At 63.5% G+C, this 57,258-nt stretch carries 50 protein-coding genes (1 of these 50 cut by a window edge); 13 read left to right on the top strand and 37 right to left on the bottom strand.

Annotated elements, in window-relative coordinates:
- Both BV071_RS18580 and BV071_RS18575 read left to right on the top strand, forming a co-directional pair.
- A protein-coding gene (locus tag BV071_RS18580) for an AAA family ATPase (RefSeq protein WP_052573547.1) crosses the window boundary here: on the top strand, window positions 1–1,085 show its 3' portion. The gene continues 19 nt to the left of window position 1, outside the view; only the last 1,085 of its 1,104 coding nucleotides appear in the window; its start codon lies off the left edge, out of view; it ends in the stop codon at window positions 1,083–1,085.
- Between the two features lie 162 nt (window positions 1,086–1,247).
- The gene (locus BV071_RS18575; RefSeq protein WP_035610442.1) at window positions 1,248–2,843 is read left to right on the top strand and encodes a hypothetical protein; all 1,596 of its coding nucleotides are present in this window, start codon (window positions 1,248–1,250) and stop codon (window positions 2,841–2,843) included.
- On the opposite strand, the gene BV071_RS18570 is transcribed toward BV071_RS18575, so the two are convergent.
- The 17 genes from BV071_RS18570 to BV071_RS18490 form a co-directional block, all read right to left on the bottom strand.
- Window positions 2,844–4,691, bottom strand: coding sequence for an ankyrin repeat domain-containing protein (locus BV071_RS18570; RefSeq protein WP_035610441.1), 1,848 nt, complete (start codon window positions 4,689–4,691; stop codon window positions 2,844–2,846). It abuts the gene before it with no gap.
- A gap of 85 nt (window positions 4,692–4,776) precedes the next feature.
- Window positions 4,777–5,088: a YHS domain-containing protein gene (locus BV071_RS18565; protein WP_035610439.1), complete on the bottom strand. Its 312-nt coding sequence runs from the start codon at window positions 5,086–5,088 to the stop codon at window positions 4,777–4,779.
- 24 nt (window positions 5,089–5,112) lie between these two features.
- Window positions 5,113–5,364 carry a hypothetical protein gene (locus BV071_RS18560; protein ID WP_265594595.1) on the bottom strand — a complete coding sequence of 84 codons (252 nt, stop codon included), beginning with the start codon at window positions 5,362–5,364 and terminating at the stop codon, window positions 5,113–5,115.
- A 28-nt stretch (window positions 5,365–5,392) separates the two neighbouring features.
- Window positions 5,393–7,504, bottom strand: a complete 2,112-nt coding sequence (locus tag BV071_RS18555) for a multicopper oxidase domain-containing protein (RefSeq protein WP_052573545.1) — start codon at window positions 7,502–7,504, stop codon at window positions 5,393–5,395.
- A 36-nt stretch (window positions 7,505–7,540) separates the two neighbouring features.
- Window positions 7,541–8,110: a sigma-70 family RNA polymerase sigma factor gene (locus tag BV071_RS18550; protein WP_052573544.1), complete on the bottom strand. Its 570-nt coding sequence runs from the start codon at window positions 8,108–8,110 to the stop codon at window positions 7,541–7,543.
- Window positions 8,111–8,122: 12 nt separating this feature from the next.
- Window positions 8,123–8,587, bottom strand: coding sequence for a periplasmic heavy metal sensor (locus BV071_RS18545; RefSeq protein ID WP_035610438.1), 465 nt, complete (start codon window positions 8,585–8,587; stop codon window positions 8,123–8,125).
- Window position 8,588: 1 nt separating this feature from the next.
- Window positions 8,589–8,894, bottom strand: a complete 306-nt coding sequence (locus BV071_RS18540; RefSeq protein ID WP_035610435.1) for a hypothetical protein — start codon at window positions 8,892–8,894, stop codon at window positions 8,589–8,591.
- A gap of 39 nt (window positions 8,895–8,933) precedes the next feature.
- On the bottom strand, window positions 8,934–9,236 hold the full coding sequence (locus BV071_RS18535; RefSeq protein ID WP_265594594.1) for a hypothetical protein: 303 nt from the start codon (window positions 9,234–9,236) through the stop codon (window positions 8,934–8,936).
- Window positions 9,237–9,332: 96 nt separating this feature from the next.
- Window positions 9,333–10,307 (bottom strand): permease, encoded by a 975-nt coding sequence (locus BV071_RS18530; protein WP_265594593.1) that lies wholly within the window; start codon window positions 10,305–10,307, stop codon window positions 9,333–9,335.
- A 224-nt stretch (window positions 10,308–10,531) separates the two neighbouring features.
- Complete coding sequence (locus BV071_RS18525) at window positions 10,532–10,807, bottom strand: metal-sensitive transcriptional regulator (protein ID WP_035610569.1); 276 nt, start codon at window positions 10,805–10,807, stop codon at window positions 10,532–10,534.
- 344 nt (window positions 10,808–11,151) lie between these two features.
- Entirely contained in the window at window positions 11,152–12,822 is a 1,671-nt protein-coding gene (locus BV071_RS18520) for a hypothetical protein (protein ID WP_035610431.1), read from the bottom strand.
- Window positions 12,823–12,881: 59 nt separating this feature from the next.
- Complete coding sequence (locus tag BV071_RS18515; protein ID WP_035610429.1) at window positions 12,882–13,106, bottom strand: hypothetical protein; 225 nt, start codon at window positions 13,104–13,106, stop codon at window positions 12,882–12,884.
- The gene (locus BV071_RS35515; RefSeq protein WP_265594592.1) at window positions 13,103–13,267 is read right to left on the bottom strand and encodes a hypothetical protein; all 165 of its coding nucleotides are present in this window, start codon (window positions 13,265–13,267) and stop codon (window positions 13,103–13,105) included. Before BV071_RS35515 ends, BV071_RS18515 begins: the two co-directional genes overlap by 4 nt.
- A gap of 13 nt (window positions 13,268–13,280) precedes the next feature.
- The gene (locus BV071_RS35510; protein ID WP_265594591.1) at window positions 13,281–14,240 is read right to left on the bottom strand and encodes a hypothetical protein; all 960 of its coding nucleotides are present in this window, start codon (window positions 14,238–14,240) and stop codon (window positions 13,281–13,283) included.
- 56 nt (window positions 14,241–14,296) lie between these two features.
- Entirely contained in the window at window positions 14,297–14,635 is a 339-nt protein-coding gene (locus tag BV071_RS18500; RefSeq protein WP_035610413.1) for a hypothetical protein, read from the bottom strand.
- Between the two features lie 19 nt (window positions 14,636–14,654).
- Window positions 14,655–15,275: a hypothetical protein gene (locus tag BV071_RS18495; protein WP_265594590.1), complete on the bottom strand. Its 621-nt coding sequence runs from the start codon at window positions 15,273–15,275 to the stop codon at window positions 14,655–14,657.
- 124 nt (window positions 15,276–15,399) lie between these two features.
- Entirely contained in the window at window positions 15,400–15,768 is a 369-nt protein-coding gene (locus BV071_RS18490) for a hypothetical protein (RefSeq protein WP_035610407.1), read from the bottom strand.
- 177 nt (window positions 15,769–15,945) lie between these two features.
- Here BV071_RS18490 and prfB point away from each other — a divergent pair.
- The 5 genes from prfB (at window position 15,946) to BV071_RS18465 (ending at window position 20,626) form a co-directional block, all read left to right on the top strand.
- A protein-coding gene (gene prfB, locus BV071_RS18485; RefSeq protein ID WP_343123405.1) for a peptide chain release factor 2 occupies window positions 15,946–17,086 on the top strand; the annotation gives its coding sequence in 2 pieces (ribosomal slippage) (window positions 15,946–16,029 and window positions 16,031–17,086; 1,140 coding nt in all).
- 258 nt (window positions 17,087–17,344) lie between these two features.
- Window positions 17,345–17,782 (top strand): large conductance mechanosensitive channel protein MscL, encoded by a 438-nt coding sequence (gene mscL, locus BV071_RS18480; protein WP_035610400.1) that lies wholly within the window; start codon window positions 17,345–17,347, stop codon window positions 17,780–17,782.
- Window positions 17,783–17,812: 30 nt separating this feature from the next.
- Window positions 17,813–18,622 (top strand): 1-acyl-sn-glycerol-3-phosphate acyltransferase, encoded by an 810-nt coding sequence (locus BV071_RS18475; protein ID WP_052573542.1) that lies wholly within the window; start codon window positions 17,813–17,815, stop codon window positions 18,620–18,622.
- Between the two features lie 130 nt (window positions 18,623–18,752).
- Complete coding sequence (locus tag BV071_RS18470; RefSeq protein WP_265594588.1) at window positions 18,753–19,685, top strand: GNAT family N-acetyltransferase; 933 nt, start codon at window positions 18,753–18,755, stop codon at window positions 19,683–19,685.
- Between the two features lie 53 nt (window positions 19,686–19,738).
- Window positions 19,739–20,626, top strand: a complete 888-nt coding sequence (locus BV071_RS18465; protein WP_035610399.1) for a protein-disulfide reductase DsbD domain-containing protein — start codon at window positions 19,739–19,741, stop codon at window positions 20,624–20,626.
- A 66-nt stretch (window positions 20,627–20,692) separates the two neighbouring features.
- Here BV071_RS18465 and azu read toward each other — a convergent pair whose 3' ends face one another.
- Both azu and BV071_RS18455 read right to left on the bottom strand, forming a co-directional pair.
- Window positions 20,693–21,145 carry an azurin gene (gene azu / locus BV071_RS18460; RefSeq protein ID WP_052573540.1) on the bottom strand — a complete coding sequence of 151 codons (453 nt, stop codon included), beginning with the start codon at window positions 21,143–21,145 and terminating at the stop codon, window positions 20,693–20,695.
- A 110-nt stretch (window positions 21,146–21,255) separates the two neighbouring features.
- On the bottom strand, window positions 21,256–21,624 hold the full coding sequence (locus BV071_RS18455) for a hypothetical protein (RefSeq protein ID WP_035610397.1): 369 nt from the start codon (window positions 21,622–21,624) through the stop codon (window positions 21,256–21,258).
- Between the two features lie 259 nt (window positions 21,625–21,883).
- On the opposite strand from BV071_RS18455, the gene BV071_RS18450 reads away from it, so the two are divergent.
- Entirely contained in the window at window positions 21,884–22,231 is a 348-nt protein-coding gene (locus BV071_RS18450; protein ID WP_035610395.1) for a P-II family nitrogen regulator, read from the top strand.
- Window positions 22,232–22,406: 175 nt separating this feature from the next.
- Here BV071_RS18450 and BV071_RS18445 read toward each other — a convergent pair whose 3' ends face one another.
- Window positions 22,407–24,638: a transglutaminase domain-containing protein gene (locus BV071_RS18445; protein ID WP_265594587.1), complete on the bottom strand. Its 2,232-nt coding sequence runs from the start codon at window positions 24,636–24,638 to the stop codon at window positions 22,407–22,409.
- A gap of 149 nt (window positions 24,639–24,787) precedes the next feature.
- On the opposite strand from BV071_RS18445, the gene BV071_RS18440 reads away from it, so the two are divergent.
- Window positions 24,788–25,546 (top strand): gamma-glutamylcyclotransferase family protein, encoded by a 759-nt coding sequence (locus BV071_RS18440; RefSeq protein ID WP_035610392.1) that lies wholly within the window; start codon window positions 24,788–24,790, stop codon window positions 25,544–25,546.
- 98 nt (window positions 25,547–25,644) lie between these two features.
- Here the strand turns inward: BV071_RS18440 and BV071_RS18435 are convergent, their stop codons facing one another.
- The 4 genes from BV071_RS18435 to BV071_RS18420 form a co-directional block, all read right to left on the bottom strand.
- Window positions 25,645–26,382, bottom strand: coding sequence for a succinylglutamate desuccinylase/aspartoacylase family protein (locus BV071_RS18435; RefSeq protein WP_035610561.1), 738 nt, complete (start codon window positions 26,380–26,382; stop codon window positions 25,645–25,647).
- Window positions 26,383–26,393: 11 nt separating this feature from the next.
- The gene (locus BV071_RS18430; RefSeq protein ID WP_035610391.1) at window positions 26,394–27,179 is read right to left on the bottom strand and encodes a DUF475 domain-containing protein; all 786 of its coding nucleotides are present in this window, start codon (window positions 27,177–27,179) and stop codon (window positions 26,394–26,396) included.
- A gap of 68 nt (window positions 27,180–27,247) precedes the next feature.
- Window positions 27,248–28,147, bottom strand: a complete 900-nt coding sequence (locus BV071_RS33245; RefSeq protein WP_052573538.1) for an alpha/beta hydrolase — start codon at window positions 28,145–28,147, stop codon at window positions 27,248–27,250.
- Window positions 28,148–28,231: 84 nt separating this feature from the next.
- Window positions 28,232–28,606: a VOC family protein gene (locus BV071_RS18420; RefSeq protein ID WP_035610557.1), complete on the bottom strand. Its 375-nt coding sequence runs from the start codon at window positions 28,604–28,606 to the stop codon at window positions 28,232–28,234.
- 100 nt (window positions 28,607–28,706) lie between these two features.
- Here BV071_RS18420 and BV071_RS18415 point away from each other — a divergent pair, with 100 nt between their 5' ends.
- Complete coding sequence (locus BV071_RS18415; RefSeq protein WP_035610389.1) at window positions 28,707–29,159, top strand: universal stress protein; 453 nt, start codon at window positions 28,707–28,709, stop codon at window positions 29,157–29,159.
- Window positions 29,160–29,250: 91 nt separating this feature from the next.
- Here the strand turns inward: BV071_RS18415 and BV071_RS18410 are convergent, their stop codons facing one another.
- On the bottom strand, window positions 29,251–31,974 hold the full coding sequence (locus tag BV071_RS18410; protein ID WP_052573537.1) for a DEAD/DEAH box helicase: 2,724 nt from the start codon (window positions 31,972–31,974) through the stop codon (window positions 29,251–29,253).
- Between the two features lie 112 nt (window positions 31,975–32,086).
- On the opposite strand from BV071_RS18410, the gene BV071_RS18405 reads away from it, so the two are divergent.
- Window positions 32,087–32,608 carry a hypothetical protein gene (locus tag BV071_RS18405; RefSeq protein ID WP_035610387.1) on the top strand — a complete coding sequence of 174 codons (522 nt, stop codon included), beginning with the start codon at window positions 32,087–32,089 and terminating at the stop codon, window positions 32,606–32,608.
- A 57-nt stretch (window positions 32,609–32,665) separates the two neighbouring features.
- Here the strand turns inward: BV071_RS18405 and BV071_RS18400 are convergent, their stop codons facing one another.
- The 6 genes from BV071_RS18400 to BV071_RS18375 form a co-directional block, all read right to left on the bottom strand.
- Window positions 32,666–35,662, bottom strand: a complete 2,997-nt coding sequence (locus BV071_RS18400; RefSeq protein WP_265594586.1) for an RICIN domain-containing protein — start codon at window positions 35,660–35,662, stop codon at window positions 32,666–32,668.
- 484 nt (window positions 35,663–36,146) lie between these two features.
- The gene (sufD, locus tag BV071_RS18395; protein ID WP_052573536.1) at window positions 36,147–37,457 is read right to left on the bottom strand and encodes a Fe-S cluster assembly protein SufD; all 1,311 of its coding nucleotides are present in this window, start codon (window positions 37,455–37,457) and stop codon (window positions 36,147–36,149) included.
- Window positions 37,458–37,502: 45 nt separating this feature from the next.
- Window positions 37,503–38,939: a Fe-S cluster assembly protein SufB gene (gene sufB, locus BV071_RS18390; protein WP_035610381.1), complete on the bottom strand. Its 1,437-nt coding sequence runs from the start codon at window positions 38,937–38,939 to the stop codon at window positions 37,503–37,505.
- A gap of 15 nt (window positions 38,940–38,954) precedes the next feature.
- Window positions 38,955–39,515: a DNA starvation/stationary phase protection protein Dps gene (gene dps, locus BV071_RS18385; protein WP_075090947.1), complete on the bottom strand. Its 561-nt coding sequence runs from the start codon at window positions 39,513–39,515 to the stop codon at window positions 38,955–38,957.
- A gap of 23 nt (window positions 39,516–39,538) precedes the next feature.
- Window positions 39,539–40,297 (bottom strand): Fe-S cluster assembly ATPase SufC, encoded by a 759-nt coding sequence (gene sufC, locus BV071_RS18380; protein ID WP_035610379.1) that lies wholly within the window; start codon window positions 40,295–40,297, stop codon window positions 39,539–39,541.
- Between the two features lie 43 nt (window positions 40,298–40,340).
- On the bottom strand, window positions 40,341–40,784 hold the full coding sequence (locus BV071_RS18375) for a transcriptional repressor (protein WP_035610377.1): 444 nt from the start codon (window positions 40,782–40,784) through the stop codon (window positions 40,341–40,343).
- A gap of 278 nt (window positions 40,785–41,062) precedes the next feature.
- On the opposite strand from BV071_RS18375, the gene recQ reads away from it, so the two are divergent.
- Window positions 41,063–43,243 (top strand): DNA helicase RecQ, encoded by a 2,181-nt coding sequence (gene recQ / locus BV071_RS18370; RefSeq protein WP_035610375.1) that lies wholly within the window; start codon window positions 41,063–41,065, stop codon window positions 43,241–43,243.
- A 15-nt stretch (window positions 43,244–43,258) separates the two neighbouring features.
- Here the strand turns inward: recQ and BV071_RS18365 are convergent, their stop codons facing one another.
- From BV071_RS18365 to BV071_RS18340, 6 genes are all read right to left on the bottom strand, one after another.
- Window positions 43,259–44,674: a PQQ-dependent sugar dehydrogenase gene (locus BV071_RS18365; RefSeq protein WP_052573535.1), complete on the bottom strand. Its 1,416-nt coding sequence runs from the start codon at window positions 44,672–44,674 to the stop codon at window positions 43,259–43,261.
- Entirely contained in the window at window positions 44,671–46,101 is a 1,431-nt protein-coding gene (locus BV071_RS18360; RefSeq protein ID WP_035610373.1) for a PQQ-dependent sugar dehydrogenase, read from the bottom strand. The genes BV071_RS18365 and BV071_RS18360 overlap by 4 nt, the downstream gene beginning before the upstream one ends.
- Before the next feature lie 63 nt (window positions 46,102–46,164).
- Window positions 46,165–48,249 carry a TonB-dependent receptor gene (locus tag BV071_RS18355; protein ID WP_035610370.1) on the bottom strand — a complete coding sequence of 695 codons (2,085 nt, stop codon included), beginning with the start codon at window positions 48,247–48,249 and terminating at the stop codon, window positions 46,165–46,167.
- A gap of 57 nt (window positions 48,250–48,306) precedes the next feature.
- Window positions 48,307–51,162 (bottom strand): Ig-like domain-containing protein, encoded by a 2,856-nt coding sequence (locus BV071_RS18350; RefSeq protein WP_035610368.1) that lies wholly within the window; start codon window positions 51,160–51,162, stop codon window positions 48,307–48,309.
- Window positions 51,163–52,103: 941 nt separating this feature from the next.
- On the bottom strand, window positions 52,104–52,562 hold the full coding sequence (locus BV071_RS18345) for a tRNA (cytidine(34)-2'-O)-methyltransferase (protein WP_035610366.1): 459 nt from the start codon (window positions 52,560–52,562) through the stop codon (window positions 52,104–52,106).
- 15 nt (window positions 52,563–52,577) lie between these two features.
- A complete protein-coding gene (locus tag BV071_RS18340) occupies window positions 52,578–54,635 on the bottom strand; it encodes a S46 family peptidase (protein WP_035610363.1) in 2,058 nt (685 codons plus the stop codon).
- A gap of 417 nt (window positions 54,636–55,052) precedes the next feature.
- On the opposite strand from BV071_RS18340, the gene BV071_RS18335 reads away from it, so the two are divergent.
- Window positions 55,053–56,981 carry a heavy metal translocating P-type ATPase gene (locus BV071_RS18335; RefSeq protein WP_052573534.1) on the top strand — a complete coding sequence of 643 codons (1,929 nt, stop codon included), beginning with the start codon at window positions 55,053–55,055 and terminating at the stop codon, window positions 56,979–56,981.
- The last annotated feature ends 277 nt before the right edge of the window (window positions 56,982–57,258 follow it).

Genomic DNA, 57,258 nt, shown 5'->3' with positions numbered 1-57,258 from the left:
TCCGCGGCTACCGCTCGCTGCGCAACTTCCGCCTGAAGCTCGGCCGCCTGACCGTCATCACTGGCGAGAACGGCGTGGGCAAATCCAACTTCTACCGCGCGCTGGCAATGCTTCAACGGATGGCCGACGGCCGCTTCGCCGAGTCGGTCGCCCAAGAAGGCGGCATGCCCAGCCTGATGTGGGCTGGTGACCGCCGGAAGGACGAGCCCAACCGCGTCTGCTGGGAAATCGAGCACGACGACTTCGCCTTCGCCATTGAGTGTGGCTTGCCCCCGCCCTCCATCACCGTCTTCAAAACCGATCCCGACATGAAGGTTGAGACCCTTCGCTACGGCGGGCCGAAGGGCCGGATCGTCGCCAAGCGCCGTGGGCCCGCGGTCGAGCTGCGGACCATGGATGGCGGGATGGAGATGGTGCCCCTGCCCTTCCACGCGCCGGAATCAATGCTGGCCGAGGTGCGGGATGGCACTTCCTACCCGGCGCTGGCGGCCACCCGCGAGACCCTGCTGCGCTGGCGCTTCTACCACCAGTTCCGTAGCGATCCGGACTCACCCATGCGCCGTCCGCAGGTCGGCTTCCACTCACCGGTGCTGGCCCACGATGGCTCGAACCTCGCCGCAACCCTCCAAAGCATCGACGAGGCGGACCAGCGTGGCAGCATCAGCAAGGCGGTCGAGGCCGCCTTTCCCGGCACCGAGTGGCGGGCGGTGGACGATCACGGCCGCTTCCAGCTTCAGATCCTACGCCCCGGCCTGAACCGCTGGCTGAACGCCGCCGAACTCTCCGACGGCACCCTGCGCTTCTTCTGCCTCTGCGCTGCCCTGCTCACGCCCAAGCCCCCGCCGCTGCTGGTGCTGAACGAGCCGGAGACCAGCCTCCACCCCGGCGTGCTGGAACCGCTGGCCGCCCTGATCGCCAAGGTGCCACACGAAACCCAGATCATCGTGGTCACCCACGCCCAGCCGCTGGCCAAGGCGATCGAGATCGAGTGCGACACGAAGACCGTCGAGCTGGTCCGCTTTGAGGACGAGACCCGCCGCTTCGGGGAAGATAGCGGCAGACGGGTCTGGACCTTCGATGAGTGATCTTGGTTTCCACCGGGAAAGCGGGAGCCAAATGACCCGCTCCGCAGAAACCCGGATCCGGGGCTGGGCGGATCAGGTTCAATCTGTTAGTATTCCCGCCGTGAATCACCCGCGCGATCGCCGCTGGCATCCGCAAAATCAATGGGTTAGATTATTGATGCTGTGAACCGCCCTTCCCTGCACCTCTGGCTGCTACCGGCCCTCACCCTGCCGGCAGTGGCGCTCGAGCTTCGCGCCTACAATCCGGCCGCCCATGACCGCTTCACCGGCTATCCCGGCGCGCCGGTCATGAATCCCGGCTTTCTCTACGACCCGCTGAAGTTTACCGGCGTCGGCTGGAATGCCTCCCAAGCCAACAGGGAATTCGTGCTGGTCTCGCCCCGCCATGTCCTCGCCGCGCAGCACTACCTGCCGTCCGTGGGCCACCTGATCAGCTTCATCGCTCCGAATGGCAGCATGGTGCAGAGCGCGGTCCAGTCCTTCAACAACATCGGGCCCGACAATCCGCCCGGCATCACCGATCTCACTCTCGTCACCCTGGCCACCCCGCTGCCCGCCACGGTCAAGCCAATGCCCTACCTGAATCTCGCCGACGAGGCGGACTATCTGGGCAAGGAGCTCCAGGTTTTCGGCTTCGGCCTGACTCCCGGCGTCGTCGTTCGTGCCGGCCGGAGCACGATCAACGACATCGATGATGCTGACGTCGACGGACCCGGCGGAACCTACGGGGTGGAGCGCCTGATGGAATACGTCTATGAGGCTGCCGGCACCGATCCAAACGATGCCTACCTGACGACCGGCGATTCCGGCAGCCCGACCTTCGCGCTGGCAGGCACCCAACCGGCGGTGGTGGGCGTCCATTTCACCGCAGCCGAAGACTCCGGCGATCACTACAACTACGATAGTTTCGTGCCGCACTATGTGCCGGCCCTGGACCTCTTGCTCGCACCCTCCGGCTACCGGATGCGGCCAGCGAACTTCACGCCTACCACCCTGTCCTTCGCCTGGACCTCCACACCGGCGATCCTTGAAGCCGGCGATCCGGGCAGCGTGACCGTCACCCTGCAGAACACGGGTGCCACCGAAACCGGCAACTTCGCCGCCACCCTGACTTTCCCGACGGCGCAGGCACCTTCCGCGCTCACCGCCACTGGCTGTGTGATCGAATCGCCCGGCAGTGGAGTCTGGCAGGTGCGCAAGGCGCTGGTCGCCGCCAGCGAGCAGATCGTCGTAACCGCTTCATGGACCGCCATGCCGAATACCTCGCAGATCGCCGCGAGCGTCGCCTTGGCATCCGACACCAGCACCCCTAGCGTGAATCCGCTGACGATCGCTGTCGCCGAGGGCTACACCGCCTGGGCCTCGGGCCTCACCGAAGGCGATCAAACCGATGACCCAGACGGCGATGGCGAAATCAACCTGCTGGAATACGCCTTCGGCAGTGATCCGGAGTCCGGCCAGACCTTGTTCCCCGGCGGTGATGCCACCCGTCCGCAAGTCACCTACGACGCGGGCACGGACACCGTCACCCTGAGCTACCCCGAGCGGCTCAGCGCCGCCCTACTAGGCTTATCGTACCAAGTGGAGACATCCCCCGCCATGGCCCCGGGCCCTTGGACCCTCGCTCTACCGGTGGGAGCCAGCACCACCACCCAAGCCTACAGCCCCGCAATTCCCGGATTCGTGAAGCGGGTTATCACCTGGCCGAAGAGCGCGCCGGAACTCTTCGCCCGCGTGCGGGTGGAACTGGCGGAGTGATCACGGCCGGATCTCCACCCGGTCCCCCAGCTCCGTCAGCGAGAATAGCTTCGTCGCATTCCCATAGGGCACGCGGATGCAGCCGTGCGAGGCCGGATAGCCCGGCACCACGCCCTGGTGGAAGCCGAAGTCCCCGCAGCTCAAGCGCTGGAAGAAGGGCATGCTCGCGGCATACAAGGTGGAGGTCCAGGTCTTGTACTTGTTGGTGATCGCGTAAGTCCCGGTCGGCGTCGCGAAGCCGGAACGGCCGGTGGAGACCTGGGTGCTGTAGAGCTCCAAGCCGGAGGAATCGAAGATCCACGCCTTCTGGTCGGAGAGATCCACTACAATCCGGCGCTGCTCGACTGCCGGATCCTTGCCGAGCAGCACCCGCATCATCTTCACGTCGCTCTTGCGGGCGGCGATGTTGATCGGCCACATCCGGCTCGGCTTGGTCCAGACCTCGGTCTTGGCGCCGGCCGCCATCAACTGGCGGGCGCTCTCGGCATTCCCGGCATCCACCGCCAGCATCAGGGGGGTGATGTTCTTGTCGTGCCGCAGCAGCCAGCGCATCGTCCCACCCCGCACATGGCGGATGAAGCTCTCCGAAGCCGGCAGGTTCAGGGCCGTATTTGCATCCGCCCCGGCCATCAGCAGGCTCTTCACGATCCGCGACTGGCCGAGCACGATCGCCAACTGCAGCGGCGCCTGGCCTTCTCCAATCGGCTCCACCGGCGAGGCCCCGAATTCCAAGAGCTTCTCCACCGTCCGCTGGTCGCCATGGCGGATCGCCACACCCAAGGGGGTATCGATGAAGGGCGCGGGCATGGGCCCGGGCAGGCCACAGTGGCCGAGCAGCAATTCAAGTTCATCCCGCGCACCGCGGCGGCTGGCCTCGTAGAAGAGCCCCCGGCCATCCGCGCCATAGCACAGGAAGAGATGCAGGAAATCCGGACGGTCATCGACCAAGGCGGCTTCCACCGGCCGGCGTCCCTTCGCGTCGCGGGTCTCCGGCGAGATCCCCAAGCCCATCAGCAAGCGGCACACCTCAATGTCCCGCGCGCCATACGCCTTCCACAAGGCGGTCGCCCACGAGCCATCGAGTGGGCGCGCGCCCACTCCCACCAAAAGCTTCGCGAGGTCCAAGTCCCGCGCATCGAGCGCCGCCTGCAGTGGCACCTTGCCATTGCGATCACGGAGATTCGGATCCGCCCCCGCCATCACCAACGGCTTGGCGAGGTCCCGCCAATCCTTGCGCAAGGCCGCTACCAGCGAGGACTCGCCCGGGCCATTCACCGCCGCGGCATCCGCTCCAAGTTTCAGGAGCTCCGCCATCAGATCGCGACGGCCGGACTCGATCGCCACATGCAGCAGAGGATTGCCCGCCGCATCCTTCTGGTGCGGATCGGCACCGCCCTTCATCAGGCGCTCCACAAAAGAAAGCCGCCCGTGGCGAATCGCCCAGGGAAGCACCTGATCGCCATCGGGCGTTTTGCCCTCCGGCGGTGCTCCGGCATTCAGCAGGCGCTCGGTGATCGCCGTCTCGCCACGGCAAACAGCCAGCGAAACGGCGGTGACACCGCCAGGCGTGGTTGCACCGAGATCCGCACCATTCTCAATCAGACCCCAGGCAATCGCCAGGTTCCCCTTGTCGATCGCGATGTGTAGCGGGCTGTTACCCTCCGCATCGCGCTGGCCGGTATAGACGCGCGCCTGCAGCAGCAGGCGCGCAAGATCGGCATCGCCCGCCTGCACCGCCGTCAGCAGCGAGGCGGCGGTCGGGTCCACCCCGCGTTTCTGCAGGGTCCGGATCGCCTCCCGCTGCGGACTGCGGCACGCCGGGACGGATAGCAGCAATAGCGCTGCCATGAGGTGACGGACCGCGGGACGACAAAAGGTCACTACGCCGCGGTCATAGCACCGGGTCCGCCGCGACACAAGTTCCGCCGCTCTATCAGTTAGCCTTTTCTAGAGCCGTGAGATATTTCTCCGGGTTCTTGTTGAACTTCTTCAGGCAGGGCTTGCAGCAGAATTCGAAGGTCTGGCCCTTGTAAACGGTCGTCACCCGCTCGTCCATGTCGTCCAGCCCGTCACCGGTGACCAGGCATTTCTTCAGCGGATAGGGCTTCGGCTTGGCCTCGTTTTTGGCGACCTTTTTGGAGTGCGCTTTCTTGCCGGCCGGGGCGTTCGCCGCCGCCGGATCCGGCTTGGTGGTGGCGCAGGAGGCGAAGACGCAGGCAGCCAGAAGCAGGAAGAAGGGTTTCATATCGGGTGGATCTATTGAAGGGGTTCAGTGCAGTTTGGCCAGATACTTCCCGGGATTCTTCTCGAACTTGGCCACGCAGGGCTTGCAGCAGAACTTCACCTCTTGGTCGCCATAGACCTTGGTGACGGGAGTCCCCATTGAGCCGAGCTTGTTGTCGCCCACGACGCAGGTGTCGCGGTTGTAACGTTTCACGGCAGCCGTGCTGGCACTGCCACCACCGCTGGCGGCGCAGGAGGCAAGGATCGCGGTGGCGATAAGCATAAGGGTCGTTTTCATAGTAATATATTGGATTGCAGTTTGGATTTTAGAAATGGAATCCGAAGCCGGCCCCGAAGCCGTGATCGGAATGGTATTGGGTGACCAGGGAGAATTGCTTGGTCAGGGTGTATTCGGCGCCGAGCGTCCACTCCCACTCGCTGCCGGTATCGTAGCGGGCCTCGCCGAAGACCCCGAGGCGGTCGGTGATCTGGAGGCTCTTCGCCAGGCCGAGGCGCAGGTCGCCCGCGGTGTCGAATTGGACGGAACTCCACACCAGATAGGGCAGCCGGTACTGGAAGCCGGCAAAGGCCCGGTCTTCCTCGTCCTCCATGTTGGTGAAGCGGTAGCCGAGCACCGTGGAGAAGTTCGGGTTGAAGTAGCGTTTCCAGCCCGCCTCGATTTCATACATGGTCTCGTCCTCTTCGTGGTGGCCGTAGCCGACATCCCAGGTGCCGAAGAAGTCGTTGTGCGAGTTCATGAAGGTCAGCATCCCCATGCTCATGTGGCTCTGAACTGAGCCGTCGATCATCGCGTAAAAGGGATCCTCCGCGTGCTCGCCCATCTGCGGCATGTGCTCCGGTCCCTGCTCCTCGTAAGAGAAGACCCGCGCCATCCCGGCATGCATGTGGTAGAGCAAGTGGCAGTGGAAGAGCCAGTCGCCGCTCTCGTCCGCCTCGAATTCGATCGTGCGCTTGCCCATCGGCGGCACGTCGATGGTGTGCTTGAGCGGGGCATCGCTGCCCTGCCCCTCCAACACGCGGAAGAAGTGGCCGTGCAGGTGGATCGGGTGATGCATCATGGTGTCGTTCACCATTTCCAGCCGCAGCACCTCACCGCGCTTGATCTTGATCACGCCGTCCTCCGCCATGGTCTTGCCATTGAAGGACCAGATGTAGCGCTCCATGTCGCCGGTCAGGCGCAGCGGGATCGTGCGACGCGGATGAGAGGAATCGTAAGCGGTGCTCTTGGTGGCATGCAGCTTCGAGTAAGGTGCCAGGGGCCGCTCGCTCTCGTTCCCGCCCATGTCCATCTTGCCGTGGTCCATGCCCTTCATGCCGCCCATGTCCATGCCCTGCATCGACATGGCGGAGTGATTCATCCCCTCCATGTCCATGCCGTCGTCCATGTCGTTCAGGCCGGCCGTCATGTAGTCCATGCGATAGAGGTCCGGGCGCGGGATCTCCGGGGCGGCGTGCAGCTCGCCACTGCCAAGCAGAACCGAGGCATGGCCGGAGCCATCCTGAGAGGTAGCCCGCACCTCCCATTGGCCGGACTCCGGCACCCGGACAATCACATCGTAGGTCTCTGCCATCCCGACCAGCAGCCGCTTCACCGAGAGCGGTTTCACCGCCGGACCATCCGCCGCCACGATCGTCATCGGCCCGGTCGCAGACTCCAAATAGAAGTAGGTGGAGGCGGCGGAGTTGATGAAGCGCAGCCGCACCCGCTCGCCCGGCTTCCCCGGCACCTGGATCGCGCGCTTCCCGTTCGCCAGGAAGGCATCATAGGCGACATCGGAAATATCCATCGCCGGCATGCGCATCCGCTCGCGCTCCCAGAAATCCTTCATGGCCCCGGCCCGGGCCGCGCCGGTGAGGCTCTGCGCGCTGCCCTTGCGGATGGCATACCAATCGCTGCCCCGCATCAGCGTGCGCATCACCTCGTGCGGATTCTCGGTGGTCCAGTCGGACAGCACCACCACCTGCTCCCGCGCGGCATGCACCGGCTCCCCGCCCTTCGGCTCGATCACGATCGAGCCATAGACGCCCTGCTGTTCCTGCAAGCCGGTGTGGCTGTGATACCAATAGGTGCCGGAGTGCTTGAGCGGAAACTCGAAGGTGTGCGTGGTGCCCGCCTTGATCGGCGGCGTGGTGAGGTAGGGCACCCCGTCCTGAGCATTCGGCACCAGCACGCCGTGCCAGTGAATCGAGGTTTCGTCATGCTTCAGGCTGTTGTGCACGTGGATCCGCGCGATGTCGCCTTCGTGGAAGCGCAGCGTCGGCCCCGGGACGCCGCCGTTCAAGGTCAGCGCCCGCACCGTCTTGATACCCGGCTCGGGGCTCCACGCTTGTTCGGCGACTTCCAGGTTGTATTCGACCACGCGCGCCTGCGCGGCTGTTAGAAAGAGAGCAGGAAGGAAGATGAGGAGTGCTTTCATATTGGCAACGGGGAGGGGCTTCTTGGGCGGCGTCTCTCAGGACCCGAAATGCTTGAGTCGTTCCTTGAGGATCTGGCGGGCCCGATAGATGCGGGTCTCCACTGCCTTCGGACTGCAACGGGTGATCGCGGCAATGTCCGCATAGCTCATATCCTCGTAGATAAAGAGCGACATCGCCTCCCGCAAGTCGTCAGGGAGTTTCAAGAACTCATCGTCGATCGCCTGGGCCCGTTCGCTTGCTTGGGCTGCCTCCTCCGGGGTCTTCCCGGGATCGGCCGGCTCAAGCGCGGCATGACCCGCACCGTCAGCCGCAGCATCCAATTCCAGCGCGGGATGGCGGATTCTCCAGCGGGCGTGATTGCGCGCGAGGTTGGATGCAATCGTGAACAGATAGGTGCTGAAACTTCCGCTGGGACGGTAGCGCGCACACGACTGGTAGAGCTTCACGAAGGTCTCTTGCGCCAGATCGTCGGCAGTTTCGCGATTGCCCGTCATCTTGTGCAGGAACGAGGTGATTCGTGCGCCCCAGCGGTCCATCAGAGAATTCAACGCGAGATCCTCGCCCCGTGCCAGACGACCCATCAATTCGGCATCGGAAAGGTCCATAGCGGTGCTGTCCTAGTGACCGCCATGCGGATCGCCATGGCTGCCCTCCAGCGCCAAGGGCAACATCGTTTCCAGATAGCGGGCCGCCTGATCGGAATCGAGAACCGCAGCGGTTTCGTACATGTGTTGCACCATCGCCCGCCGACACTGGGCGTCGGTCTCCGCATGTTCCTTCAGCGCCGCCTCGAGCTCAGGACTGACCTCACGGCTGGCCCGAGCGAGCGTCTCGACCTTTGAGCGAGCGGCAGCGATGCGCTGGCACATTTCCATGCACTTCGGCCGGTAGGCTGCATGCAACTCGGAAACCCGCGCGAACTGATCATCGCTGAGCTTCAGCTCGCTGCGCAGCCAAGAGAGCTCGGGCATGGAGTCGAGCAAGGTCTCCTGCCGTTCTGCCATCTTGTGCGAACGCATGAGGCAGAACGCGAGGACGCCGCCCAGCAGCGCGAGGATAAGAATCGTCAGCCCTTTCTTCATTTCACTTCGCGGTGGTGTGGGCAAAGGGACTGATGGATTCGGCATAGGCAGCCTTGGCATCCGGTGCTTCCGGCAAGCTCGCGGCTCCCAACCAAAGTCCCAAAGCCACGGTCGTTGCCACACTCGCGAAGGCTCCCCACGGGCGGCTGAAGACAGCGGCCACGGCCGCGAGCCAAGGAATCCCTTCCGGAGGATGCTGCGCCGCCATTTCGATGCGGTGCCACACCCCTTGCCGGAAGGACGGAGGCAAGGGCGCTTCGTCCCTTGCCGCCCTCCTCAGCAGCTCATCAAATTCGGAGTCGTTCATGGCTGAGTTGACAGGATAGCCGCCGTGCCGGCGGCGAGCTTACATCCCCTTGCCACAGGTCGCGCGCTGTTCGGAAGCGGCGAGCGTGCAGTTGGATTCACAGGTGCGGACCTTCTTGAAGGTGCTGCGTGAGGCGCGGCCACCAGGCACGTCCTTGGCGACCATCTTGCTGCTGCAGCAGGCTTTGCCTTTGCAATCCGCCATCACGAGACAGCAGTCGCTTTTCGCGGCAGAACCGTGGGTCAGCCGCTTCACCGGGAAGTCCGGGCGGGCATAGGCAGCGGACCCGAACAGGGCGGCGGCAAATGTCAGCGCGGAGAGATTGAGGATCTTGTTTTTCATCGTCTTGGTTTCGGTTCGGATTGGGAACGCATCGATATTGCGTTCCACCGGGTAAAACACCGACCCTCCGGGAAACCCTTGAACTTTTTCCCCGCTTCACTGATTCAGCAACCAGCCGATCAGCAGCACCTGCGGCACCGTGATCAGGGGCAGTGCGAGCGCCGCCTTCCAGGACTTGGTGATCTCGCGCAGCACCATCACTTCGGTGTAGTCGGTGGCGGCACCGGCCATCAGGAAGGTGAAGGCATTGCCCGGCGCGGCGGCACGGGTCAGCAGGTCCGCGGCGATCGGGCTGGAGCCTTCCGAGCAGACTTCGATGAGCGTCGTCGCCACCAAGGTGCTGATCAGACCCAGCAGCGTGGGACCGAAGATGGCGTGGAACTTATCCGGCGGCACGAAGGCCCGGATCGCCGCGGCGATCACCACACCGAGGAAGATCCAGCGTAGGATCATCCGCGACTCGGACATCCCGGTCCGCGCGATCTCCCGCAGGTTCGCCGCATTCGGCTTCAGCCTGCCAAAGGCTTCCCGGAAGGCCGGCCCGAAGCAGAAATCATCCGGCAGCTCGCGGGCATTCGCATTCGCCGGCAGCTTGCCGCGCTTCACCAGCAGGTCGATGATCCAGCCGGTGAGAATCCCGATCACCATCGACGCCACGATGAAGAGCAGCATCCACTTCCAGCCAATCATTGCGGCCAGGATCAGGGTCAACGAAAGCGAGTTCCAAGGGCTGGCCACCAGGAACGCCACCGTCTGGCCGAGCGAGGCGCCCTTGCGATAGAGCTGCGCGCCGACCATCAGGATCCCGTGGTTGCAGAGGTCCAGCAGCACGCCGGCGAAGGTCGCCCGCAGGATCCCGCCGAAAGTGCCACCCCGGCCTAACAGGCCCGGCACCAGATTTTCCGGCAAGCGTCCGATCACGCCGACCGCGACGATACCCGCCAGCAGGCCCCACCAAGCCTTCGACATGAATTCGTAACTGCCGTGCGCGAAGGTCCCCCACCACGCGGGACCGCCGCCGATGAAGTGCCCCACGATCCCCACGGCGACCAAGACGAGAGAGCCCCACAAAATCCAATCAACCCTGCGCTTCGCGGAAGTGCCGCAGCACGAAGCGGCCTGCTCCGCACCTCCGCCGCAGCAAGAGGCCATCTGCACCTCTCCACCACCGCCACAGCACGATGGCTTGATTTCCTTCGCAGGGGCGGGAGCGCAGCATGAGGGGCGGGCTTCGAGGTCCGCGGATTCCTGATGATTATGGCAAGAAGATGACATCGTAGGTCCAGGATTGGGGTTCAGGCCAGGCGCCGCTTGTAGAGCGCGATCAACTCCTCCATCCGGCGGTCGAGCTGCTTTGAGTCGGTCGCCGCCTCCGTCACGCAGTGGCGCACGTGGTCCTCCAGAAGTTTCGCCTCCAGACCGCGCAGCGCGGAGTGAATCGCGGAGATCGTGTGCAGGATCTCCGGACAATCCCGGTTCTCCGTGATCATCCGTCCGATCCCCTGAACCTGCCCGGCAATCCGGTTCACCCGGCCGAGAAGGGGGGCGCTGTCGTGGCAACTGCGTTCCATGCAGATACCCATAGGGGGTATATGTATTCCTGCAAATGGAAATTTCGCCCCGACCTCAGGCTGTGCTTTCAGCCTACGTGCTACCCTTTGCGACAGAGTCGCTTTGGGAGTGCGCGCGAGAATCGCCGCTTTCTCTGCGAAGTCTCCCAAATCACCGCCATTCAAGTTCTAGGGGGGTACAGCCCCACCTGAGGATAGAGCGGCCCCCTTCACCGGGGACCGCTCATTTCACCTGAGGTAGTGGTCACTTCACCTAGAACTCGCGCGTCGCCCCAAAGCCCACACGCGCCCAAAAAGCGGCGATTCTCGCGCGCACTCCCAAAGCGGCTGCGCCGCGAAAGGGGTCACCGATCCACCAATACCGAGTAGCGGTAGCTCAGAGTCTTCTCCTCTCCTGCTGCCAGCTTCAGGGTCCATTCCAGCTCGCGGCGTGGGTTGACGCTGCTTACGCCTTCCGTCCGCAGCTTGGCGGCGGGATTGCCCTCCGCATCGATCATCTCCCCCGAGAAGCAGGCCCGGATGCTCATCACCGAGTCCTTGCCACGGAAATTCCGCACCACCATCGTGCCCTTCACCTTGGTCTTCTGGAAATCATTCCCGCCGATCCAGACCAGCTCGCGCTGCTGCTCTTCCTCCACCTCCGCATAGCGCGCATCGATGCTCAAGGCCTTGGTCACGCGCAGGCAGGTCGACTGCCCCGGGTTCACCCACTGGCTCAGACTCTGACCGCGGAAGCGCCCGCTCTCCGTGATCATCGCCGGACCGGTGGTCAGCGGGAACTTGAAGGGATTGGTGAACTTCAGCGCATCCCAAGGCGCGTCCTCATCCTTCTGTTGCTGCTGGCTCGAGCCACTCTCGCGGCGATAGCGCCCATACTCATCCCGGGGATCCGGCACCACCCACTCCACCACCCGCTGGCAAGCAGTCTTCGCCGAAGCAATCTCCAGCGACAGCGAATCACCCGGCGCCAGGCTGCGCGGCCCGATGCTCTCGAAGTGCACATCGTCCCCGCCGCCCGCCTCCGCCAGGTTCGGCAAGGCCGCAGCACCACCGCCTGATGGCGTCATCGTGTTGTACATCACCATCTGCTGCGATGCCATCCCGCCAGGGCTGCCCGGCTGCTGGCTGAGCTGCTGGAAGAAGGCCGCCAGCGAGCCACCCGCCCACAGCGGCGAATCGACATGCGCGAACTCGATGTTCGGGAAGCCCGAGATGAGTTGCACTTCCGTGTCCTTCAGGTCGATCAACTCATTCCGCACCACTGCATTCCGCCGGATCGAAAGCTGGTCCGTACCCGCCAGATCGATGAGATAGGACGGTGCCCAGGCGATCCCACGCGCGAGGTAGGAGATCTGCACCCGACCGCCATTGGCAGGCGCTTGCCCGACCTCGAAGATCATCACCGGCTTCTCCAGCTTGCGCTTCTTCGCCTCGATCGGCCCATCCACGCTCACCGATGCGATCGAGCCGAGATCGAGATACTGCCGCCCTCCCTTCTCCGGCTCCAGCACCAGGAAATTGCCGGCCGAGGCAGTCGGCAGCGTGCCATTGGCCTGCGTGACAGTCCATGCGCGCATGCTGGCCCAAGGATCGTTCGTCGGCATCGAATTGTCCCAGATCCGGCGCGGGGTGAACTCAGGCATCGTCCAGACCTTGCCGCTCACCAGCGGCTCTTGCGCGGGCGCTGTGCTCTTGAGCTTCACCGTCACCGGTGCCCCCGCCAGATCGCGCTGCAAAATGCCGGAAGGCAGAACCGGCTCGGGATCTTCCAGCATCCGCGTCGTGGAGCGGATCGTCACTTGGCCATCGCTCTCCACCCAGAAGCTGCCATGCACCGCGCGGGGCAGGTCTTGCCAGCAGTAGACGCCCGGGCCCTTCACCTCGAAGGAAGCGCGGACCACCGCCACGCTGTTCTTGAAGAGGCCCACGGAATCGACCCGCGGCGTGACCGCAGTCTCCTCTGCAGCGTAAATGGGGACGACGACAAGGGCTAACAGACAGATCGCGGCTTTCATGGTTCCTCCGGTGATAGCCGGAGAATCGCGTCCTGTCCGTAAACATCCCGTAAATGCGATCAGCTCCTCCTGCGCGCATCCTTGAAGGCACCCGGCCACAACTCGCGCAGCAAAGCCTCCACCTCCGCCGGAGCATGGTGATACTCCATGAAGCTCCTCAGCGCCACGAAGTCCTCGCGCTTCATGATCTGGGGCAGCAGCTTCGCTTGCGCGGGTGTATCGATGAGATGCTCGCAGAAGCCGAGCGCCGCGCCGGTCCGGACATCATCGCCGCCGTGGATCAAGCACCAATCGCATCCAAAGGCAGCGGGCTCTCTTCACAGAGCGCCCGGAACTTGGATTGCAACTCGATCCACAGCATCATCGGCCCCTCCACCTCCCGCGATGCGATCAGCGGTTGAAGTTCGGGCAGGCGTTCAGATGCCTCGCGGCGCCAGCGGCTCATGGGTTCATCAGCCTTACTTCTTCCGCTTCTCCACCCGCTCCAGCTTAGCCACCGGCCATGGCCCGGTGGCTGTCGGCAGTGCTGTGTCCTCATACTTCGCCTCTGCGGGAAAGATCGCCTCTCCAAACCCGGATTTATCCTGCAATTCAGGCAGCATCGCACCGCGAATCAAATAAGGCACATCCGGATCGCTTTTACAGCTCCGCACCGCCTCCATGAGCTTCTCCGGTGACAGTTGGATTGGTGCGAATCCCTTGCCATTTTCCAGTATCCGGTAGGCGAGCTTCCGGTTCTCAAACCGATACTGGTCGTCTTTCACCTGCAGACAGAGGCGCTGATTGATCACCACGTCCCTTCGGCCGTCTCCATCCACATCGCGGAAATAGAACATCGACTCCACGGATCCCAACCTGCTTTGGGCCCTACCATTCCAGTCCCAATCCCAACGCCAGACCGAGCCATCCTCGTCTCCGTTCCGCGCCAGATCCACAGTGCCGGCCACCTCGCGTCCCGACGCCCAAGAAACCCCAAGCCAAGTTTCGTCCGCGGAAGTCGAGAAAGCCACGACTCCGCTCAACGGCGCCCGCAACTCCATGGACGGGGGACCTACAACCTCATGATCGAGTTCGCCAAGGAAGGGAAAGTGCCCAAGCTCGGCACCCTCTTCGGAAATCAAGACCACATCCGAAAGTTCAAGATGCTCACGTGCTTGGTTTCTGCCGAACGCAAGCCCGAGTATCCAGCGATTGCGATCCGCTCGTTTCGCATCGGCTAGGTGGGGGCCGAACTTGAGCTCCTGCTCCGGCAGTCGCTCACGCAAAGCGGGAAACTCCCCTGCAGGGTCCGAGGTCCGTTTCTCGACATATTCCCGAACCGCAGGCGGCAAAGTCGCGGGATCTACCGGCACTTGCCCAAGAACGAGCTGGGGCAAACCGACGAGCAGAGCGACCGAGGTGATGAATCCAGCGTTCACGGAAGTGTGTGAATGGAGCCTGCCATGAGGCTCGGCTCCTGTAAATCGCGCCGCCGCTACTTCTTCGCCGTCTTCACCTTCTCGAAGGACTCCGTCACCCTCTCCACCTTCTTCGGCTCAAATCCCGACTTCTTGATGAACTCGGTGATCTCCTCGTCCTTGATGGCGGCGCCTTTCTTCTCCTCGATGATCAGCAGCTTGCGCTCGAGGTCGACGTGGACGTTCGAGACCGCGGGGTGCTTCTTGAAGTAGCCCACCAGGCCCTGGGCGCAGAAGGAGCAGACCATTCCGTCCACGGTGGTCTTCACAGTCATCACGCGCTCGGTGGAAGCGCGGGCGGGGCTGGCGGCGAAGAGCCAGGCAACAATCAGGCTGAATAGGATATTATGGTTCATAATCGTAAAATTGGTTTTGTTAGAAGTGCATCATGAAGTTCACCAGCGGATCGCCATCCAGCGAGCAGCCGAGTTCGATAAAGTAGGGCCCCTTGAAGAAGCGGACCTTCGGGATGATCTCCAGGTCGTCCTCCATGCCGCTGACGTGTTCGAGCTGGAGGATCAGCCAGGTATTGAGGTGTTCGAATTCCGCCTTGTACGGCGCGACGCCGAAGGACAGGCTGGTCACGCCGCGCGAGACGTCCTCCGAGCCGATTAGCTTGGTCTCGAAGGCGGTGTAGATCCGCCGCGTCTCGTAGTCCGCGCGGAAGAAGCCGAGGCCCGCGGGAGCCCAGGAATCCCCGTCCTGTTTGGCCGCCCCGGCCCCGAGGCCGAGGTAAATATTTGCCTGAGCTTCCGGCATGTTCCAGCGCTTGAGCAGCCAGTTGTGCTGGATGCCGGTGTAGTAGTCGTCGTCGCGCTCGTCCCCGAAGCGCATGGCATGCACCCCGAGGGCGGCTTGCGAGGTGTAGGAGTGGTAGGCTTCGAAGTTCTGCACATCGCCGCTAGTACCGAGCATGATCTGCCAGGCACCCTCGAAGGATACGGGATGGGCCACGGCACCCGCGGTGCCGAGCAATAGAATCGCAAGAGGTTTCATCGATAGGGACAGGGAGTGAGAAAGAAGACGGCGGCCGTCCACGCCACGGCAGTCCCTTGAAAAGGGGCACGAAGGCACGGCTAGGCTCAGGCGGCAGTGAATGGGCTGCCGCGCCGCTTTCTTCTCACAGTGTCCTGCTCACCAACATCGCCCGTCGCTGCGCCGGCGGCGCATGCCAGGGAATCGCCGGCACCCACTCCGGCCGCAGCTCAAGGTCGCCCTGCAGCACGACCGGCAGCCACAGTTCCGCCGGCTGCGGCGCGAGCGCCACTACCGGCAGGGCCGGCAACACCGCATCCGGCGCCTTTTCCCGCGGCTCCTTGTTCGTCGCGCAGGAGCAATCGTCGTGCTTCTGCTCCTTCTTCTTCCCGCTGCCACAGCAGCAGGAGGAGGAGGACTCTGCCTGCTTCGCCACCTCGCCCGCACAACAACACAGCGGGCTGGCGACCAAGAGGGCCAGCAAGCAGGTGAAGATGGAGGCAAGGCGTGACACGACGAGGAAAGCAGTAGGAGCCCGACGCCCCTCCGCAAATTCCTTCCATACTCCTCCAGGCCCCCGAATCAAGGCGGAAGCTCCCATCTCACCCCAATCACTCGCCACTCCGCATTCCCCGCTCCGCACTGCTCCTTGACTCCCCGCCCCCACGCCCCCACCTTCCCGCCCACGATTATGGCTGAACCGCAAACCGCCGACCTCTTGACGCTGGATACGGACGCTCTGAAGAGCCGTCTGACCCAGCTCGGGAGGTATCTTTGACCTGCCGACCCTGGAACGGGAGATCGGTTCGCTCGAGGCCGCCATGGGCGACCCGAATTTCTGGAACAATCAGGAGAAGGCCCGCGCCGCCAATAGCCGGATCGCCAGCTTGAAAAAGAAGCTGGGTGCCTTCCAGAAGCTCAACAGCCGCTACGACGACCTGCTCGCCGGCATCGAACTGGCGAAGGAATTCGACGACAACGATGCGGCAGCCGAGGCGGTGAACTCCGCCGCGGAGCTGGACAAGGACATCCGGTCCTTCGAGCTGCTCACGCTGCTTGACCGGCCGAATGACCAGTCGTCCTGCTACCTGGTGGTCCAGGCCGGTGCGGGCGGCACGGAGGCCTGCGACTGGGCACAGATGCTCTATCGCATGTACGGCCGCTGGGCGGAGCGCAAGGGCTTCACCTGCGAGACGATCTACTGGGAAGATGGCGACGAGGCCGGCCTGCGCGGTGCCTCGATGAAGATCACCGGGGACTACGCCTACGGCTACATGAAGAACGAGCGCGGCGTGCACCGTCTGGTGCGCATCTCGCCCTTCGACTCGGCTGGCAAGCGCCACACCTCCTTCGCGTCCGTCGACGCGACTCCGGAGATCAACGACGAGATCAAGATCGAGATCAACGAGAAGGACTGGGAAATCACCACCATGCGCTCCGGCGGCAAGGGTGGTCAGAACGTGAACAAGGTGGAGACCGGCGTGCTGCTGCGCCACTTCCCCACCGGCATCCTGATCCGCTCCACCAATGCCCGCTCGCAGGGTGCTAACAAGGAACTCGCCTTCGAGATCCTCAAGGCCAAGCTCTTCCAGCTTGAGGAAGACAAGCGCAGGGCCGAGTCCGAGCGCGCCTACGGTGAGAAAGGCGACATCGCCTGGGGCAACCAGATCCGCTCCTACGTCTTCCAGCCTTACCAGAAGGTCTTGGACCTGCGGACCGGTGAGGAGACGAATAACATCCAGGCGACGATGGATGGGGATATCGATGCGTTCATCGAGGCCAAGCTGCGTGGCAAGGTCCGGGTGAAGGGCGCGAAGGACGAGGACGATTGAGCCACCTCGTTATGGAGTGCGGCGGCACGACGCCGCTTTGGCTCCGGGTTGGTGATTTCGCGATTAGCGGTTCCGAATTGGTGAGAGGCAAGTCCTCACCAATCCAAAGCGGCGTCGTGCCGCCGCACTCCATAGCCCCCAAACTTCACTCCCCGCGATATTCCACCCGCGGGCAATGCCCGGAAGCCTTGGACGAATCAAGGTTGCGGGATGTTAGATGGAATGCTTTGATAGAGGCGCAAATCCCATTCAGTCGCCATGATCAAAGAATTCAGAGACTTCATCCTCAAGGGCAACATGCTGGACCTCGCCGTCGGTGTCATCATCGGCGCGGCTTTCGGCAAGGTGGTCACCGCCTTCACCGAGTTCCTGCTCTCGGTCATCACTTTCCCGACCGATAGCACCGAGATAGGAGCAGTGGAGATCAAGAAGCGGGCCTTCCATGTCATGGAGAAGGTGGACGGCAAGGATGTAGATGTCACCAAATGGAAGGTGATCGACCTCGCGCCGATCATCAACGCCTTCATCAGCTTGATCATCGTCGGCTTCGCGCTGTTCATCGTGGTGAAGCTCTACACCGCGGCCAAGAAGCGCTTCGAAGCACCCGCCGTGGCCGCTGCCGCAGCCACTCCGGAAGACGTGAAGCTCCTCACTGAGATCCGCGACCTGCTGAAATCGCAACAGGGAAAGGCTTGATCCTTTCCCCGGCTCTGCTCGCCTCCGCCCATGCCGCCGGACCGCGAGCCGCTGCCCTTCGACGTGCGTGACGCGCTACCCTTCCTCGATGGGGAAGGCTGGCGCGAGTCCGCGCGGAATGGCTTGGAAGACGCGCTTGGCCTGAAGCGCGTCCGCACCATTTTCCGCGAGGCCGCCGCCCGTAGCGGCGAGCCCTTCGCAGAAGCTTTTACCGGCTACGGTCTCAGCGCCGCGGGCCAGGACTTCGCCACCGCGATTCCTGCCTCCGGCCCGGTGGTGGTGATGGCAAACCATCCCTTCGGCGGGGCTGATGCCCTCGCTCTGGGCACTCTCTGCGCAGCTTGGCGGCCGGACACGCTGATGCTGGCCAATGAAATGGCGGCGCGGGTCCCGGGCCCGGGCAAGCTCATGATTCCGCTCTCGATCCTCGGTGGCGAGGGCTCGGCCCGGAAGAATGCCCCTTCCCTGCGCCGCGCCCTCGGACATCTGCGCGATGGCGGCCTGCTGGCAGTCTTTCCTTCCGGCGAAGTCGCAAGCTGGAAGGGCAAGGCCGTCGAGGAAGGCCCTTGGTCACCGCACGTGGCCGCACTGGCGCTGAAAAGCGGTGCCACCTTGGTGACCGTGAAGTTCTTCGGCAGGAACCCCTCATGGTTCCACCTCGCTGGCGGTATCCATCCGCTGGTCCGCACTGCGCTGCTACCCCGCGTGCTCCTTTGCTCCCGCGGCCAGACCGTCCACTGCCGCGCTGAAGCGGTGGACCCCGCCGAGGTCGCGGGCATGAGTCCGGAGGATGCCGCCCGCCATTTGCGGCTGCGGACGATGGCTATTCCTGAGGCCTGAACGACTCCTCGTGTGACGAGAATGTCGGCGAAGGGGAATCGCCCGCGCCATCGGTTCCAGCGATGAAGAACGAAGATTCTTCGATTCGGAGAATGGAGCCACTGGAGACATGATCAGAAGCGATTCAGTCATGAACCTATCACTTCAACCGATTGCGGCACCCGCCGATCAGGCCGAGGTCCAAGCCGAAATCGCCCATCTCCAGCGCCGCGGGCCACTGGCCTCGCAGGGCAAGCTGGATGTCTTTCTCGCCGCTGCTTGGGAGATCCCCGCGATCCTCCATGAGATTGGCCGCCTGCGCGAAATCACCTTCCGCGGTGTCGGCGAAGGCACCGGCAAGGAGCTCGACCTCGACCGCTTCGATGCCAGCTACCTGCAGCTCTTCCTCTGGGACCGCGAGGCCGCTTGCGTGGTCGGCGGCTATCGCCTCGGCTGCACTGATGTGCTGCTGGCCTCCGGCGGTGCCGACGCGCTCTACACCTCAACGCTCTTCCACTTCGAGCAGCCCTTTCTGGACTTCCTGAAGCCGGCGCTGGAGCTCGGCCGCTCCTTCGTGATCCCGGAATACCAGAAGTCGATCCACCCGCTCGGCCTCCTGTGGCGCGGGATCGGCCGCTTCGTCGCGGAGCGCCCGCGCTATGCCCGGCTCTTCGGGCCGGTGAGCATTTCCAGCGACTACACGGCCACCTCCACGGATCTGATCGTGCGCTTCCTGCGCGACCGCCGCCAGGACAAGGCCATCTCCCGCTGGGTCCACCCGCTCCACCCCTACGGTCTGCCGGAGGGCGCGGACATCAGCTCCTGCCTGCAATCGATCGAGGACGTCTCCGCTGCCGTGGCCGCCGCCGAGCCTGATAGCAAGGGCGTGCCGGTCCTGCTGCGGCAATACCTCAAGCTGAACGCCACCCTGCTGGAGTTCAACGTGGACCCCGACTTCTCCGACGTGCTCGACGCGCTGGTGCTGGTGGATCTCCGCCAGGCCCCTGCAACCGTGCTGGCGCGCTACATGGGCGAGGCCGGCTACGCCCAATTCATGCAAGCCGCTCTGCCCCAAGTGGCCTGAGGAGCGGACTTCCTTGACAGCTTGGGGCGGGCCGCGACGTTGATGGGCCAGCCATGAAGCCACTGCTCGCCCTACTGCTCACGCTGTGCTCCGCCCTCGCGGAGCCCGCGGCCACCAAGGGAGTGGATGTCAGCCTGATTTCCGAACAAACGGCCATCGCGCCCGGACAGCCCTTCACGGTGGGTCTCAAGATCCACCACCATCCCGGATTCCACACCTACTGGAAGAATCCGGGAATTGCCGGGATCCCGGTGAATCTGGAGTGGCAACTTCCGGAAGGTTTCAGCGCTGGTCCGATCCAGTGGCCCTACCCGCAGCGCAGCATGATGGCCATCCACCCGGTCCACGGCTTCGAGCGGGACGTCCTGCTGATGGTCGAGATCACGCCGCCGGCGCAGTTTGCCGCGACCACGGCGGAATTGAAGGCGACCGCATCCTGGATGGCCTGTGCGGATGGCTGCTACCCGGGGAAGACCGAGCTGACTTTGACCCTGCCCAAGGCCGAAAAGGCCCGGGAAGGGGCCGAGAACCGGGCCTTTTTCGCCCAGGCCCGGGCCGAGCTACCCCAGCCGATCGCCCACTGGAAGTTCGAGTTGCTCTCGGCCGTGGATGCCGAGGAGATCCGCCTGCGCCTGACGCCGGCCGACGGGCAGGCGTTGGCACCGACCGAGCCCTACTTCTTTTCCAGCGACGGCCAGATCTCTTCCTCCCCGGTCCAGAAGGCCACGGTGAAGGATGGCGTGATCGAGATCACCGCAGCCCGGGCGCAATACGGGCCGAAGGGCATCAAGAACCTGCCGGGCGTGCTGATCTCCAAGACGCCGCTGTGGAAGGACGGCCCCTGCTTCGCCGGGATCAACGACGAGAAGGCTGTGGCTGCGAATGCTGCGGCGACTTGCCCCGAGTGTGAGAAAGAGGCGGCAGGCAGCGTGAGCCGATAAGAAAAATCCCCGCCCGCTGGATAGCGGGCAGGGATTTCGAAAAACCAATCGGGAAAAGCGGAAGGACTATTCCTTCGCCTTCACCTTGAGCACACCTTGCATGAGGGCGAAGTGGCCGGGGAAGGTGCAGAGGTAGGGGTAGTCGCCAGCCTCAGCGGGGGCGGTGAAAGTGATGGTGTCGGATTCGCCGCCACCGACCACCTTGGTGTGGGCGACGATCAGCTTCTTGGACTCCTCATCAGCCGGGATGTAGTCGGTGGCCGCGGCGGTCATCGCCTTGGTGGCGAAGGTCGGGACCGGGGTGCCGGCCTTCAGGATCACCACGTTGTGACCCATCGCCGTCTTCGGAATCTGGCCGATGTGCTTGAGGGTCAAGGTCACCTTGTCACCGGCGGTGACTTCGAGAGTCTTGGTGCTGTACTGCATCTGGTCGTTGCCAGTCAGCTCGAGCTTCTTCTCTTCAGCATGCAAGGCAGTCACCATGCAGGCGGCGGAAAGGGTCAAAATCAATTTCTTCATACAGTGGTAACGCTTCAGGTACGCCGGGAAAGTGAGTAATCTTTCAGCCCGGAGCAACAGTCCAAACGGGGGATTTTTTTCCAATTGGCCCGCGCGGTCCTTAATAAAGCTCACCGAAGGAAGTTCTCCGCGATGCCCCCAGTCACAAAGAAGATGACCGGTAGCACGAAGATTTGGCCCAGTCCGAACCAGCCAGCACTCCTGCCGAGGTCCCGCCACGAAGGGTGGCCATCAGGTTTCGGAAGGGAAGGATTCAGCAGGGCGTCCAGCCAAGCGAAGAAGGCGATGAGCACCACTGCCGTCGCTCCCGCCGCTGCCCAAGCCCAACGCGGCTCGGGACAATGCAGAGGCGACAGCCTCCCGCAGAGAGCTCCCATGACCAGGCCGCTGCCGAACCCTGGCGACAGGGCCACAAGCATCCGGAGCAGTCCGAATTGGGTGGAACCGGTGCGGCGGCGCGGGATGGATGGAGGAGTCATGGAATGGCCGGATTTCCAACTCCAGCAAGGGGATATGTTAGAGGGCTTTTCCGACCCGCGGAAGCCGGGATTTCAGCAAAGCGGACGGAAATTTTCGCGGATTGTTCCAAAGTCGTCAGATCGCCGGAAAGTCTTCACGCTGACTGGTTTTGCTCTCGCCAAGAAAGGGTTTTATGACTAGCTTCGGATAGTTTTAAAAACATCCCAGCTGCTTTTGGCATGGGCCATGCTCAAGCGTCGCTGACCAATCCGCCGCACCATGAAGAAAATCGAAGCGATTATCAAACCGTTCAAGCTCGAGGAAGTGAAGGAAGCCCTCGCCGAAGTCGGCGTGCAGGGTATGACTGTCACGGAAGTCAAAGGTTTCGGCCGTCAAAAAGGCCACACGGAGATCTATCGCGGCTCCGAGTACACGGTGGACTTCCTCCCCAAGGTGAAGATCGAGATCGTTGTGGATGACGCGCAGGCGGGCTCCGTGGCGGAGGCCATCGTCAAGAGCGCCAATACCGGCAAGATCGGCGACGGCAAGGTCTTCATCTCGACCATCGAGGAAGCCATCCGCATCCGTACCGGCGAGACCGGTTCCTCGGCTGTGGCGGTGAACTGAGCCAAACCCTCCCCAAGTATTTTCCCCAAGCACCCGGCTTCCGAATGGAGGCCGGGTTTTTTATTGCTGTGGAAGGCGGACACTTTGTCCGCCGCCTATCGGATCAGGTGGGAGTTCAGGGTGAGCCGGGTGGAGGGGTGGACAGAAGTGTCCGCCCTCCACAGGGCTTGAGAACTCAGGGGAGCGTGATGATGGCCGTGGCCGCAGCGGTAAGGTCGGTGCGCTCGTCGAGGGTCTTGCGGATCGCGTCGGCGCTGCGCGGGACCTTGGCGTTGAAGGCTTCGGTGCCGTTGACGATGATCTTTACCGGCTGGTCGAGATCGACGAGGGCATCGGAGAGGCGGACTTCGGTCTTGGCGGGGACTTCACCGGTGAGGGTGATGGTCTGGCCTTCGACCTTGGCTTCGATCTTCTGACCGGCCTTGGCGGCAGCGGCGTCCGGGATCTTGAGCCAGTAGAAGCGGTCGTGAGTGACGTCATCCTGCAGCCAGACGATCTTCTTCGGCCAAGCAGTGCGGGTGTAGTTGGCCATCCATGGCACCGCCTCGGCGTCCTTCTTGTTCATCCAGTGCGGCAGGCCTTCGTAGACACGGGACATGTGGACGTAGCCGCCGGGATCGGCCTTCGCCATCTCATCCAGCTTGGCGGCGCGCTCGGCGACGATCTTGTTGCGGTTGTAAGCGGAGTCGGCACCGCCGACGAAGACCGCGAAGGGCAGGTCGCGCAAGCCATCGAGCTGGGCCTCATTCGGATGCCCGGCCATCATTGCCGCGGCAGCGAAGCGGTCCGCCATGCGCGGCGCGAGCTGCCAGACGCCATCACCACCGGCGGAGTAGCCCATCAGATAGACCTTGTCGGGGTTCACGCCGCGGAGGGCGACGTAGTCTTCAATCAAGCGCTGGAACATCGGATCGATGTGGCTCTCGTGCCACAGGTTCCAAGTATTGGTCGGAGCGCGGGGTGCGACGTAGATGCCTTCCGCCGGCTGATAGAGTTGGATCTGATTCTTCCACTGGCCGTCGTTCATCTGGGACGGACCGCTGCCACCGCCGTGCATGGAGATCCACAGGCTATGGCCGCCCTGCGGTTCATCGCCGAAGCTCCGCTCCAGCCAGCGCATGGTCTTGTCGCCAATGGTGAGGGCCATCTTGTCGAACTCGTCCTTGCGCTCCTCGCGCAGCTTGGCGAGGTGCTCGCTGGAGATCTTGGCTGCGGTTTCCGTCGCTTGCTCCTTCGTCAATCCAGCCGGTGCCGCGGCATCCGGAGGCGCGCATACGGGAGTGGGCGGAGGAACCACCGTCATCGGCTCGCCGAGCTCGTTCCACAGTGCATCGATGGTCGGCTCGCTGCCTTGGAAAGGGCCGAAGACCCGCTCGCGGGTTACCCCTTCCACGGTGAAGCGCAGGCGGACCTTGCTGCCAGGCTTCAGCGGGAAGCGAGGCATGTCGTTCATGTCCGAGGTGCCGGCACGGGTCTCGCCTTGGCCGATCTCCTTGCCGCCTTCATCCAGCGCCATGACCTTCGCCACCACGCGGTCCGGCTTGCCGATGCCAAAGAGGCGCACGCCAAGATAGGCTAGATCCACCGGAGCGCCCGGGGCCTTCGCGTAGCGCGCGGTCACGCTCACGGCGCCCACATCCTTGCTGCCCGGATTCCAGACCATCGGAAAGGCGAGGTCGCCCTTCTTCCAGGAAGTCGCATAGATCCCGTACTTCGGCTCGCTGGCCTGGCCGGCATCGTTCACGAACCAGCCGCGGTCGAGGCCTTCCTTGTCGTACTCATCCGCGCCGATGAAGTACCACTTCCCGCCGTCCCAGACCTCCGTCCAAGTGTGGTTGCCGCGCTCATTCGCCCATAGCGGGGTGCCCGCGGCGCGGGCCGGGATACCGACCGAGCGGCAGACATCGACGAGGATGATCGAGAGGCCGGTGCAGGTCGCCTTGCCGATGGCGGCTGACTCGGAGGGGCTCTGGTTCGGCTGCTTGCGGCCGGTGTTGTAGTGGACGTTGACGATCTTGAAGAAGTCACGGTTAAGCGCCTGGGTCGCTTCCGTGATGGTCTTGGCGTCCTTCACCACCCAACGGGCCTTTTCCATGTAGTCCTTGCGCCAGGCCTCGCGGGTTTCATCGAAGACGGCGTAGGGCAGGACGTCATTCAGGAAGACATCCTCGGGAACATCCTTGGCCCAAGGGAACTCGCTGCGGGCCTGGAAGGCGAGGTCGAGGTTCTCGGCGAGGAAGGCGGCATCGAGCTTCTCGCGATCCTGCGCGGGCATGTGGTCGCTCAGGAAACGCGCGGCCTTTTCGCCGGCTTCGCCGTGCTTGGATTTCGCGGCGGCGATGAAGTCATCGACCGGCGCGGCGAGGACGCTTCCGGTGAAGAACAGAGGGAGCAGGAGATATTTCACGTCGCGCACGCTAGCGGCGCGGTTGACGGGATCAATCTCGGGATTTGGAAGAGTGGTTTGGTGTCGCCCGTGGTTGTCATACGGGATCTGGAGAAACCGGGGTGAGGTGGGATTTTGCGGGTCGGGGTGAGCTTGAATGAGTTCTTCAAATGGAATGTGATTTCTGCCGGATCGTGTTAGAGGGGGTCATGTCCGGGGAGGCGGAGGGCAAGGTTCTGGTATTCGTCTATGGCACGCTCCGGCGCAGGGCCTCGGAGGGCGCGAGGATGGCGGAGGCAGAACAAATCGGCAGAAGGACGATCCAAGGTGCGCTCCGGGAAATCGATTCGAAGCCAGCGTTGGTGAGGAGCGATGATGTGAAGTCGCGAGTATTGGGAGATCTTTACCGGGTGCGGGTGGACCAACTGGAGGAGATCGACCGCTGGCATGAGCGAGAGGACGGAGGGACGGGAGGCGGATGCTACACTCGCGCACAGGAGCCGATCCCGTCTCCGGAAGGCAAGGTTCCAGCTTCCCTGGCGTGGGTGTGGCGGTGGATTGGTCCGACGGATGCAGCCGCAGAGATTCCGTCCGGGGATTGGCTGGATGTGGAACAGCCACGCACCCTGCCTCTCTTCACCTGTATCGCAGCCGCAGCCTTGGCGAGTCCGCCGATCTTGATGGCGGTGGTAGAGGACGAATACAAAAAGGCTGGCTATCCGGATTTCATCCCCTCGCCTTTGGGGTATATCATCGTGCTTGGTGCCGCCTCACCTTTCGTGGGCTGCGCGGCCTATTATTTCGCGGAGCGGCGGAGGGAACGGTGGCTGCAGTTGCGGTTTGTGGTGCTCGCCTTGCTGGTCCTTGAGTGCATTCCGGGAGCGTTGATTCTGGTCATGGCTTTGGGGGAAGTGAGGAATTGGTTCTAGCTTCCGATCGCCACACGGAACGCGTCAGACGGCGGCCTGCCAGATGAGGGGAGCGAGATGGAGCTGGGATTCGTCTGCGCCAGATCTCCGAAAATACGCTAGCCTCCGAGCGAGGCATGCGCCGCCTTCACGGCGGCGACGTGAGCGGCGATGCGGGCGTCGAGGCAGTTGGCGCTGGGGGTCTCCAAGGTGAAGGAGACGGGGCAACCGCGTTTGGCGAGGAAGATGGCCTCGGGCCAGTGCTCGGGGCTATCGGCCTCGGGAACGTGATAGATCCAGCCGGCGCTGCGGATTTCGTGGCCGTCGATGAGGCTGGCGGGCTCCGGCGGGAACCAAGGGGCGACGGCGCCGAGAATGGAGGCGGCGCGCTCGGGACGGTCTACGCCCAGATTGATCTCGTAGAAGTAGAAGCCGCTGGTTTCCCAATCCTCGTGCAGGGAGGCGAAGAGCCGCGGGCAGGGCAAGGTGCCAAGCCAGGCGGTGTGGGCCCGGGCTTCAGGGCTGCGCAGGGCGAGGTAGTCGCGATTCAAGTCGATGCCGGTGTCGTTTTCGCGGGTGCCAGCGGCGAGACCGGTGGGATTGAGCGCGGGACAGACGAGCCACGAGCCGCGGTCCATGAGGCCGGAGCGGAGCAGCTCGAGCGCGGCGCGGGGGCCGGCCGGTTCATCGCCGTGCATGCCGGCGGAAAGGTAGGTGGGAGCTTCCGCCTCCAGACGCTCCCAAGCGAGCAGCGGACCGGCGGCGGTGTCGCAGAGATGGCGGCGGGTGAAGCCCTTCGACGCGGCCAAGTCGCCGAACTCGGCGAGGAAGGACTCAATTTCGAAGCCGCCGCCCATGATCGCTCGATTCAGGTCTGCGGGGTGTTGCCCTTGAGCCGATAGACCACCACCGGCACAATGAAGATCAGGAGGGTCAGGACGGAGGTGCCCAGATCGAAGTACTTGCTCTCAAGGAACTCCCGGACCGTGTGCCCCTCCGCCAGCAGGTGCCGCGGGATGCTGAGGAGCAGCTTCACCCCGAGGATGCCGATGACGACGAAAGCGCAGGTCTCCAGGAAGGGATACCTGTGCATCAAGGTCACGAAGCCTTGGGCCGCAAAGCGCATGGCGAGGATGCCGAGGAAGACGCCGACGCAGACTAGAATCAGCTTCGAGGGCATCGGGAAGCTCTTCACGTAGGCCACCGCGGCGAGCACATTGTCCAAGGAGAAGGCGAGGTCCATGACCTCCACCGCGACGACGGTGGCCCAGAAGGGACCCAAGCGGCCTAGGGTGTGGCGATAGAGCCAGTTGCCCTCGGTCCGGGCGGCCTCAGCCGCTTCCTCCTCGAGCGATTCCTTTTTCGTGAAGTGCTGCCAGGCGAGATAGAGCAGGTAGAGGCCGCCGACGGGCTCGAGCCACCAGATGGTAATCAGCCAAGCGGCCAAGGCGAGGCAGAGGCCGCGGAAGGCATAGGCGCCGATGATCCCGTACTTCAACGCCTTGCCCTGCTGCTCCTTGGGCAGGCCCATCACCATCGTCGCCAGCACGGCGGCGTTATCGACGGAGAGCACCCCCTCGATCAGCACGAGAATGAGGACCACCATGACCCCTGCGGCAGGGTCGGGTCCGAAAATGGCGTGAGACCAGTCCATGAAGAAAGAAGAGGTCGGAAATTCCCTGCTAGGGAGCTAGGGCTCAAGCCCGATCTGCTACCAAGTGGTCAATCTGGGTCCCAATCGGGATCCCGATCTGGGTCCTCCAGCCAATCGAGCACCTGATCCCGGAAGCGGAGCGGGAGGGAATAGTGGCCCTCACCCACGATCCAGTGCCCGGTGGCACCGGGGACTCGGGCGGCGAGGCGCTGGGCGACCTCAAAGGGCAGATTGCGGTCCTCCAAGCCGTGCCAGAAGCCGACCGGGACGCGGATGTCCTCCGGAGCAAAGTCCCAAGGTTCCAGATAAAGTTCGCCATCCTCTAGCACGGCGGCCGAGCCGCTGCGGGCTGCCTCCAAGTAACTGCGGGACACATCGACCCAGCAGGCGTTCTCCGCGATCGCGGCGCGATCACTGGCCGGGATGCTCCGCATGACCCAGGACATCGGGATGCGGTGCGAGCCGCGGCCAATCATCCAGCGGCTGGCACCGAGGACCACGGGCATGATCGCCCGGCGCAAGGGTTTCAGCCCGGCCAAGATGCGGTAGGCCCAGTGCATGTTGGCCCTTTCCTCCGGCCCTCCGAAGGGCGGCGCGCCGCAGAGGACCGCAGCCGCTTGGACCCGCTCCGGCAGGGCGGCGGCCGTGGCAAGGGTGTAGGGCCCGCCGCCGGAGATCCCGAAGAGCCGGAACTTCTCAATGCCCAGCCCGTCGGCAAGTCCTGCAATATCCTTGGGGAAGGCCGCAAAGCCGCGCCCTGGCAAAGGGTCGGAGAGGCCGATGCCCGGGCGGTCCGGCGCGATCACCCGCCAGCCGCGCTTGGCCGCCGCCTGATGGAGCATCATGCCGTGGTAGCGGCTGCTGGGCCAGCCATGGAAGAAGAAGAGCGGCTGGCCATCCGGCGCGCCGTACTCGCAATAGCCGATGCGGCGCCCGTCCGGGAGCTGCAGTTGGAGGTCTTCCTTCATTCGCCGGTTAGAGTAGCAGCCGCCCGGGCGGATGGCCTGTTGATGTTTTGTGACGAAACATCAACAGAACCGATATTTCCCCACTCAGCGCTCCAGGATCTCGACCTCGTAGCCATCGGGGTCGGTCACGAAGGCCATCTTGCGCTGACCGGAGGTGAACTTCTCCCGCCAGCCGGAGGGCCAGATCTCGATGCCGGCCTTCTCGACGCCGTCGCAGTATTCGACGATGTCCGGCACGCCGAGGCAGGTGTGCATGAGGTCCTCGGGGCACTTGTCGGTGTAGTCGGGCGAGTAGCAGAGCTCGAGGAAGACTTCATTGCCGGGGAGCTCGAGGAAGGCGAGCTGGTTGCCCTGCGGCGAGTCCTGGCGGCGAGCCTCCTTGTAGCCCAGTTTCTCATAGAAGGCGATGGAGCGGTCGATATCGACCACCCGAATGCGGGTGTGGAGGAACTTGATCATGACGGCGGGAAGATGGACGCAGCGCGGGGATTTGCAAAGCCAGCGCATGAGTTATCCAATAGTAGCGGGCGGCGGAAAGCCGTGCTAGGGAGTGGAAGCCATGAAAAACATCGTAGCTGCCGTCGATTTCTCGAACGCCACCCCGGGAGTTCTGGACTCTGCCGCCCAAATGGCCAAGGCCTTCGGTGCGGCGCTGCATGTGCTGCACGTGGTGGAGCCGGAGCCGAGCTACACGGCCTACGGCTTCACGCCGGACGAGTTTCCCGCGATCCATCTCTTCCAGGAGGAGGCTCGCAAGCGGGCAACGGCGCGGCTGAATGAGTTGCTCGGGAAGGTCTCGAGTGATGTGCCGAATACCACGGTGCATCTGGCCGAGGGCAGCCCGCTGCACGCGGTGCTGGACTACGTGAAGAAGTTCTCGGTGGATCTGGTGGTGGTGGGCGCGCATGGCCACGGGGCGATGGCTGTACTGCTGCTGGGGAGCGTGGCAGAAGGCTTGGTGAGAAAGGCTGTGGTGCCGACCCTGGTGATCCCGGCGGTGGCGGAGAAGTGAGGGGGCTGGGGTCGTCGAGTCTCGCTCTTGGTGCTCCCGTTTACGGCCTCGCCGCTTTGGGAGTGCGGGATAGCCATCAAAATGGGCGCATTCAGCCCAAGGGGGCGAGCAATGCTGCAAGTGTCCCCTCATCCGGAGCCGCGGCGCGGGCGGCATCGGAGAGCAGCGAGTCAGCAAGCTGGCTCTTCTTGGCCTGGAGCTGGTGGATGCGCTCTTCGACAGTACCTTGGCAGATGAGCTTGTGGACGAAGACCGGCTGGGTCTGGCCGATGCGGTAGGCGCGGTCGGTGGCTTGGGCCTCGGCGGCGGGGTTCCACCAAGGATCGTAGTGGATCACGGTGTCCGCAGCGGTGAGGTTAAGGCCGGTGCCGCCAGCTTTGAGGGAAATGAGGAAGACGGGAAACTTTCCAGTCTGGAAGCGCTCGACGAGCTCGCCGCGGTTCTTGGAAGCGCCGGTGAGCTTCAAGTACGGAACCTTTCGTAATTGGAGCAGGCCCTCAATGATTTCAAGCATCGAGGTAAACTGGGAGAAGATGAGGATGCGGCGGCCCTCCTCGATGAGGGTATCGAGCAGATCGGCGAGGTAGTCGAGTTTCGCGGAGCCAGCAGCATCGGCCTCGAGCTTTGACTCGCCTTCAAACTTGAGCAGCTTGGGCTCGCAGCAGATCTGGCGGAGCTTGAGGAGGGCTTCGAGGAAAACCATGCGCGAGCCTTCGAGACCTTTGATGGCGATCGCCTGGCGGACGCGCTTGTCCATGGTGGCGCGCACGGTCTCGTAGAGATCCTTCTGCGAGGTATTCAGCTCGACCGGGTGGATCAGGATGGTCTTCGGCGGCAGCTCCTTGGCCACCTGGTCCTTGGTACGGCGCAGGATCAGCGGGGCGACGCGGGCTTTCAGCGAGGCGCGGCGCTCTTCATCGCCATCCCGCTCGATGGGAGTGCGGAAGCGGCGATTGAAGTCTTCCTGGCCGCCGAGGAAGCCGGGCATGAGGAAGCGCATGAGACTCCACAACTCGCCCAGGTGATTCTCCACCGGAGTGCCTGAGAGACAGAGGCGGTGGCGGGCATCCAATTGACAGACGGCTTGCGCCATCTTCGAAGTCGGGTTCTTCACATACTGTGCTTCATCGAGCGCGGCGAGATGGAAGGAGTAGTCCTTGAGCTTATCGATATCGCGCTGGATCAGGGCGTATGAGGTCAGGACGAGGTCGGCATAAGGGATCGAGCGGAAGTATTTTTTCCGCTGCGGTCCATCTAACATGAGGATGCGGAGCGAGGGCGCGAACCTCTGTGCTTCCGCGCGCCAGTTTGGCACGACGCTGGTGGGAGCCACGACCAAGGTCGGCTTGCCTTGCGAACGGCCACTCTCCTTCTCCGCGAGAATGTGCGTGATGGTCTGGAGGGTTTTGCCGAGGCCCATGTCATCGGCGAGGATGCCGTGGAGTTCGTGGCGGGCGAGGAACTGCATCCAGTGGAAGCCTTCCGCCTGATACTCGCGCAGCTCGGCCTTGATGCCGGCGGGCGAGGGCGTCTTCTCGATTCCAGAGAAGTTGCCGAGTTTCTGGGCCAGCTCGGCGAGCCGCTCGGGAGCCTGGATGCCAAGTTCTTCCGAGGTGGCGATGGCAGCAGCATCCAGCGGGTGAAGCTTGAGTTTGCCGCCCTTGAAGCGCCGCGGGTCGATGAGTGCGGCGAATTGCTTGAGGATCTTGCGGATGCGGGCAGCGGGAAGCTTGAGCGCGCGGCCGTCTTCCAGATGGTGCAGGAAGTGACCGTCCGCGGGGAACTCGAGGGTAGTTTCCAGCGCCCCGCGATCTAACAACTGAGCAAGGATTGGCAGCAGGTCGAGCTGCTTGCCGCCGACATCGAAGCCGACGGAGAGGTGGAACCAGCCGGAGCCATCGTCTTCCAGGGTATAGACGAAGCCATCGGGATCGAGGTCGATGATCTCGTGACCGACTTCGTCCGCAAAGAAGACGAGCCAACCGGCGGCCTCCAGCGTGGCGGAGCCGGTCGAGCGCAGCCATGGCCAGAACTCCGCGAGCGGACCATGGCCGGGATTGGGGAACCAGAGGCCGGCCTCGTTGGCGGCGCCTTTCTTCGACTTGCCGGCGAGGCCGAGGAGAAAGCGGAACTGGGAATGCCCGGCGAGACTGGCGAGACCTGCCTGCTGCAGGGTCATGATCGCATTCATCTCCGCGGCGATATCGCGGCGGATGACGAGCGGGCCTTGCGGAGTTTCGATTCGGTGCTCGCGCGGACCCGGGATTCCGCCGAGCGGAATACGATGTTCACCGTAGATCATGTGCGGGCGGGCCACGACCCAGTCGCCGCTATCGGGGATCTTCAGTGCCTGGAGCAGAAGGCGGACGACCTTGGTCTCGGTCGGTTCGCGCAGGACCATGAGCAGGAGGGAGGGCTTGGTCTCGAGATACGAGACTTCGCCCGGCTCCTCGGCGCTGATAGCGGATGTGGTGGGTGCCACGGTGCGGGCCGTGCGGCCTTCCAGCAGGCGTGAAAGGTTCTTGCCCTTCCCCGCTTCTTCCAGCAGGGCCGCGGCGTGTGGACAGAAGCGCCCGGCTTCGCAGCCACATTGGGTCTCGAAGTCCCAGCGCGCCTCGGTGGGCCAGAGGGTGACTTCGCAGACTTCGCTGGCGACATTCGCGCGCAGGAGGAAGTTGTCGGCATCTACCCATTCGCCGGCGAGGTCGCGGACCTTCGGGCGCAGGCGGTGCCCGGCTTCGCGGCACTCTTCATCGAAGCGCTCCTGCCATTGGGCGTCGTCGAAGAATTCGTGAATGTCGGGCTGGTCCTCCAAAGGGGCGCCGAGGATGGCGCAGCGGGAGGCGGAGTCGAGACCAAGTAGCGGCCAAGTTCAGCCGCGCTTTTTCGGAGTGGACGCGGGAATCGCGGGTTCGCAGGCTCGCGGCATGGAAGCCGACGACGATGAGGATTTGCCGCTCGAAGCCCCGCCTGCCCAGCCGCTACTGAAGGGAGACGAATTGCAGAAGCGCATGGACACAGTGATCGGTGATGCCGCGCTGTGGAACCGCCTGGAGATCCGTCTTGGCGATCTCTTGGAGGAAATTGCGGATCTCGATGAGTCACTCAATGACGATGAGCTGCAGGCCATCTTCACAGTGACCATCATCGCGCTGGGCGCGATGCACCCCACTGTCAGCAGAGACTACGACCCGGATGCCTTCCGGATGTCCGAGTGGTATGAGCAGAAGATGGCGGACCGGAAGCCGGGTGAGGAGATGGAGGACCGGCTCGAAGGCATCTTCGTGGAGACCGCGCAGGAGCAGGTCGCCGCGACCGCTGCGGACATGCTGGAAAGCATGGCGAAGGAGAAGGGCTCGCAGATCCGCAAGAAGCGCTTGGAGCAACTGATCACGGCGGTGTGCGCGGCGATCTGGGAAGCGGCGCATTGGCCGGTGGAGATCGCTTGAAGAGACGAAGAAGCCCCGGGAGTCACCTCCCGGGGCCTTGAGTTTAGTGCGCGTCAATCAATCAGAGTCGGCGAAGCGCCACTGCTGGTCCTGTGCCCCGGTGAATTGCCAGAGCTGGACGACGCTGCCGTTGTTGAAGGCGTTGTCGTCGCCGCTGACTTCCATGCAGCTACCGGTCGCGCAGTCGGGTGTGAAGCGCAGCCAGTTGCCGTCAGTGCGGGTGTAGGCCCAGCGTTGTGCGGCGTTGCCGGTGCCGAGCCAATCCCATTGCTGGAGCTTGGTGCCGTTGGCCGATCCCGAGGCATTCACGTCGAGCGCTTTCGCAGTCGCGTTGGTCGGGGTCAGGCGGATCCGGCCAGCATAGCCCGCGACGTCGCTCAGCGTGAACAACTGGTTCGAGGTGGCGCTCCACTGATAGAGGTTGGTGGCCGCACCGTTGGCCGTGCCACCCCCGGCGATGTCGAGGACCTGGCCCTGAGCGTGGCGGGGAATGAGGCGGTACGTGCCCGCACTCATCCCCACCAGCTCCGGATACCACTGCTGCCAAGTGGCCTCGAAGCTTCCCCACTGGTGCACGTCATTGACGCCACCGGGATCCATGTCGATCACCTTGCCGTCCGTGCCCTTGTGGGTGAAATAAACGTAGCCATCGGGATTTTGCCCGATGAACCAACGCTGGGCATCGCTGGTATTGCCGGTGTATTGCCAGATCTCCGGACCATCGCCCTGGCCGTTGTTGTCGACATCCATCCACTTGTCAGTGCCCTGGTGGTTGAAGCTGTAGCTGCCATCACTCTGGCGCCAAGCCACCCAGTTCTCCGCGGCGGAGCCGGAAGCAGCCGCAACGGTAATCGGAACGCCATTGGCGGAGCTGTTGCCGGCGATGCCGAGGTAGAGGTTGTTGCTGCGGTTCTTGAAGCGATAGACGCCGCCGCTGACCAGCGGGCGGTAGTTGCCCTTGCTCTTCGGACCGAAGGTGATCTGAACGTCGGCGTAACGGTTCGGAGCGGTGCCGGCCACGGCCACGGTCTTGATCGTCACGTCCGCCGCGGAGTCATACCAGGTCTGGTTGACTGCCAAGGGCGCATTATCCCGGTTGTCGTCGCCGGGGTTGTTCATGTCGAGCAAGTGCGAGTCGGAGAACTTGAACGAGGACACGGCATAGACTGCCACGCCGTTGTTGAAGTTCGTCTGCGCGACGGGGTCGCCGTGGATGCCGATCCAGTAGTTGTACTCGTAGTCGCGGCCGATCTTGATCGCCACCGTGCGGTTCAATGCGGTCGAGCCATCGTGCTGATAGACGCGGTAGGTGCCACTTCGCGTGACCGTCTGGACGGCGCTGTCCGGCAGCCAACTGCAGATGTTCTTATAGTAGGGGTTGAAGCTATTGTACTGGTTCGCACCCCAGGCATTGCCCATCGGGTCGGCTGCATCTCCGTACTCGCGATGCTGCTTGCCCGTGGAAATCGGATTGCCATCGGTGGTGTACCAAGAATTCGCGTGCGGCAGCCGGAAGGTGTGGCCGTACTCGTGCAAGGTCACTTCCACGCCGAAGAAGCCGTTGAGGAAGATGTAGCCCGCCCATGCGAGGCCGGCGGCACCGGTGTTATAGCTCTCGTGCGCAACGATGAGCTGCGCATAGTTCGAGAGCACATAGCCTTGTGCCACCGCGGCATTCTTCGCATCGGTGATCCAACGGTTGCAATCGTAGGCAGTGCCCAAGGGATTGCCGACGTAGTAGGTCCGTGGCTGCGGCAGGGTCATCACCGGTGTGATGTCGGACTGCGAGATCCAAGTGTTGTTGTAGGAGATGCGGCGCATGCGGGTGTCGAAGCCGCCGGAGCCGTAGACCATGTTGTTGAAGTCGGTCGGGCTGCCATTCGCCGGGAATCCGGTGTCATTGGCCTGCACACGCATGATCAGGATTTTCTTCCCGCCAAAGGTCATGCTGGTCGGCGGCTTGCCGAGATAGCCTGAAGTTCCAGGTGCCGAGCTATCGCCGAGGGCCTGGGGCTTGGGCATACACAGCGCGTGCAGGCCAAGGTCCGCGAGGGTCTTGCCAGTCGGCTCGTTCGCCTGCTCCTTCGCCACAATTCCCGATTCCACGTTTGCCACGTGGGCCGGCTCGCAGGTCTCGAAGTTCGAGTCACCCAGTTGGAACTGGGTCTTGTTATCGGCCTTCACGCTGCCATGGCCGACCGCCGCAACGGTCTTGCCGGAAACAGGACAGCTTTCGTTGACGATCTCGCCTTCGAGGCGCTCGCCTTCTTCCAGCATGCGCAAGGGGCTATCGAGCACCGCCATCTTGTTGCCGAGAACGATGCCGTGCAGCGAGACGTCGCGCATCCAGGAGACATTCTCGCGATTGCCGTAGCGATAAGCTTCGTAGAAGGAGCCATCGAGCGCAACACGATCGGAGGGCGGAATCTCCGCGCCGCCGGGAACCGCCATCGCATTGACTAGCGAAACATCGCCGAAGCCATCGGCACGCTTTTCTAACAGAGCCTGCACTTCCTGGGGAAGTTGCTCGCGCACCGCCAGCGGCAGGGCATTCGACAGGGCCCGGCGCGGGTCGGAAGTGATTTGCGCTTCCAGGGCAGTGCGGCGGGCTTGTGCAACGGCCAGGCCTTCTTCAGTCAAGGCGCCGCGCTCTCCCGCCGGGGTGGCGAGGTAGCGATTCGTCCAAGCGGCGAAGTCCTGCAGCGCGGGCTCAGGATCCTTCTGCCAGCCACTCGCGATCAACTCGCGCTCGGGCATGATAGAGGGCACCGGCGGGCTATCTGCGGCGACCTGCGCCAGCGGGATGGCATTCTTGCCGCGCTCCACCAGATCAGCGATGCGCTTCATGCCCTTGGCATCGTCCGCCGCCGCGGGCTTCTGCGGCGAGGTCGGGGCCTTGGTGAGATTCGGGTCGTGTTGGGCTTGTTGCTGCCCGCCGCGGGGAACCAGGACGATTCCGGCAATGAGCAATGCGGCTGCCGTGAGGCCAGCTCTAGTCCATCTTCTCCGGCGCTGCCGCGCGGTGGCTTGGGTTTGGGTCAAACGGGAGTTCATAGGTATTTTTTGGTGTTTGGCCGCGAAGCCATGAACCATCTCCCGCCGGGTCTGTGTTGGGTTGTTTCATCGGGTGCAGGAGGAGATTCACCACTTCGATCAATTAATCTGACTCCCAAGGGCAGCTCTGGAATCAGACCTCGCCCCTAACACTTCTGATCTATCTCGGGCAAATGCTTTTTGCTGACACCTCCCTAGGAATCGATCTCTCTGGCGAAAACAAATTTCAGGGATCAACTTGGCGTCTGAAATTGCGTGCAACTCACCCCAGCAAGTCGCTCATTTGCAATACGCAATACCGCTCTGCAAAGTTTGCAAAACGTGTCCTACGACTAAACCTCGGCGCGTCCGAAGAAGGCAAAAAAGCTGCGCTTTCATGGCGCAGCTCTTCCTTAGTCCATTACGCCAGATAGTCGGATAAATCCTAGTGTTAGACTATCTATTCCACCCGGATAGCGGGCTGGAGATAAGGATGTCTGACAGCTTATGCCCCGCCGCTGGCGATGTGCGCGAACTTGTCGTCCAAGAAGCGCAGGACCATCTCCTCCACCTTCTCGTCCTTCAGGCGCTCGATGACCTCCACGGAGAAGCCGCGGGCGATCAACTGGCGGGCTCGAACGGGATCAATGCCGCGGGCGCGGAGGTAGAAGATCTCTTCCTCGCTGATCTGGCAGGAGGTGCTGCCGTGGGAGCACTTCACGTCGTCCGCATTGATCTCCAGACCGGGCATCGAGTTGGCCTCGGCCTCGTCGCTCATGAAGAGATTGCGGCAGGTCTGGTAGGCATCGGTGCGATGTGCGCCTTCGTCCACGAAGATCAGGCCGGAGAAGATGGTACGGGACTCATCGTACAGGGAGTTCTTGTAGAGCAGGTCGCTGTAAGCGCCGGGGCTCACGTGGTGCTGGAAGGTGCGCTGGTCGTACTCCTGCTCGCGGGCGGGAACGCTCACGGAGAGCATGTCCGAGCGGGAGCCCTCGCCATCGAGGCGGCTGAGCGACTCATTCCGGGCCCAAACGGCACCGGTGTTCAGGATGAAGCCGATCGCGGAAGCATCCTTGGCAACGCCGGTCTCATTGACCTGGATCACCTTGGTCTTCTCGTTGAAGGCCTGGATCGCGATGTAATCGAGCTTCGAGCCCGGGCCGGCGTTCAGGTCATTCACCGCGATGGCGAGACCTGCATCGCTGTCATTAGCGGAGCGGAAGTAGTCCACCACGCGGACCTTCGCATTCGCGCCGGTGATGATCAGGGTGTGCGGGAAGACCGCGGTCATGTCACCGGCGATCCAATGGAAGACCTCGATGGTGCCTTCCACCTCCACACCAGCAGGCACGTGGACGAAGAGACCATTGCTGACGTTCGCCTCGTGCAGGGCGGTCCACTTGCCCGAGCCAAGGCGGGTATCGCGGAGCATGAAGTGCTCGCGGACCAGATCGCCGTGCGAAACGAGCGCCTGCTCCAGCGGTAGACAGATCACGCCTTCCGGCAGCTTCGACTCGGCGTGCAGCAGCACGTCATTCGCGAAGACGAATTTGGCCACCGGCGCTTCGAGGCCCACGGAATCCTTCACCAGTGCGTTGCCGGTACCGTTTCCAGAGGCAGTCGCGAAGCCCGAGAAATCCAACTGCTTGATGGACGAGAAGCGCCATGGCTCGTCGCCACGCTTCGGCGTCGGGATCTCCAGGAAACGCTGCCATGCCGCCCGGCGCCGCTCCGCGAACCACGCGGGAAAGGCGGCAGGGGTTTCAGGTGCAGATTCGAGCAGAGAGGCGGTTTGGTCGAGCACGGCGGGCATCGAAGAAGTGAGAGAATGTGTGTTGGGATGGGAGTGGCGATTCGATCAGCCCACGCTGCCTTCCATTTCGAGATCGATCAGGCGCTTCAGTTCCACCGAGTATTCCATCGGGAATTCGCGCACCAGGTCATTGATGAAACCGTTCACCGCGAGCGACATTGCCGCGGCTTCGCTCAGGCCGCGCTGCTGCATGTAGAAGAGCATGTCCTCCGAGACCTGCGAGACGCTGGCCTCGTGCTGGGTCGCATGCTGGTTGCCCTTCACCGTGATCGCCGGATAGGTATCCGTGCGGCTGCGGGTGTTGATTAGCAGGGCATCGCACTCGGTGTTGTTCTTGCAGCCCTTGAGGTGCTTCGGAATGTGGACCTGGCCGCGGTAGGTCGCGCGGCCCTGGCCCACGGAGATGGACTTCGACACCACATTGGAGGTGGTGTTGTTCGCCGCGTGGATCATCTTGGCACCGGTGTCCTGGTGCTGGCCGCTGTTGGCCAGCGCGATCGAGATCACCTCGCCGCGGGCGCGCTCGCCCTTCATGATCACACCGGGATACTTCATCGTCAGGCGGCTGCCGATGTTGCAGTCGATCCAGCGGACCTCCGCATCTTCCATCGCCATCCCGCGCTTGGTCACCAGGTTGAAGACATTGCTGCTCCAGTTCTGGACCGTGACGTATTGGATCTTCGCACCCTTCAGCGCGACCAGTTCCACCACCGCGGAGTGCAGCGTGGCGGTCTCGAACTTCGGCGCGGTGCAACCTTCCATGTACATCACCTCGGCGCCTTCGTCCGCGATGATCAGGGTGCGCTCGAACTGGCCGAAGTTCTCGGAGTTGATCCGGAAGTAGGCCTGCAGCGGCTGCTTCAGCTTCACGCCCTTCGGGATGTAGATGAAGGAGCCACCCGAGAAGACCGCGCTGTTCAGCGCCGAGAACTTGTTGTCGCCGGTCGGGATCACCTTGCCGAAGTAGGGGCGGAAGATCTCCTCGTGGTTCTTCAGGCCCTCGGTCGAGTTCACGAAGATCACGCCCTGCTTGGTCAGCTCCTCCTTCATGTTGGAGTAAGCCGCCTCCGAGTCGTACTGGGCCTCCACCCCGGCCAGGAAGGCGCGCTCCTGTTCCGGAATACCAAGCCGCTCGAAGGTGCGCAGGACATCCTCGGGCACATCCTCCCACGAGCGCTTCGGTTTCTCACCGTCGGACAGGTAGTAGCGGATAATGTCGAAATCGATGTTCTCCAGGTCCTTGGTCGCCCAGTTCGTCGGCATCGGCTTTTCGCGGAAGACCTTGAGGGCCTTGTGGCGGAAGTCGCGGATCCACTGCGGCTCGCCCTTCACATCGCTGATGTAGTCGATCGTGCGCTCGGTCAGGCCGCGGCCGGCATCGAACTTGTGGCGCTCGGGGAATGAGAAGTCACCCTTCGTGCGGTCGATGTCGATCGCCTCCTGCGTGTCGGCGTCGATGATACTAGATGCGTCGTAGGACATGGAACGGAAAGGTTGCTAGGCGGAAATCTTCAGGTCTTCCCCGCCGGGGCCGGAAATCTCCGACAAGGCGGGGTATTCTTCTTCCTCGCGCGAATCCCCATCGAGGGTCGCTTCGAGGAACCACAGCGCGCGGTCGAGGCCGTGCGAGGTCTTGATGAAAAGGTCGGCGGTGACTTCGTCGTCGACTTCCTGGGCGCACTCGATCGCCATGCCGGCGCACTTGCCGACAGCGGCGAAGCGATCAGCAAGCAGGGCCGTCAGTGCCACACCGTGGGTGGCCTTCTTCGGCAGGTCGGCCAGTTCGGTCTTGCTGGCAATGCGGTTGGCGGTGCCGAGCGCGCGACCACCGAGGGCCGTCACACGTTCCGCAAGTTCATCGATGGTCTCCTCCAGCTCACCGGCCAAGCGGTCGAAAAGCTCGTGAAGGGTCATGAAGTTCGGCCCGCGCACGTTCCAGTGCGCTTGCTTGACCTGCAGGCGGAGGTCGATGGCGAGTACAAGGAAGTCGTTCAGCAGAGCGACGGACTTCTCGCGGCTTTGCTTGTCGAGGGGATGACGTGTCTTGCGCAGTTTCATGGCAATGCCTGCCGTAGCAGGGATCAGGCCGTGACCAATGCTTCTTCCTTGAGGAAATCGTAACCGTTCTTCTCCAGCTCGAGCGCCAGTTCCGGACCACCGGAGCGGACGATCTTGCCGGCCGCCATCACGTGGACGTAGTCCGGCGCGATGTAATCCAGCAGGCGCTGGTAGTGAGTGATCATCAGGATGCCGCGGGCCGGCGAGCGCATCGCGTTCACGCCCTTGGCGACGATCTTCAGTGCGTCGATGTCGAGACCGGAGTCGGTCTCATCGAGGATGCAATAGGTCGGCTCCAGCATCATCATCTGGAGGATCTCGTTGCGCTTCTTCTCGCCACCGGAGAAGCCCTCGTTCACGGAGCGGGCCGTGAACTTGCGGTCCATCTCCAGCAGATCCATCTTGGCGTAGAGGCTCTTGTAGTAGCCCACCGCGTCGAGTTCTTCACCCTTCGGCAGGCGCGATTGCAGCGCGGCGCGGATGAAGTTGGCGTTGGAGACACCAGGGACTTCGGAAGGATACTGGAAGGCCAAGAAGATGCCGGCGCGCGAGCGCTCGTCGATCGACATCTCGAAGACGTCCTCGCCATCCAAGGTCACCGAGCCGCTCGTCACGACGTAGCCCTCGTGACCCGCGATCACCTTCGAGAGGGTGGACTTGCCGGAACCGTTCGGTCCCATGATCGCGTGCACTTCGCCCGCAGGGATCTCCAGCGAGACACCTTTCAGGATCTCGGTTCCATCTTCCAGCGTGGCGCAAAGGTCTTTGATGACGAGGGACATGACTGACTAAAATCTGAGATTTGAAATTTGAGATCTGGAATTCTTAGCGAGCGCCCTCCGCAGGCAGCTCGCCGCGCAGGGTGATTTCGATGCCGGTGACGACCGCGCCTTCCGGCAGATCGAGGAGATCCGAGACACAGACGCCCGGCTTGAAGGTCACATCATGGATCTTCCCGCTGGTCTTGTCGTGGAAGTGGCCGTGGTCGGCCAGGTTCGGGCAAAAGCGCGAAGGCTCGCGGTCGAAATTGACCTGCCGCACCAAGCCGTGCTGCACCAGCGCTTCCAAAGTGTTGTAAACCGTCGCGAGCGAAATGTGGGGCAGGGTGTCCTTGACCCGCATGAACACATCCTGGGCGGTCGGGTGGTCACGCTGCGCCAAAAGCAAGCGGTAAACCTCCTGCCGCTGCTTGGTCATCCGCAGCCCTCCCGTTTCCACCGGGGTTTCGGCGGAAAAGTCGGAATCGCTGTCTGTTGAAAGATCGACCATGGACGGGGCGGCGGAAGCTACGACTAGTCTACCCCAAGGCAAGAATAATTCTAATTTTAATTCTTAGCCTGACTGAAGGACTGGTGGCGTAGCGTGGATCCAAGCTCTCGGGCAACTCTTTTTCAACGGGCGAGCTAGGTTCGCAGCAGTCGTCCTCGCTGCGGGTGACCGGACCCCGGGAGCTAGGGAGATCACCCCGGCTCCTTGATGGAAAGGGAGGAGCGTCTTATCAAAAATTCTCCTTGAACTGATCTAATGAACAGTTATCAGGACAATTCATGACCACAGGCATCCCCCTCTCCCGCCTGCTCAAAACGCATTTCGGCTACGACAGCTTCCGCCCCTTGCAGCGGGAGATCGTCGAGGCCGCCCTCGCCCGCCGGGATGTGCTGGCGATCCTGCCGACCGGCGCGGGCAAGAGTCTCTGCTACCAACTTCCGGCACTCGCCCGGGAAGGAGTGACCCTGGTCGTCTCCCCGCTGATCGCGCTGATGAAGGACCAAGTGGACCAGCTTACCGCAGCAGGTGTGGCGGCCACCTTCCTCAATTCCACGCTGGGCATGCAGGAGAACCGCGACCGCATCGAGGCGATCCGCAACGGCGACTTCAAGCTTGTCTATCTGGCTCCCGAGCGGCTCATGTCCGGCGCCTTTCTCGCTGAGGTCCAGCGCTGGAATGTCACCGCCTTGGCCGTGGATGAGGCCCACTGCATCAGCGAATGGGGCCACGATTTCAGGCCGGAGTACCGGCGGCTGCGCGAACTCCGCCAGGCGCTGCCGCAAGTGCCCGCCATCGCCCTGACCGCCACCGCCACGCCGCGGGTGCGCGATGACATCCTCGTCCAACTCGGCCTGCGCGATCCGGCGGCCTTCCTCGCCAGCTTCAACCGCCCGAACCTGAACTACCTGGTCGAGCCCAAGCAGGATGCGCTCGCCCGCGTCGTTCACTTCATCCGCGAGCGCGGACAGGAGTCCGGCATCGTCTATGCCCAGTCGCGCAAGCGTACCGAGGAACTCGCTGCCAGCCTCCGTGCCTCCGGGATCCCCGCCGTCTGCTACCACGCCGGGCTGGAAACCGCGGAGCGGGCTCGGAACCAGGAAGCCTTCCTGCGCGATGAGGTCCGCGTGGTATGCGCCACCGTCGCCTTCGGCATGGGCATCAACAAGCCCGACGTCCGCTTCGTGATCCATGCCGATCTGCCGAAGAACCTTGAAGGCTACTATCAGGAAACCGGCCGCGCCGGTCGCGATGGCCTGCCGGCCGATTGCCTGCTGCTCTTCACCCGCGGCGATATTGTGAAGCAGCAGCGTTTCATCGCCGATATCAGCGATGAGGAAGCCCGCGACAACGCCCGCGAACAGCTCGAGCACATGGCCGACTTCGCCGAGAGCGATGCCTGTCGGCGGATCGGCCTGTTAGACTACTTCGGCGAATCGTGGCCGGAGGAAAACTGCGGTGCCTGCGACAACTGCCTGGCCCCGCGAGGGAACTGGGACGCAACCGTGGAAACGCAGAAGCTGATCAGCTGTGTCATCCGCGTGAAGCAGGCTGGCGGTCCACCCGTAGGCATCCGCCACTTGGCCGACATCCTGGCAGGCTCCCGTGCCGAGAAGATCTTGGCCCGTAAGCACGATAAGCTTAGTACTTACGGCATCGGCAAGGAGCACTCCGCCGCCAAGTGGGCGGAGATCGCCCGCACCCTTGTGCGCAAGGGCTGGTTTGCCGTGGATGGCGGGAACTATCCCGTGATCTCCGTCACCGACGAAGGCGTCGCCATACTTCGTGAGCGCCGCGCTGTCAGCCTCACCCGCCTGATGGAGGGAGAGAAAACCACCACTCGTCGAGCCGGTGACATCGAGTGCGACGCGGAGCTTTTCGAGGCTCTTCGCAATCACCGCAAGCAGGTCGCCGACGCTGCCGGGGTGCCACCCTACGTCGTCTTCTCTGATGTGTCCCTGCGCCACATGGCCCGCGAATACCCCGGCGACAAAGCCGCTTTCGCCCGCATCCCCGGTGTCGGCGATCGCAAGCTCAATGACTACGGTCCCGGCTTCCTCCGCGAGGTTTCCACATGGCTGGAAACCCATGAGCGCCGGAAGTTTGCACCCCTGCCTGATCCAAGGGCTTCCGTTCCAAAACCCGTGCTCAATGGCACCACCTTCGCCACCTTGGAACTCTGGCGTGCGGGCAAAAACATGGATGAGATTGCCGCCAAACGTGGGCTGGCCATCTCCACCATCGAAAGCCACCTCGGCGCGATCATCGAGTCCGGCGAGGACATCGACCCACGCCGCTGCTATTCCGAGAAAGAGGAAGCAGAAATGCGCGCCGCCTTCGAAGGCTCCGACGATCTCGCCCTCAAGCCCATCTTCGAGCAGCTCGGCGGCCGCATGAGTTACGGGAAACTGAGGCTCTTCCGCGCCATCGAGGCCCGGGGGGCATCCTTGCAGCCCGCTTGATTCAAAAAGGCAGCATCAGTGCCGCTTTGCGCGGATGTAGTCCGCCACCAGCGAGATCTGGGCGTCCGTCAGCAGGCCCGACGCTGGAGGCATGCCCGCCGTAGGGACTCCATCGTGGATGACCTTCTCCAGATCCGCGGGATTCTTCGCGAACTTCAGCTCGCCGGTCAGCAAGCCGCGCTTCTCGCCACCAGCAAGGCCGGGACCGTGGCAGGCGGCGCAGGCAGCGGCGATGATCGTTTCCGGGTCCTTCGTCTCCGGCGTGATCATGACCGGGGCGGCGGCTTGGCCGGCCACCGGTTCGATTGTTCCTGCGGGATCGGCGACAATTCGGATCAAGCGATCATCCCCCTCACGTGGCTTGCCTTCGGCGGGGTCCTGCATCGAGGTGCCCAACCACAACGAGCCATCCGGCGCTTCATTGATGAAGCGGATGCGGCCCCACTTCTTGAACCACAGCCGCTCGACGTGGCTCGGCAAGCCGTCGCCACCAAGCGAGACCCGGAATACCGATTCGCCGCGCAGGCAGGCCACCAGCAGGCAGCCGCGCAACTCCGGAAAGGCGGTACCCTGATAGAAGAGCAGGCGCCCCGGCGCTGCCGCAGGCGTGATCTCAATCAGCGGCGTGCGCATTCCTTCCGCCTCGCGGCGATGCGAGATCACCGGCCAGCCGTAGTTCGCGCCTTTCTCGATCAGATTGATTTCGTCGCCGTGAAGTGGCCCGTGCTCAGCCTCGTAGAGTCGCCCGGTCCCCGGTTGAAAGGCGAGGCCCTGGGGATTGCGATGGCCGTACGACCAGACCTCGGGGCGTGCCCCTTCCTTGCCGACGAAGGGATTATCCGCTGGGACCGAGCCATCCGCGTTGAAGCGCAGGATCTTGCCGTGAAGCTGGTCGAGCTTCTGCGGGCCGTCCTGCTTGTCGGCATCGCCGGTCGTCATGTAGAGCATCCCGTCCGGTCCGAATTCCAGGCGGCAGCCCGTGTGGTTCTGGTTCGCCGCAATGCCTTCGATGATAGTCTTCGGCTCGACCAACTTGTTGCCATCGAGACGGTAGCGCTCCATCCGCAGCTCGAAGTCCTTCTCTCCCTTCTGCTTGTCCCAGGCGAGGAAGAGCAAGCCGGTCTTCGCGAAGTCCGGCGCGAGCGCCAGACCCAACAGACACATCTTGTTGCCCTGCGCCGCGGGCAGGGTCAGCGCCGGTTCCTCAAGCACCTTGCCCTTCTCAACGATCCTCACCCGCCCGATCCGCTCGGTGAAGATCTCGCGGCCATCCGGCAGGAAGCGCAGTTCCCATGGTACGATAAGCCCCGTAGCCAGCTCCTCGATCCGGTGTGGCGTGACCAGCGCCGCATCCGGCGGAGCCGCGATTGACATCGGCTCGGCCGCGGCAAGCGCGGGAAGAATCAAGAGAGCTGCAGCGATCGTTTTCATTCCGCAGGAACCAAGCGAATCACACGGTCCGGCCCGTTCAAAATGACGTAGATGTTGCCATCCTTCGCGCTCTTGATGTCGCGCACCCGGCCGATGCCCTTCAGCACCACTTCCTGCTCGGTCACCTTGTGATCCACCAGGCGCAGGCGGCGGATTTCCTGCTGGGCCAGTGCGCCGACAAGGAGGTCATTCTTCCACTTCGGGAACTTATCGCCGCGGTAGAAGGCCAGTCCGCAAGTCGCAATACTAGGCTGCCAGTAGGTCACCGGCTGATCCATGCCCTCCTGGGCCGTCTTATCGCTGATCGGCGAGCCATCGTAATCCATCCCGTAGGTGATCACCGGCCAGCCGTAGTTGTGGCCGGGCAGCACCCAATTCAATTCGTCGCCGCCGCGCGGACCGTGCTCGGTGTTGTAGATCGAGCCATCGCGCGGGTCGATGTCGAGGCCCTGCGGGTTGCGGTGGCCGTAGGTCCACACACCGGGGACCGGTGCCTTGTCGAACTTCGGGTTGTCATCCGGCACCGTGCCATCGTCGCGCAGGCGGTAGATCTTGCCCTTCGGGTTGGCCACGTCCTGGACTTCCATGCGGCCGCCACGCTCACCGACGATGAAGTAGATGAAGCCCTTGCCATCGAAGACCAAGCGGGTGCCGAAATGCACGCCGGCATCCGTGTAGTACTGCGGCTCCGCCTTGAAGATCTGCTGCTGCTCGACCCATTGCCCGTCTTTGATCTTGCCGCGGACGTAAGCGGTGATGGTCTTCACCTGCTTGCCTTCCTTGGCGCCATCGGCGAAGCCCAGGTAGATCCAGCCGTTCTTCTCGTAGTCGGGATGCACGGCGACTTCCATCAGCCCGCCCTGGCCATGCTCGACCACCTGCGGCGTGTCCTTCACCGGCTCCGGGTTCAAGCTGCCGTCCGCCTCGATGAGGCGCAGCCGGCCGGACTTCTCTGTCACCAGCTTTCGGCCGTCGGGCAGGAAAGCCAGGGCCCAAGGATCCTTGAGCCCGTTCTCGACCACCATCTCGATCTTGTAGTTCTCCTGCTGGGTCTTGGTCACCTCGCCGGGCTTCGGCTTGGGGAAGCTCATCCCCTTCTCCTTCGCCTGCTTCTCCTTCTCGCGGATAAAGATGACCATCATCCGGAGCTGCCCGTCATCGAGCAAGGTCCCGAAGGGCGTCATCCCGAGCTGGGGATTGCCCTCTTTGATCGAGCGCATCAGGTCAGCATCGCTGCTGCCGTGCTTCCATTCGCCATCGATCAGCGAGCCACCTTGGCCGCCGCTCAGGTCAGCACCATGGCAGCCCGAGCAGAGCTGGCCGCAGAGTTGTTCCGCCTTCAGTTTGGAAAGGTCCGCCGGTTTGGCGTCTTGAGCGAGGGCGACAGAAGGCAGCGCGAGCAGCGGCAGGAGGAGGAAGCGTTTCATGGAGATCGGGACCCTTACGAGGGATCAAACCGATTTCAAATTCCCAGAGTGTCTTTCACGGGATCAAAACCCCCACTCTGCCCCTATCCACAAGGATCGCGGGCCGGCGATGGTGCGGATCCCGTCCGTGCTGAGGCCGGTGGCGATTTCTTCGTCGAAGAGATTATCGACGCGGGCGGTGAGAAGGAGGTTGTCCTTGGCTTGCCAGCTCGCGCCGACTTTCACGCTGGAGTAGCTGGGAATGCGGCGGGCGGCGAGGGCGTCGTCGAATTGGTGGGAGCCATATTCATAGCCTGCGGAAAAAGTGAGGCGGTCGGTGGCGTGCCAGTCGGCGGAGGCGATGAGGCGGAGGTCGGGGGCCTGGGGGAAGGGCTTGCCTTCCAACAGAGGCTGCTTGGGGGAATCGGCGAACTCGGTCTCGCTCCAGATGCCGTCGAAATGCAGGGTTATGCTGTTCATGGGCTCCCATTTTGTTCCGGCTTCGATGCCGAAGACGCGGGCCTCGTCGACGTTCTGGCGCTGCTGGCCGGAGCCACCGGGCGGGATGGTGCCGAAGATCGCGGCGATCTGGGCGGGGTCGGTGATCGGGACGTTGGCGATGGCGTCCCGGATCCAATGGTGGAAAACCGCCGCCTCGAAGCTCAGGCAGTCTGCTGCCTGCCAGTCGAGGGTGCCTTCCACGCTGTAGAAGCGCTCCGGGTCGAGGGCGGGATTGGCCTCCGTGATGTCGCTGCGGACGCGGAAGGGCCGATGCAGTTCGTTGAGAGTGGGCAGGCGGAAGCTGGTTCCCGCCGAGGCGCCGATGTGGAGGTCCTCGGTGAGCGGATGATTCACGGCGAGGGAGAAGGAGGGTTCGACGCCGTCGCGGTCCTCCTGGAAGTTCACGCGCAATGGCTTGCCGGTTACCAGCGAGCGTTCGAGGCGGCTGCCATTGTCGAGCCACCAGGCGTCGAGGCGCAGGCTGGCATCGATGCGGGTCTTGGACTGGGCTTCGTAGCCGCCGGCGACGAAGATGCCGGCATTGCCCTGCTCGCCGCCGGCCTCGCGGCGGCGGGTGAAGCGGCCGGCGATGAAGCTCGCGTTCTCGTTGGTGGAGCCCTCGATCTGGCGGAGGTCAGCGCCCGCCGTGAGCGACCATGGGCCCTCCGGCGCGTAGCGGAAGGTGAGGGCGCCGCCGGTGCCATTGCCCGGCACGTGAAATTGATCGAGCGAGGGATTCTCGGCAGTACGGGCGGCATTCACCGAGGTGAACATCGCCTCGAAGCGCCGGCGCTGGTGGTAGGCGAGTGCTTGCCAGGAGAAGCCGCCTTCCTCCGCAGCGGTGACGCGGAGGGCGAAGTCGAGTGCCTCGGTGGCGTTCTCCGCCAGCGGCGTGCCGTTGCCGCGGTCTTCCTCGTACCAGGAGAACATCGGTTCGATGGTCACCCCTTGGAAAGCCTTCCATGCCATCTTCAGATCGGCGCCGTAGGCATCCAGTTCCAGGCGGCGATCAATCGTCCCGCGCTGCCAGGGGGGCACTGCGAAGAAGCCGTCCGAGTGCAGTCCGAAGGTTGAAAAGGTCACGCCCAGCGAGCCATCATCCGCGACCAGGGTATGTGTGGTCGCGCCAGAGATCGTTCCCTGGCTGCCACCGCCCATCCGCAGCAGATGCCGCTCGGTGAAGGGCGACTGGCTCTCCATCTGCACCACGCCCGCCGGGCTCTGGTTGCCCCAGACCGCCGATTGCGCGGCGGGGACAATGCGCACCGACTCGAGGGTCGAGGGTTCGTAGCGCGCCCAATAGACCCAGCCGCCGAAGGGATCATTCTGCGGGATGCCATCGAGCAGCACCAAGGTCCGCGAGGCTGCGGTGGCCCCGGTGTTGCGCAGGCTCACGCCTGCCGAAGTTGGATTGCCGAAGAGGGAAGTCTGGCGCCGGTAGAGTGAGAAGGAGGGCTCCTGCGCGAGCAGTTCATCGAGGGTCCGGGGTGCCTCTTTCGAGATCTCCTCACGATCCCATTCCGCCAAGGTCCAGCCCGGCGTATCCGCCACGCTGCCAGCCAGCCGCTCCGCCAGCACCGTAACATCCGAAAGGGCATCGGCATCCTGTGCCGCCGCCCCTGCCACCACCGTGCCCGCCCCCAGAATCGCGAAAAGCTGCGTCTTCAATTCAAGCTGCCTCAAACCTGAAATCCGGGAGCGCGGCAATCGCAATCTCCCGCGATGTCAGGGCAGCTCCCGGACCCGGACAAAGCGGCGTGGTCCGGCGGGCATGGAGAAGCTGTACTCGGTCACGAGGCCGTTGCCAAAGGCTTGGCCGAGAGTGGTCCATGCCCCATTCGCCATGGTCGGTGAGAGTTCGATCGAATAGTTGCGGCCGTTGAAGGAGGTCCACCGCACTTTTGAAGTTTGGCCCGACTTCAGGGTCTGTGAGTCGATCGAGAAGCGGTCCCAAGGCCGCAGCGCGCGGAGCTGGATGTCGTCGATGTAGGCGGAGGAGAAAGAGCTGCCCTGGGTGCGGAACTCCATCGTGCCCGAGAGATTGGCGAGCTTGAGCAGGGGCAGGCTCAAGGTCTGCGTGGTGGCTTGCTGCTGACCGCCAGCGTAAAATTCGAGGGCGATTCGCCCGTCCCGCCAAAGGGTGCGGATCTTTGAAAGCTGACCACTGCCATTCGGCACCGAGACCGTCTGCAAGGAACCATCGAAGCCGACCTCAAGGCGAGTTGGATTCTGCTTCAAGGCGACGCGCCACCAGCGGAAAGCATTGTCACGCCAATAGACCCCGCTGTCGCCATCCGCCCCAAAGCGCAGTTCCACCGTCTGGATACCAGCGGGAACCGTTTTGGTCGCGCGGATGAGCGCCGAGTTATTGGCGCTGGCCTGGAGGCGGCCATTGACGATGCCGCTGTCGATGACGAATTCCGGATCGACCTGCCAGCGCTGGCCCAAGGTCTGGTTGTCGAAATTGATCAGCTCCTCGAAGACCGAGTTATCCCCGTTGGATCCCGGATTGTAGAGATAGAGCGGTTCGATGGCCGAGGTCTTGCCGACTTGGTCAATCGCCATCGTCTCGATGAGGTTCGAGCCGGGCAGGGGGTTGAGCAGGAAAGACCAGTTGTTGAAATTCTGGAAGACCTGCACCCAAGCGCCGCCATTGACCCGGTAGTAAACGCTGGCCAAGGCGCGGTCGTCGGTGGCTTCGCCGGTGACGGTGATCCCGCCACCGATGGTCATGCCATTCTGTGGCTGCTGCCACTTCGCCACGGGTGGCGCGAGGTCGGGAATCTGGATGCGGACGGTCGATGGCGCGGCGAGGCGGTAGCGATTGCCAGCCAAGTCCACCGCTTCCATCTCATACCAATAGCGTGCCTCGGTGCCGGGCATATCTTGGGCCGTCAGGGTAACCGGGCCGTTGCCAGTGGCCGGGCGATAGGCGACCACCTGCCAGACTCCGGGAGAGGCTTCACCGGTGGCGCGATAGAAATAGACACCGGCCAAGCCACTGCCACCGCTGTCGCTGGCCGTGGCGGAAAGCTGGATCGCTTGATTCGGCAGAGCCGAGACCGGCGAGACCGAAAGGTTGTTCAGAGTCGGCAAGGTCACGTCGCCAACCACGACACCCGCAGCCAGGCCCAACTGGGTGATCTTCGCGTCCCCGGATTCAACCGCGCCGCTGCCGTCCGCATCTTGCCAGGCCGCGACGATGAGATCGTAGCTTCCAAAGGGGATGTCCGCGGGCAGCTGGAAGCTGCGGGTGAACTGGGTCGGAACATTACCGCCCGGCACCGAGAAGACGAGATCCCGCGCGGCGTCGGTGTAGTTGCCCACATTTGCCCCGATGATCACCGGCTGGGGTCCGGGGGAGGTCGCGGTGCCTTTGATGGTGAGCATCTGGCCCTTGCCCGCCGGTTTGGGAGTGACCGTGAGATTCGAAAGCACGACCGGCTGGGGTGCCGGCGGCATGCTCCGGAAAGTCCAGGTGCTGCCCTGCACGACGGTGCCGTTGCCGCTCACGGAATCGATCCGCCAGTAGTAATTCTGGGAGGCCACGAGGGCACCGGTGTTCCAAGTCCGCGGTAGGCCGCCATTCAACTTCAGAGTCCCGGCCGCGGTCAGCGCCGGATCGGTGCCGAAGCGGAGTTGGAGGTCTTTGGTATTTCCGCCGACGGTCCACTCCAGGGCGACTCCCGCGAGCGGAACGCGGGTCTTGCCATCGGTCGGCAAGGGATTGGAGGCCGGCGAGGCGTTCTGAACCGGCAGGGTGCTCTGGGTGAGATATTCCTCCACGCTCCAGCCGGTGATCCCGTGATCCCACTGGATTTGATACCACAAGTGCTGGCTGGTCTGAATGCCCTCGGTGATCGAGGCGATGGTCGGTCCGGCCAGAATGGTACCCGTATCACCGGTGAGGATGGAGCGGTTGAAGGTGCCTCCCGCGGTGGTGCGGATGCCGCCACCGGTCGTCCACGCGCGGACGCGGGTGCCGGCTGCGACGCCCGTCGGCAGGACGGTGGGGTCCACGGCGCGCGCCGCGGTGCGCGCCGCGGAGAGGCGGGCCGGCTGCCAGGCCGTGCCCTGCATCACGCTGGTCCACTTGCCCCAGAAGCGGCCGCCTCGCGAAATTCCCCAGGCTCGCCGCACCGCGACAGTGGGGTCGAAGGCATCGGCATTGGTGATGGTGGAGTGCACCACATCGTTGATCTGCCACAGGCCGCGGCAATGACTGACCACCTTGCCCCGGCCGCCACCACTGAGGTTGAGGATCTGGCCCACCGGCAGCATGGTGCCATCGTAGTACGGCAGCGAGGCCATCCGCGGTTTGCCGTTGGGATAGAAGAGCGGCTGGTCCGAGCTATTGATTTCCTGCAGGCTGTTGCAAACTGCATCCGGATCGAAGGATGACTCGGCGGATGCCACTGCGACGGCCGTCATCAGGGAGCCACCGCGGAAGCCTTGGTTGTAGGCGAGCTGGGCGACCTGCGCGGCGGTCATGGGCGGCTGGTCGGCGCTTGCCACGGAAAGGGTGGAGAACGCCGCAAGCAGAGGCCCTGCTACCTTGGAGAGGAATCCGGTAGAGTTCATCGGGCTTTCCTGAATATATGGAATGCCGATATCCTCAAGTAGATAGCGTTTCCTAACAGGCTGTGGCAGTTGCCGCTAACAGAGGGTTAGGTTGTTGGGTTGGGGGATAAATTGGTTTGCGGAGAGGCGGGAGGAGCGGATTTGGACCGGGATGGATCGGATCTGGGAGGAGGAAGGTTCCGGGGCGCGGTGAATTGTTAGAGTGGTTCGGAAGAATGGGGTGGCTTTGAAGGGGAACCACGGATTTACACGGATGGACGGATTAAAGGCAGGGGAATGGATGGGGTTGGGTGTTCCGGGATATTGAGGACGGGGAGGAAAGGCAGATTTGAGATTTGGGATTTCGGATCTCAGATCGGGAGGGGTTTTCGTTGGGAGACGTGGTTCGATCTGCCTTTGAAGAAAAGCCGTGAATCTCGGGCAGTGGCGAAGCGGGAGGGCTGATTCGTTCTGATAGAATGAGCGCGCCGCGAGATGCACTCGAGAGCTGTGGATGACCCCAGCAGTCCGAGGGCGGCTATGCCGCGGTTGTCCGGGGGGTATGGATGATACGAAGCAGAGCCGTGGACGTGGGGCACGGGCGGAGCGGGAGGGCCGATTCGTTCTGATAGAACGGGCGCGCCGCGAGGCTGCATTCGAAAGCTGCGAATCATCGCAGCAGTCCGAGGGCGGCTATGCCGCGGTTGTCGGGGGGCACCCGGGATGAAAGCTCCCCGCCCGGTGAAGCGAGGCGGGAGGCCTCGCGGTCCCGGGGAGGCTGGGAGAGGACGTGGGGTCGGGCAGCCGCGGAGCGGGAGGGCTGATTCGATCTGATAGAGTAGGCGCGCCGCGAGGCTGCATTCGAGAGCTGCGAATCATCGCAGCAGTCCGAAGGCGGCTATGCCGCAGTTATTCGGGGGCACAATGAGTGTGCGTGAAGCCGACCGGCCGACCGCAGGCGATTAGCCGCAAGCGCGCTGGCGGACTGCTTCGTAGAGGGTGATGGCGACGGCGGTGGAGAGGTTCAGGCTGCGGGTGCCGCCTTCGATCATGGGAATGCGGATGCCTTGGTCACCGGCGGCGAAAACCATGGACTCGGGGAGGCCGCGGGTTTCGCAGCCGAAGACGAGGTAGTCGCCGTCCTTGAACCCGGCGTCCCAGTGGGCGCGGGTGGTTTTGGTACTAAGGTACCAGTACTTCGCGTCTGCCTCCGCCGCGGCTTGCAGGTCGGCAAAGGATTCCCAGACGCGGAGGTCCACATCCTTCCAGTAGTCGAGGCCGGTGCGCTTGACGTGCTTGTCATCCAGCGAGAAGCCGAGCGGCTTGACCAGATGCAGGCGCGAGCCGGTGGCCAGGGCGAGACGCCCCGCGGCACCGGCGTTGTGCGGGATTTCGGGCGCGACGAGAACGATGTGGAACATGAATGAGCGGCTTATTTACTGCGTGATCTCCTGAGTCACGCGCTTCGCGCCGTAGATCTTGTCGAGGGTCTCCAGCATGCCCGCGGCGTGGACGGAGACGCAGCGGCCATTGCCCTCGTGGTAGCCGAAGCCGAGTTTCAGGTTGTCCTGGTTGCCATCGAAGACGAGGCCGACGAGTTCGCCCTTCTGGTTTACCACCGGGCTGCCGGAATTGCCGCCGGTGATGTCCGCCGTGCAGACGAAATTGAAGGGGGTATCGCTCGCGATCTTCTGATCCATGCCACTCCAGGTCGCGGGCAGTTGGAAGGGCGACACATGGCCTTGGAGTTCCGAGCGCGCGAAGAGGCCGCCCAAGGTGGTCGCGGATGGCACATCACTGCCGCCTTCGCGATAACCCTTCACCACGCCGAAGGCGAGGCGCAAGCTACCGGTGGCGTCCGGATAGTTGGAATCGCCTTCGATCGCAAAGCGTGCGGCCGAAATCTTCTCGTGGGCCTGCTTCACCGTTTCGTCGATCGCCTCGAACTTCTTGCGGAGTTCGCGCGACTCCGGATCAACCAAGCGTGCGAGATCGAGCATCGGATCCTCGCAGGCGGCCAGCGCGGTACGGCCGCCTTCGTAGAGGCTCTTGCGCAAGCCCACGTCGATCAGGCGGGTCTTGGAGACCAGCTCCTCGGCCCGCTCGCGCGGCGGCTTGCCGGCCATGATCTTGGCGACCAAGGGATCGTCCGCGCCGAGCTTGTTGCAGAGAACGGTCAGCGAGCTGGCCAGCTTCTCGGCCTCCATGTCGCGGTAGATCGGCTCGTCGGAGAAGAGATCGAGCTCCAGTGAGATCTTTCCGGCGTCCTGGAATTCCTTGAGGCGCTCGCGGTTCGGCTTCTCGCGCTCATCGGCGGCGCGAACCAAGGTGCGTGCGATCCCGAACAAGGAAGTGCCGAAGGCATTCCCCTCCCCTAACATGCGGCCGCGCAAGCCAAGCGTCTCGCTCTCCTTCTCCGCTGCCGCGATGCGATCGAAGGCGGCATCCGCATCCTTCCATTCCTCCTTCGCGCGGAAGGACTCGCGGAGGGCCTTCTCCGACTGTGCCTTGTGGGCCATGAAGCTGGCATCGAGCAAACCTTCCAGGCGCGCGCCCACTGCCTTGCGGCCATTGCGGATGCCGGTGATCGAACCGGTGGCACGGCGGCGGTTCTCGCGGTCGCGAGCGGCCCATGCTTCCAGCACCGCCTCGCCGCGATAAATCTGCTCCATGCGGAAGGGCAGGCCGTCATCGCGCATCGCCTCCAGTTCGGCGTAGGTATTCAGGCGGTTGGTGCGGCCCGGGTGGCCGGCGATGAAGACCAGTTCGCCATCCTTCGCGCCGGCGGCATTCCACTTCAGGAAGTTCGGCGTCGCGGCTGGCTTGCCGTCGCGATAGACGCGGAAGAAGCAGAGATCGAGGCAGTAGCGCGGGAACTCGAAATTGTCCGGATCGCCGCCGAAGGTCGCAGCTTGGGCATCCGGGCAAAAGACCAGGCGCACATCCGTGAAGCGATCGTAGCGGTAGAGGTGGTAGGCACCGCCCTGATAGAGCGTAATGACATCGCTGCGGAAACCGGTGGCATCCTGCGATTCCTTCTCAATCTCCGCGATCACCGCGCGGCGGGCCTTCGCGCCGTCTTCCGCGCTGGCACCCGGCTTCACCGCGGCGCGCACGCGTGCGGTCACATCCTCGATGCTCATGAGGACATTCATCTCCATGTCCGGACAGCGCAATTCCTCCTCCAGAGTGGCGGCGTAGAAGCCGTGGTTGTAGAGGTCTTTCTCACGCGTGCTGAGCTTCTCGATCATGCCGGAGCCGACGTGGTGGTTGGTCAGCACCAGGCCATTCGCCGAGACGAAGGAGCCGGAGGCGCCGCCGCCGATCTTGACCGCGGACTTCTGCAGGTGCTCCAGCCAAGGCGGGGTCATCTCGAAGTTGTAAGCCGACTTCACCTTCGCGACCGGGGGCTTGTTGAAGAGCCACATGCCTTCGTCTGCGTGGCTTGCGGTTGCCAAGGAGAGAGCTGCTGCTGCCAAAATCCGGGTGCGCATGGCGGCGGAGCATAGGTAGTGCCTCTTGGTCTGCAATCACGGTGTGGTGACTGGGGAGAGGCGAAATCATCAATCACCAATCTTCCAATCATCAATCGAAGTGTTTTGAAGAGGATTGGCTGGCGTGAGAGGCCTTGGGCGTGGGCTGAGGCGGAGAGATCTTGCCGGTGGTGGCCTGCCAGGCTGATACGCGGGATTTCCTCATGCGAGGGGGTGAAGGATGCTCTCCTTCCGGTGATGGATTTTGAACAGGAGAAGGACAAGGAGGGAAAGACGGGTTGGGCGGAGGTGTGATTGGGGAGGACGGCGCGGATCCAAGCTCACTTGGCTCCAGCGCTGGAAGGCGACGCGGATCCGACTATTCCGTGGCGTTCCGGTCGAGCGGGTCTAACATGGCCAGTCCCCGTCCCTGTCACCATGCACGACCACAACCGCGACCATGCCCACGGTGAAGATCACGATCACGGCCACAGTGAGCCCGGCTGGCCCTGGCTGCTGGGCTCGGCGATTATCTGTGGGGTAGCGACCCTTACGGGGGTGCTTTTGCAGCGGACCGATGCTCCGCCGCAGCTTGCGCTCGGCCTCTACGCGCTCGCCTATCTCTCCGGCGGCTGGGAGGCGGCGCTCGATAGCCTCAGCAATCTGCGGCGCTTCCGGCTCGATATCCATTTCCTGATGCTCGCGGTCGCGGTCGGTGCCGCGATCATCGGCGCGTGGTGGGAGGGTGCCGCGCTGCTCTTCCTGTTCTCTCTCAGCGGGGCCTTGGAGGCGATGGCGATGGCCCGCACCGAGCGGGAGATCCGCAGCTTGTTCCAGGAAGCACCGAAGCAGGCGCTGCTGGCAAGCCCCGATGGCAGCACCCGGCAGATCGCGGTCGCGGAATTGTACCCCGGGGCGATCGTGAGGATCCTGCCGGGCGAGCAATTTCCTGCGGATGCCCGTGTCACCGGCGGGGAGAGCGCCGCCGATGAATCCTCGCTGACGGGCGAATCGCTGCCAGTGGACAAGGCCCCGGGCGACCACCTCTTCGGCGGGACGCTGAATACCTGGGGGGTGCTAGAAGCCTCAGTCACCCGTGCGCCCGGGGACAGCGCGCATGCCAGGATCATCCACCTGATCCGCGAGGCGCAGGCCAGCAAGGCGCCTTCGCAGCGTTTCACCGACCGCTTCGGCACCGCTTACACCCTAGGGATCCTCGGGTTTTCCTTCCTGATGTTCCTGTGGTGGCACCTCGGGGCCGGGCTTCCCGCATTCTATGGCGCTACTCCGGAATCATCCGCCTTCTACCGGGCGATGACCCTGCTGGTGGTCTGCTCCCCCTGTGCGCTGGTGATCTCCATTCCCAGCGCGATCCTGGCCGGGATCGCGGCCGGGGCGCGGCGCGGGATTCTCTTCCGCGGCGGGGTGGCGCTGGAGAACCTGGCCACGATCAATCGTCTGGCCGTGGACAAGACCGGCACCCTGACCAAGGGCGAGCTGGAGCTGGTCTCCTGCGAAAGCTCGCCTCCCGGCCGGGAAGACGAACTGCTCGCCCTCGCCGCCGCCCTCTCGGCGAATTCCACCCACCCGCTGTCCCGGGCGATCGTGAAAGAGAGTCTGCGCCGCAAGCTGCCCGCGCCCGGCGAGGTTAGCGGCTTCGAGTCGATCTCCGGCCAAGGCCTCGAAGGCAGCATCGGCGGCCGCATCGTCCGGCAGGGCCGGCGGGCGATGTTCAGCGGGGATGCCTGGCTCTCCGCGCTGCCCGACCCGCAGCCGGGCCTGACTGAGGTGCTGGTGCAGGCGGGCGAGGATCTCCGAGGCCGCATCCTCCTGCGCGACGCCCCGCGCAGCGAGGCCGCGCCGCTGATCCGCCGGCTGGCAGAGGAGCAGATCCGCGTGACCATGCTAACCGGCGACCGCCCGGAGTCCGCGGAGCTGATCGCCAAGGAGCTCGGGCTCGCCGAGTTCCGAGCCGGCCTGCATCCGGAAGACAAGGTGAAGGCGATCCGCGACTGGCGCGCCGCGGGCGAGCGCGTGGCCATGGCCGGCGACGGGGTGAACGACGCGCCCAGCCTAGCCGCCGCGGACATCTCGATCGGGATGGGACTCCGCGGCTCGGACGCCGTCCTAGAGCAAGCGGACATCGTCCTCACCCACGACCGGCTGGAGCGGATCGTGGATGCCCTCAGCCTTAGCCGCCGCTGCCGCCGGATCATCCGCGAGAACCTGGCGATTTCCCTGGGCGTGGTGGTGATGCTCGGCCTCGCGGCCCTTGGATCCCGCCTGGCGCTGCCTCTGGGCGTGCTCGGCCATGAGGGATCCACCGTGGTGGTGGTCTTGAACAGCCTGCGTCTGCTGCTGCGCTAGGGCTCCCAAGGGGACGGGTTTAGTCCTTGTCCCCTTAAAAGGTTGAAATATGACACAAAATCCTTCCCGGACCTGTCCGGGAGCGAGGGCGACTCCCCGAAAGTTTAGATACCTAAAATTGCATAACTGGGAGAGTGGTATGACAACCTGCTTACCAGTCGCGATAGAATGCGAACCGCGCGATCCGGACGTTACCTAACTGCTAGGGCGCAAAAGCCGCGTACAGCATATCCTTCGGGCTGAGATCCTTGGGTTCCAAGGGGCCACTTTGGTTGCG

The sequence above is a fragment of the Haloferula sp. BvORR071 genome, from assembly GCF_000739615.1.
Taxonomy (GTDB): Bacteria; Verrucomicrobiota; Verrucomicrobiia; order Verrucomicrobiales; family Akkermansiaceae; genus Haloferula.
This window is presented reverse-complemented; position numbering and strand designations above follow the sequence as displayed.

Excerpts from the sequence above, each read along its gene's own strand:
- BV071_RS18500 (WP_035610413.1), bottom strand. The coding sequence starts at position 14,635 with ATGAACCATAATATCCTATTCAGCCTGATTGTTGCCTGGCTCTTCGCC.
- BV071_RS18535 (WP_265594594.1), bottom strand. The coding sequence starts at position 9,236 with ATGAAAAACAAGATCCTCAATCTCTCCGCGCTGACATTTGCCGCCGCC.
- BV071_RS18525 (WP_035610569.1), bottom strand. The coding sequence starts at position 10,807 with ATGGAACGCAGTTGCCACGACAGCGCCCCCCTTCTCGGCCGGGTGAAC.
- BV071_RS18570 (WP_035610441.1), bottom strand. The coding sequence starts at position 4,691 with ATGGCAGCGCTATTGCTGCTATCCGTCCCGGCGTGCCGCAGTCCGCAG.
- BV071_RS18365 (WP_052573535.1), bottom strand. The coding sequence starts at position 44,674 with ATGAAAACGATCGCTGCAGCTCTCTTGATTCTTCCCGCGCTTGCCGCG.
- BV071_RS18560 (WP_265594595.1), bottom strand. The coding sequence starts at position 5,364 with ATGAAAACGACCCTTATGCTTATCGCCACCGCGATCCTTGCCTCCTGC.
- recQ (WP_035610375.1), top strand. The coding sequence starts at position 41,063 with ATGACCACAGGCATCCCCCTCTCCCGCCTGCTCAAAACGCATTTCGGC.
- BV071_RS18400 (WP_265594586.1), bottom strand. The coding sequence starts at position 35,662 with ATGAACTCCCGTTTGACCCAAACCCAAGCCACCGCGCGGCAGCGCCGG.
- BV071_RS18405 (WP_035610387.1), top strand. The coding sequence starts at position 32,087 with ATGGAAGCCGACGACGATGAGGATTTGCCGCTCGAAGCCCCGCCTGCC.
- BV071_RS18550 (WP_052573544.1), bottom strand. The coding sequence starts at position 8,110 with ATGGACCTTTCCGATGCCGAATTGATGGGTCGTCTGGCACGGGGCGAG.
- BV071_RS18450 (WP_035610395.1), top strand. The coding sequence starts at position 21,884 with ATGAAGAAAATCGAAGCGATTATCAAACCGTTCAAGCTCGAGGAAGTG.
- BV071_RS18555 (WP_052573545.1), bottom strand. The coding sequence starts at position 7,504 with ATGAAAGCACTCCTCATCTTCCTTCCTGCTCTCTTTCTAACAGCCGCG.
- BV071_RS18470 (WP_265594588.1), top strand. The coding sequence starts at position 18,753 with ATGAACCTATCACTTCAACCGATTGCGGCACCCGCCGATCAGGCCGAG.
- BV071_RS18475 (WP_052573542.1), top strand. The coding sequence starts at position 17,813 with ATGCCGCCGGACCGCGAGCCGCTGCCCTTCGACGTGCGTGACGCGCTA.
- sufC (WP_035610379.1), bottom strand. The coding sequence starts at position 40,297 with ATGTCCCTCGTCATCAAAGACCTTTGCGCCACGCTGGAAGATGGAACC.
- sufB (WP_035610381.1), bottom strand. The coding sequence starts at position 38,939 with ATGTCCTACGACGCATCTAGTATCATCGACGCCGACACGCAGGAGGCG.
- dps (WP_075090947.1), bottom strand. The coding sequence starts at position 39,515 with ATGAAACTGCGCAAGACACGTCATCCCCTCGACAAGCAAAGCCGCGAG.
- BV071_RS18545 (WP_035610438.1), bottom strand. The coding sequence starts at position 8,587 with ATGAAGAAAGGGCTGACGATTCTTATCCTCGCGCTGCTGGGCGGCGTC.
- BV071_RS18440 (WP_035610392.1), top strand. The coding sequence starts at position 24,788 with ATGGAATGTGATTTCTGCCGGATCGTGTTAGAGGGGGTCATGTCCGGG.
- BV071_RS18360 (WP_035610373.1), bottom strand. The coding sequence starts at position 46,101 with ATGAAACGCTTCCTCCTCCTGCCGCTGCTCGCGCTGCCTTCTGTCGCC.
- BV071_RS18455 (WP_035610397.1), bottom strand. The coding sequence starts at position 21,624 with ATGACTCCTCCATCCATCCCGCGCCGCCGCACCGGTTCCACCCAATTC.
- BV071_RS18430 (WP_035610391.1), bottom strand. The coding sequence starts at position 27,179 with ATGGACTGGTCTCACGCCATTTTCGGACCCGACCCTGCCGCAGGGGTC.
- BV071_RS33245 (WP_052573538.1), bottom strand. The coding sequence starts at position 28,147 with ATGAAGGAAGACCTCCAACTGCAGCTCCCGGACGGGCGCCGCATCGGC.
- BV071_RS18415 (WP_035610389.1), top strand. The coding sequence starts at position 28,707 with ATGAAAAACATCGTAGCTGCCGTCGATTTCTCGAACGCCACCCCGGGA.
- BV071_RS18520 (WP_035610431.1), bottom strand. The coding sequence starts at position 12,822 with ATGAAAGCCGCGATCTGTCTGTTAGCCCTTGTCGTCGTCCCCATTTAC.
- BV071_RS18495 (WP_265594590.1), bottom strand. The coding sequence starts at position 15,275 with ATGAAACCTCTTGCGATTCTATTGCTCGGCACCGCGGGTGCCGTGGCC.
- BV071_RS18540 (WP_035610435.1), bottom strand. The coding sequence starts at position 8,894 with ATGAACGACTCCGAATTTGATGAGCTGCTGAGGAGGGCGGCAAGGGAC.
- BV071_RS18465 (WP_035610399.1), top strand. The coding sequence starts at position 19,739 with ATGAAGCCACTGCTCGCCCTACTGCTCACGCTGTGCTCCGCCCTCGCG.
- BV071_RS18565 (WP_035610439.1), bottom strand. The coding sequence starts at position 5,088 with ATGAAACCCTTCTTCCTGCTTCTGGCTGCCTGCGTCTTCGCCTCCTGC.
- BV071_RS18435 (WP_035610561.1), bottom strand. The coding sequence starts at position 26,382 with ATGGGCGGCGGCTTCGAAATTGAGTCCTTCCTCGCCGAGTTCGGCGAC.
- BV071_RS18345 (WP_035610366.1), bottom strand. The coding sequence starts at position 52,562 with ATGTTCCACATCGTTCTCGTCGCGCCCGAAATCCCGCACAACGCCGGT.
- azu (WP_052573540.1), bottom strand. The coding sequence starts at position 21,145 with ATGAAGAAATTGATTTTGACCCTTTCCGCCGCCTGCATGGTGACTGCC.
- sufD (WP_052573536.1), bottom strand. The coding sequence starts at position 37,457 with ATGCCCGCCGTGCTCGACCAAACCGCCTCTCTGCTCGAATCTGCACCT.
- BV071_RS18350 (WP_035610368.1), bottom strand. The coding sequence starts at position 51,162 with ATGAACTCTACCGGATTCCTCTCCAAGGTAGCAGGGCCTCTGCTTGCG.
- BV071_RS18375 (WP_035610377.1), bottom strand. The coding sequence starts at position 40,784 with ATGGTCGATCTTTCAACAGACAGCGATTCCGACTTTTCCGCCGAAACC.
- BV071_RS18335 (WP_052573534.1), top strand. The coding sequence starts at position 55,053 with ATGCACGACCACAACCGCGACCATGCCCACGGTGAAGATCACGATCAC.
- BV071_RS18340 (WP_035610363.1), bottom strand. The coding sequence starts at position 54,635 with ATGCGCACCCGGATTTTGGCAGCAGCAGCTCTCTCCTTGGCAACCGCA.
- mscL (WP_035610400.1), top strand. The coding sequence starts at position 17,345 with ATGATCAAAGAATTCAGAGACTTCATCCTCAAGGGCAACATGCTGGAC.
- BV071_RS18420 (WP_035610557.1), bottom strand. The coding sequence starts at position 28,606 with ATGATCAAGTTCCTCCACACCCGCATTCGGGTGGTCGATATCGACCGC.
- BV071_RS35515 (WP_265594592.1), bottom strand. The coding sequence starts at position 13,267 with ATGAGCCGCTGGCGCCGCGAGGCATCTGAACGCCTGCCCGAACTTCAA.